The organism is Helicobacter sp. MIT 05-5294, assembly GCF_000765675.1.
Taxonomy (GTDB): domain Bacteria; phylum Campylobacterota; class Campylobacteria; order Campylobacterales; family Helicobacteraceae; genus Helicobacter_D.
In genome coordinates, this window is the sequence record NZ_JRPA02000006.1 from 1 (window position 1) to 57,671 (window position 57,671).

General features: G+C 37.8%; 59 protein-coding genes (1 of these 59 running past the window's edge). 34 read left to right on the forward strand and 25 right to left on the reverse strand.

Features of this window, described 5'->3' with window-relative positions; translation table 11 throughout:
* Positions 1-203: 203 nt before the first annotated feature.
* A complete protein-coding gene (locus LS69_RS04165) occupies positions 204-413 on the reverse strand; it encodes a hypothetical protein (RefSeq protein ID WP_138122451.1) in 210 nt (69 codons plus the stop codon).
* 18 nt (positions 414-431) lie between these two features.
* On the opposite strand from LS69_RS04165, the gene LS69_RS04170 reads away from it, so the two are divergent.
* From LS69_RS04170 to LS69_RS04205, 8 genes are all read left to right on the forward strand, one after another.
* Entirely contained in the window at positions 432-2,135 is a 1,704-nt protein-coding gene (locus LS69_RS04170) for an ABC transporter ATP-binding protein (protein WP_138122453.1), read from the forward strand.
* 53 nt (positions 2,136-2,188) lie between these two features.
* Positions 2,189-3,184 (forward strand): glycosyltransferase family 2 protein, encoded by a 996-nt coding sequence (locus tag LS69_RS04175; protein ID WP_138122455.1) that lies wholly within the window; start codon positions 2,189-2,191, stop codon positions 3,182-3,184.
* A gap of 1 nt (position 3,185) precedes the next feature.
* On the forward strand, positions 3,186-4,373 hold the full coding sequence (locus tag LS69_RS04180) for a glycosyltransferase (protein WP_138122457.1): 1,188 nt from the start codon (positions 3,186-3,188) through the stop codon (positions 4,371-4,373).
* Positions 4,374-4,385: 12 nt separating this feature from the next.
* Positions 4,386-5,573, forward strand: a complete 1,188-nt coding sequence (locus LS69_RS04185) for a glycosyltransferase (protein ID WP_138122459.1) — start codon at positions 4,386-4,388, stop codon at positions 5,571-5,573.
* 11 nt (positions 5,574-5,584) lie between these two features.
* On the forward strand, positions 5,585-6,043 hold the full coding sequence (locus tag LS69_RS04190) for a class I SAM-dependent methyltransferase (RefSeq protein ID WP_138122461.1): 459 nt from the start codon (positions 5,585-5,587) through the stop codon (positions 6,041-6,043).
* Between the two features lie 53 nt (positions 6,044-6,096).
* The gene (locus LS69_RS04195) at positions 6,097-7,071 is read left to right on the forward strand and encodes a methyltransferase regulatory domain-containing protein (RefSeq protein ID WP_194145403.1); all 975 of its coding nucleotides are present in this window, start codon (positions 6,097-6,099) and stop codon (positions 7,069-7,071) included.
* Between the two features lie 89 nt (positions 7,072-7,160).
* Entirely contained in the window at positions 7,161-8,297 is a 1,137-nt protein-coding gene (locus LS69_RS04200; protein WP_238699133.1) for an alpha/beta hydrolase, read from the forward strand.
* Between the two features lie 235 nt (positions 8,298-8,532).
* On the forward strand, positions 8,533-9,393 hold the full coding sequence (locus LS69_RS04205) for an aldo/keto reductase (RefSeq protein ID WP_138122649.1): 861 nt from the start codon (positions 8,533-8,535) through the stop codon (positions 9,391-9,393).
* A 508-nt stretch (positions 9,394-9,901) separates the two neighbouring features.
* Here LS69_RS04205 and LS69_RS04215 read toward each other — a convergent pair.
* From LS69_RS04215 to LS69_RS04230, 4 genes are read right to left on the reverse strand one after another with little or no spacing between them, the layout of a single operon-like run.
* A complete protein-coding gene (locus tag LS69_RS04215; RefSeq protein ID WP_138122465.1) occupies positions 9,902-10,465 on the reverse strand; it encodes an aminodeoxychorismate/anthranilate synthase component II in 564 nt (187 codons plus the stop codon).
* Positions 10,443-12,221: a bifunctional anthranilate synthase component I family protein/aminotransferase class IV gene (locus LS69_RS04220; RefSeq protein ID WP_138122467.1), complete on the reverse strand. Its 1,779-nt coding sequence runs from the start codon at positions 12,219-12,221 to the stop codon at positions 10,443-10,445. Before LS69_RS04220 ends, LS69_RS04215 begins: the two co-directional genes overlap by 23 nt.
* 8 nt (positions 12,222-12,229) lie before the next feature.
* Positions 12,230-13,555 (reverse strand): MATE family efflux transporter, encoded by a 1,326-nt coding sequence (locus LS69_RS04225; protein WP_138122469.1) that lies wholly within the window; start codon positions 13,553-13,555, stop codon positions 12,230-12,232.
* 29 nt (positions 13,556-13,584) lie between these two features.
* Positions 13,585-14,313: a DNA alkylation repair protein gene (locus LS69_RS04230; protein WP_138122471.1), complete on the reverse strand. Its 729-nt coding sequence runs from the start codon at positions 14,311-14,313 to the stop codon at positions 13,585-13,587.
* A 248-nt stretch (positions 14,314-14,561) separates the two neighbouring features.
* On the opposite strand from LS69_RS04230, the gene LS69_RS04235 reads away from it, so the two are divergent.
* The 7 genes from LS69_RS04235 (at position 14,562) to LS69_RS04265 (ending at position 19,910) form a co-directional block, all read left to right on the forward strand.
* Positions 14,562-15,539 (forward strand): aldo/keto reductase, encoded by a 978-nt coding sequence (locus LS69_RS04235; protein ID WP_138122473.1) that lies wholly within the window; start codon positions 14,562-14,564, stop codon positions 15,537-15,539.
* 55 nt (positions 15,540-15,594) lie between these two features.
* On the forward strand, positions 15,595-16,032 hold the full coding sequence (locus LS69_RS04240; RefSeq protein ID WP_138122475.1) for an EVE domain-containing protein: 438 nt from the start codon (positions 15,595-15,597) through the stop codon (positions 16,030-16,032).
* Complete coding sequence (locus LS69_RS04245) at positions 16,022-16,279, forward strand: zinc ribbon domain-containing protein (RefSeq protein WP_138122477.1); 258 nt, start codon at positions 16,022-16,024, stop codon at positions 16,277-16,279. Before LS69_RS04240 ends, LS69_RS04245 begins: the two co-directional genes overlap by 11 nt.
* 29 nt (positions 16,280-16,308) lie before the next feature.
* Positions 16,309-17,091 (forward strand): type II restriction endonuclease, encoded by a 783-nt coding sequence (locus tag LS69_RS04250; RefSeq protein ID WP_138122479.1) that lies wholly within the window; start codon positions 16,309-16,311, stop codon positions 17,089-17,091.
* Positions 17,088-18,008: a Dam family site-specific DNA-(adenine-N6)-methyltransferase gene (locus tag LS69_RS04255; RefSeq protein WP_138122481.1), complete on the forward strand. Its 921-nt coding sequence runs from the start codon at positions 17,088-17,090 to the stop codon at positions 18,006-18,008. Before LS69_RS04250 ends, LS69_RS04255 begins: the two co-directional genes overlap by 4 nt.
* A 22-nt stretch (positions 18,009-18,030) precedes the next feature.
* Positions 18,031-19,209, forward strand: a complete 1,179-nt coding sequence (locus tag LS69_RS04260; protein WP_138122483.1) for a PLP-dependent aminotransferase family protein — start codon at positions 18,031-18,033, stop codon at positions 19,207-19,209.
* A 62-nt stretch (positions 19,210-19,271) separates the two neighbouring features.
* The gene (locus LS69_RS04265; protein WP_138122485.1) at positions 19,272-19,910 is read left to right on the forward strand and encodes a LysE family transporter; all 639 of its coding nucleotides are present in this window, start codon (positions 19,272-19,274) and stop codon (positions 19,908-19,910) included.
* Positions 19,911-19,984: 74 nt separating this feature from the next.
* Here the strand turns inward: LS69_RS04265 and LS69_RS04270 are convergent, their stop codons facing one another.
* The 5 genes from LS69_RS04270 to LS69_RS04285 all read right to left on the reverse strand — a co-directional run bounded on the left by LS69_RS04270 (position 19,985) and on the right by LS69_RS04285 (position 24,545).
* Positions 19,985-20,407 carry an AlwI family type II restriction endonuclease gene (locus tag LS69_RS04270; RefSeq protein WP_138122487.1) on the reverse strand — a complete coding sequence of 141 codons (423 nt, stop codon included), beginning with the start codon at positions 20,405-20,407 and terminating at the stop codon, positions 19,985-19,987.
* A gap of 20 nt (positions 20,408-20,427) precedes the next feature.
* Positions 20,428-20,592 (reverse strand): hypothetical protein, encoded by a 165-nt coding sequence (locus LS69_RS10365; protein ID WP_194145404.1) that lies wholly within the window; start codon positions 20,590-20,592, stop codon positions 20,428-20,430.
* Between the two features lie 116 nt (positions 20,593-20,708).
* Positions 20,709-22,574 (reverse strand): AlwI family type II restriction endonuclease, encoded by a 1,866-nt coding sequence (locus tag LS69_RS04275; protein WP_138122489.1) that lies wholly within the window; start codon positions 22,572-22,574, stop codon positions 20,709-20,711.
* 13 nt (positions 22,575-22,587) lie between these two features.
* Positions 22,588-23,517, reverse strand: a complete 930-nt coding sequence (locus tag LS69_RS04280; RefSeq protein WP_138122491.1) for a Dam family site-specific DNA-(adenine-N6)-methyltransferase — start codon at positions 23,515-23,517, stop codon at positions 22,588-22,590.
* Positions 23,505-24,545 (reverse strand): DNA adenine methylase, encoded by a 1,041-nt coding sequence (locus LS69_RS04285; protein WP_138122493.1) that lies wholly within the window; start codon positions 24,543-24,545, stop codon positions 23,505-23,507. The genes LS69_RS04280 and LS69_RS04285 overlap by 13 nt, the downstream gene beginning before the upstream one ends.
* A 164-nt stretch (positions 24,546-24,709) precedes the next feature.
* Between LS69_RS04285 and LS69_RS04290 the strand changes: the two genes are divergently transcribed.
* The 4 genes from LS69_RS04290 to LS69_RS04305 all read left to right on the forward strand — a co-directional run bounded on the left by LS69_RS04290 (position 24,710) and on the right by LS69_RS04305 (position 26,881).
* Positions 24,710-25,543 (forward strand): PhzF family phenazine biosynthesis protein, encoded by an 834-nt coding sequence (locus LS69_RS04290; protein WP_138122495.1) that lies wholly within the window; start codon positions 24,710-24,712, stop codon positions 25,541-25,543.
* Between the two features lie 21 nt (positions 25,544-25,564).
* The gene (locus LS69_RS04295; protein WP_138122497.1) at positions 25,565-26,029 is read left to right on the forward strand and encodes a MerR family transcriptional regulator; all 465 of its coding nucleotides are present in this window, start codon (positions 25,565-25,567) and stop codon (positions 26,027-26,029) included.
* A complete protein-coding gene (locus LS69_RS04300) occupies positions 26,019-26,552 on the forward strand; it encodes a carboxymuconolactone decarboxylase family protein (RefSeq protein ID WP_138122499.1) in 534 nt (177 codons plus the stop codon). The genes LS69_RS04295 and LS69_RS04300 overlap by 11 nt, the downstream gene beginning before the upstream one ends.
* Before the next feature lie 143 nt (positions 26,553-26,695).
* Positions 26,696-26,881, forward strand: a complete 186-nt coding sequence (locus LS69_RS04305; RefSeq protein ID WP_138122501.1) for a hypothetical protein — start codon at positions 26,696-26,698, stop codon at positions 26,879-26,881.
* Positions 26,882-27,208: 327 nt separating this feature from the next.
* Here LS69_RS04305 and LS69_RS04310 read toward each other — a convergent pair whose 3' ends face one another.
* Genes LS69_RS04310 through LS69_RS04320 form a run of 3 tightly spaced genes read right to left on the reverse strand, consistent with a single transcriptional unit; the run spans position 27,209 to position 29,537 of the window.
* Positions 27,209-27,844 carry a hypothetical protein gene (locus LS69_RS04310; RefSeq protein ID WP_138122503.1) on the reverse strand — a complete coding sequence of 212 codons (636 nt, stop codon included), beginning with the start codon at positions 27,842-27,844 and terminating at the stop codon, positions 27,209-27,211.
* A gap of 59 nt (positions 27,845-27,903) precedes the next feature.
* A complete protein-coding gene (locus LS69_RS04315; RefSeq protein ID WP_138122505.1) occupies positions 27,904-28,101 on the reverse strand; it encodes a hypothetical protein in 198 nt (65 codons plus the stop codon).
* Between the two features lie 41 nt (positions 28,102-28,142).
* Entirely contained in the window at positions 28,143-29,537 is a 1,395-nt protein-coding gene (locus LS69_RS04320; RefSeq protein WP_138122507.1) for an alanine/glycine:cation symporter family protein, read from the reverse strand.
* A 159-nt stretch (positions 29,538-29,696) separates the two neighbouring features.
* Between LS69_RS04320 and LS69_RS04325 the strand changes: the two genes are divergently transcribed.
* The 8 genes from LS69_RS04325 (at position 29,697) to LS69_RS11065 (ending at position 38,822) form a co-directional block, all read left to right on the forward strand.
* Positions 29,697-30,794 carry an SDR family oxidoreductase gene (locus tag LS69_RS04325; protein WP_194145405.1) on the forward strand — a complete coding sequence of 366 codons (1,098 nt, stop codon included), beginning with the start codon at positions 29,697-29,699 and terminating at the stop codon, positions 30,792-30,794.
* A gap of 95 nt (positions 30,795-30,889) precedes the next feature.
* On the forward strand, positions 30,890-31,807 hold the full coding sequence (locus LS69_RS04330; RefSeq protein ID WP_138122511.1) for an arginase family protein: 918 nt from the start codon (positions 30,890-30,892) through the stop codon (positions 31,805-31,807).
* Between the two features lie 193 nt (positions 31,808-32,000).
* Positions 32,001-32,435 carry a multidrug efflux SMR transporter gene (locus LS69_RS04335; RefSeq protein ID WP_138122513.1) on the forward strand — a complete coding sequence of 145 codons (435 nt, stop codon included), beginning with the start codon at positions 32,001-32,003 and terminating at the stop codon, positions 32,433-32,435.
* Positions 32,432-32,749 carry a multidrug efflux SMR transporter gene (locus tag LS69_RS04340; RefSeq protein ID WP_138122515.1) on the forward strand — a complete coding sequence of 106 codons (318 nt, stop codon included), beginning with the start codon at positions 32,432-32,434 and terminating at the stop codon, positions 32,747-32,749. The genes LS69_RS04335 and LS69_RS04340 overlap by 4 nt, the downstream gene beginning before the upstream one ends.
* Positions 32,750-32,894: 145 nt before the next feature.
* The gene (locus tag LS69_RS04345; RefSeq protein WP_138122517.1) at positions 32,895-36,491 is read left to right on the forward strand and encodes an Eco57I restriction-modification methylase domain-containing protein; all 3,597 of its coding nucleotides are present in this window, start codon (positions 32,895-32,897) and stop codon (positions 36,489-36,491) included.
* Between the two features lie 2 nt (positions 36,492-36,493).
* A complete protein-coding gene (locus tag LS69_RS04350; RefSeq protein ID WP_138122519.1) occupies positions 36,494-37,684 on the forward strand; it encodes a hypothetical protein in 1,191 nt (396 codons plus the stop codon).
* A 71-nt stretch (positions 37,685-37,755) separates the two neighbouring features.
* On the forward strand, positions 37,756-38,139 hold the full coding sequence (locus LS69_RS04355; protein ID WP_138122521.1) for an MmcQ/YjbR family DNA-binding protein: 384 nt from the start codon (positions 37,756-37,758) through the stop codon (positions 38,137-38,139).
* A gap of 119 nt (positions 38,140-38,258) precedes the next feature.
* Positions 38,259-38,822, forward strand: a complete 564-nt coding sequence (locus LS69_RS11065) for a CatB-related O-acetyltransferase (RefSeq protein WP_342747943.1) — start codon at positions 38,259-38,261, stop codon at positions 38,820-38,822.
* Between the two features lie 11 nt (positions 38,823-38,833).
* On the opposite strand, the gene LS69_RS04365 is transcribed toward LS69_RS11065, so the two are convergent.
* Together LS69_RS04365 and LS69_RS04370 are read right to left on the reverse strand one after the other, a co-directional pair.
* A complete protein-coding gene (locus LS69_RS04365; RefSeq protein WP_138122525.1) occupies positions 38,834-40,369 on the reverse strand; it encodes a hypothetical protein in 1,536 nt (511 codons plus the stop codon).
* A gap of 278 nt (positions 40,370-40,647) precedes the next feature.
* Entirely contained in the window at positions 40,648-41,862 is a 1,215-nt protein-coding gene (locus LS69_RS04370; protein ID WP_138122527.1) for an argininosuccinate synthase, read from the reverse strand.
* 85 nt (positions 41,863-41,947) lie between these two features.
* Here LS69_RS04370 and LS69_RS04375 point away from each other — a divergent pair, with 85 nt between their 5' ends.
* From LS69_RS04375 to rlmN, 3 genes are read left to right on the forward strand one after another with little or no spacing between them, the layout of a single operon-like run.
* Positions 41,948-42,202 (forward strand): RNA-binding S4 domain-containing protein, encoded by a 255-nt coding sequence (locus LS69_RS04375; protein ID WP_138122529.1) that lies wholly within the window; start codon positions 41,948-41,950, stop codon positions 42,200-42,202.
* Positions 42,199-42,798 carry a purine-nucleoside phosphorylase gene (locus LS69_RS04380; RefSeq protein WP_138122531.1) on the forward strand — a complete coding sequence of 200 codons (600 nt, stop codon included), beginning with the start codon at positions 42,199-42,201 and terminating at the stop codon, positions 42,796-42,798. The genes LS69_RS04375 and LS69_RS04380 overlap by 4 nt, the downstream gene beginning before the upstream one ends.
* Positions 42,791-43,870, forward strand: a complete 1,080-nt coding sequence (gene rlmN, locus LS69_RS04385; RefSeq protein ID WP_138122533.1) for a 23S rRNA (adenine(2503)-C(2))-methyltransferase RlmN — start codon at positions 42,791-42,793, stop codon at positions 43,868-43,870. The genes LS69_RS04380 and rlmN overlap by 8 nt, the downstream gene beginning before the upstream one ends.
* 252 nt (positions 43,871-44,122) lie before the next feature.
* On the opposite strand, the gene LS69_RS11070 is transcribed toward rlmN, so the two are convergent.
* Entirely contained in the window at positions 44,123-44,251 is a 129-nt protein-coding gene (locus LS69_RS11070) for a hypothetical protein (protein ID WP_275050959.1), read from the reverse strand.
* A 26-nt stretch (positions 44,252-44,277) separates the two neighbouring features.
* Between LS69_RS11070 and ilvC the strand changes: the two genes are divergently transcribed.
* A complete protein-coding gene (ilvC, locus tag LS69_RS04390; RefSeq protein WP_138122535.1) occupies positions 44,278-45,303 on the forward strand; it encodes a ketol-acid reductoisomerase in 1,026 nt (341 codons plus the stop codon).
* 115 nt (positions 45,304-45,418) lie between these two features.
* Positions 45,419-45,550: a hypothetical protein gene (locus tag LS69_RS11075; RefSeq protein WP_275050960.1), complete on the forward strand. Its 132-nt coding sequence runs from the start codon at positions 45,419-45,421 to the stop codon at positions 45,548-45,550.
* A 339-nt stretch (positions 45,551-45,889) separates the two neighbouring features.
* Here the strand turns inward: LS69_RS11075 and LS69_RS04395 are convergent, their stop codons facing one another.
* The 3 genes from LS69_RS04395 to LS69_RS04405 form a co-directional block, all read right to left on the reverse strand.
* Positions 45,890-46,630 carry a hypothetical protein gene (locus LS69_RS04395; protein WP_138122537.1) on the reverse strand — a complete coding sequence of 247 codons (741 nt, stop codon included), beginning with the start codon at positions 46,628-46,630 and terminating at the stop codon, positions 45,890-45,892.
* A gap of 128 nt (positions 46,631-46,758) precedes the next feature.
* A complete protein-coding gene (locus tag LS69_RS04400) occupies positions 46,759-47,223 on the reverse strand; it encodes a hypothetical protein (protein ID WP_138122539.1) in 465 nt (154 codons plus the stop codon).
* Between the two features lie 99 nt (positions 47,224-47,322).
* Positions 47,323-47,814: a TM2 domain-containing protein gene (locus tag LS69_RS04405; protein ID WP_138122541.1), complete on the reverse strand. Its 492-nt coding sequence runs from the start codon at positions 47,812-47,814 to the stop codon at positions 47,323-47,325.
* Between the two features lie 320 nt (positions 47,815-48,134).
* Between LS69_RS04405 and LS69_RS10800 the strand changes: the two genes are divergently transcribed.
* A complete protein-coding gene (locus LS69_RS10800; protein WP_138122653.1) occupies positions 48,135-48,302 on the forward strand; it encodes a transcriptional regulator in 168 nt (55 codons plus the stop codon).
* Between the two features lie 156 nt (positions 48,303-48,458).
* Positions 48,459-50,225, forward strand: a complete 1,767-nt coding sequence (locus LS69_RS04415; protein WP_138122542.1) for a Na/Pi symporter — start codon at positions 48,459-48,461, stop codon at positions 50,223-50,225.
* A gap of 24 nt (positions 50,226-50,249) precedes the next feature.
* Here the strand turns inward: LS69_RS04415 and LS69_RS04420 are convergent, their stop codons facing one another.
* The 6 genes from LS69_RS04420 to selA all read right to left on the reverse strand — a co-directional run.
* A complete protein-coding gene (locus LS69_RS04420) occupies positions 50,250-51,110 on the reverse strand; it encodes a transglutaminase-like domain-containing protein (protein WP_138122544.1) in 861 nt (286 codons plus the stop codon).
* Position 51,111: 1 nt separating this feature from the next.
* On the reverse strand, positions 51,112-52,365 hold the full coding sequence (gene tviB / locus LS69_RS04425) for a Vi polysaccharide biosynthesis UDP-N-acetylglucosamine C-6 dehydrogenase TviB (protein WP_138122546.1): 1,254 nt from the start codon (positions 52,363-52,365) through the stop codon (positions 51,112-51,114).
* Positions 52,366-52,626: 261 nt separating this feature from the next.
* Entirely contained in the window at positions 52,627-53,859 is a 1,233-nt protein-coding gene (locus LS69_RS04430; RefSeq protein WP_138122548.1) for a molybdopterin molybdotransferase MoeA, read from the reverse strand.
* A gap of 31 nt (positions 53,860-53,890) precedes the next feature.
* Positions 53,891-54,940: a nitrogen fixation protein NifS gene (locus LS69_RS04435; protein WP_138122551.1), complete on the reverse strand. Its 1,050-nt coding sequence runs from the start codon at positions 54,938-54,940 to the stop codon at positions 53,891-53,893.
* A 27-nt stretch (positions 54,941-54,967) separates the two neighbouring features.
* Positions 54,968-56,806, reverse strand: a complete 1,839-nt coding sequence (selB, locus tag LS69_RS04440) for a selenocysteine-specific translation elongation factor (protein ID WP_138122553.1) — start codon at positions 56,804-56,806, stop codon at positions 54,968-54,970.
* A gap of 13 nt (positions 56,807-56,819) precedes the next feature.
* A protein-coding gene (selA, locus tag LS69_RS04445; RefSeq protein ID WP_138122555.1) for an L-seryl-tRNA(Sec) selenium transferase crosses the window boundary here: on the reverse strand, positions 56,820-57,671 show its 3' portion. The gene runs 537 nt beyond the window's last position; only the last 852 of its 1,389 coding nucleotides appear in the window; its start codon lies off the right edge, out of view; its stop codon occupies positions 56,820-56,822.

Consider the following 57,671-nt stretch of genomic DNA (forward strand, 5'->3'; position numbering starts at 1 on the left):
GAAGTTTTAAAGAAACCCAAACTACAAGAAGTCTTTAAGGCTTTATCTTTATCTTTCTCATTGCCAAGCCCTTATAAAGGGCTGTGGCAATCTATAATCTAAAACAACCTGCGATTCTACTACTTCTGTCATTGCGAACGAAGTATGGTGTGCAATTTGTGAAACAAATTTCACCCGCACTATGCAAATCTATAATAATGCGCTTAAGAGGATTTTATAATGGAATCCTTAATGACGAGATTTAAGATTATGGATTGCTTCGCGCCCCTCAATGATGCAATGACAGAATCAGTAGCGCAAAATACAATGTGGAATCCTGCAAGGGCGCAGTGGTAGATTCTTTGGTTGCTTACATTATCAAATTCCATTTCTTTAGATTCTACATTTAAGACAAAAATAGTAAAATAACGCATTTAATTCCTAAGGCTTTTATGTTTAACAAACTCAAATCCATTCTTTCATCTCACGACCAACACTACATTTATGGATTGCTTTTGCTTTCATTCGTCGTGTCAATGGTAGAATTAGTCGGAATCTCTGCAATTGCTCCATTTATCGCCATAGCAAGTGATTTTAGCCTGATTGAAAGCAAACCTTATTTTGCTTTTGCCTATCAAATGCTACATTTAAATTCTCCCTATGAATTTGTGATTTGTTTTGGAATCACGCTTTTATTTTTTTATCTTTTTAGAAGCCTCATTAATCTCTTTTATCAATACCTTTTAGCGCGTTTTACTTTCGGGCGTTATCATCTGATTGTAGAGCGTTTGTTTAGAAACTATTTAGGGATAAACTACGAGGATTTTATCGCCAAAAACACGAGCCATTTAACCAAAACTATTACGACAGAAGCGCATAATTTCACGATTCTACTCGCGGCATTTTTATTTATGACTTCTGAAATTTTTGTCGTTCTTTTGATTTATGGCACATTGTTGTTTGTGGATTTCAAAATCACACTTGGATTGACGCTTGTTTTAGCGATTTTGGGATTCCTTTTAGCGCGAGGAATCGCAATAAAAATCAAAAAGCAAGGCAAAGAGAAAGAATCGCACCAAAAGGCGTTTTTTGAAACACTTAGTTCTAGCTTTGGGAATTATAAAATCATCAAACTCCAAAGCGATTCCACCTCTATTTGGAACAACTTTTCAGATTATTTATCGGGATATTCTTTGGCAAACATCAAAAACCAAACCTTTTTCCATATCCCGCGTTTGATTCTGGAAGCAGTCGGGTTTTGTTTGATGATTCTAGTTGTCTTGATTTTATTTATCCAAAATCCCGAAAATGTAACAAGCTATCTTCCCTTACTTTCTATGTATGTGTTGGCACTTTATCGCCTTTTGCCCTCAATCAATCGCATTTTGGATTCTTATAATCGGATTTTATTTAACTTCCGCTCTTTGGAGATTATTTATCAAGATTTAAACCTACAAGTGCAGGATTTAGGGGAAGAAAAGCTAGATTTCAACGAGCAAATTAGACTAGAAAACCTCCTCTTTAGCTACCAACAAAAAAATGTCTTCCAACAAATCAATCTCACAATCTGCAAAGGAGAAAAAGTCGCATTCATCGGCGAATCTGGTAGTGGAAAAAGCACATTAGTAGATTGTATTATCGGCTTGCTTCACCCAAAAAGTGGCACGATTTGGGTAGATAATGCTAAAATTAACAATTCAAATCTTAAAAGTTGGCGTGCCAAAGTGGGTTATATCCCACAAAGCGTTTATCTTTTTGCCGGAAGCGTGGCAGATAATGTCGCTTTTGGGAGGGAGTTTGATGAAGAAAAAATCGTAGCTTGTTTAAAAAGTGCGAAAATTTATGAATTTTTGCAAACCAAAGAGGGCTTACAGACGCAAGTTGGCGATGGCGGAATCGCACTTAGCGGAGGACAAAAGCAGCGCATAGCCATTGCGCGCGCACTCTATGGAAATCCTGAAATTCTAGTATTAGATGAAGCCACAAGCGCATTAGATTCTGAAGTAGAAGCAAAAATTATGGAAGAAATTTATAAAATTGCGAAAGACAAAACCTTGCTGATTGTCGCGCATCGTTTAAGCACAATCACGCATTGCGATTGCATCTATCGTTTGCGCAATGGAAATTTACAGAGAGTTTGCAGTGCAGAATTGTAGGCATTTAGTTTTTGGGATTTTGACCGATATTACAAACAAAGGGGAAATGGGTAATGGAGAAGTTTAGAGAATTTAACATCAAAGATTTGCCACAAGAATTTAGTCAAAAACTCTTAGATGAGATTCCAGAAAATCCACAATTCCCAAAAGTTAGCGTAATACTAACAACCTGCAATCGTGAATATTTTTTCACCGAATCCATAGAAAGCATTTTGGAGCAAGATTATCCAAACCTAGAAATCATCGTGAGTGATGATGGCTCACAAGATAATACCTTTAATATCGCAAGTGAATACGCAAGAGACAATCCCTTTATCAAAGTCGTGCGCAATGCAAGAGCGCACGGAAGCGCGGGGAATCGTAACAATGGATTAGACTACGCGACAGGGGATCTTTTGTTGCTATTAGATGATGATGATTTGCTGTTTAAAGAGGCAATTTCGCAGATGATAAAGGTTTATTTGCAGTTTGATAAACAATACGGAATCATCATTGCAAACTGCACAAGAAGCGACGATGGCTCATTCTCCGGCAAAGGCTTAGACGAATCGCGCGAGATTAGCTTCCAAGAAGTGCTTTCGGGTCGTTTAGACGGAGAGTTTGTAACTCTGTTTGAACGCAAACTTTTAGGACAAAGACGATTCAACGAAAACCTACAACGCGGCAATATGGGGCTTTTGTGGCTAAAACTCCACAAACAGCGTCCCTGTTATTATATCCATAAGCCTTTGAAGTTTTATAGAATCCACGCGGAATCCCTCACGCAAAGTATGAAATACAAGCCCTTAGAAATGGTCAAAAACTACGAGCAAGACATTTTGCTTTTCTATAAAGAGCGCGTGAAATGCTGTCCTGACCATTTAGCAAGACTTTGCGCAACTGCGGCATTGCTTTATCGGCAAGGAGGGAATCGCAAAAAGGCATTTAAAAAGATTCTGCAAAGCCTAGCAATCCACCCAAACTTACTTGCATTGCAGGTTTTTGCTTGTCTTTTTTTGCCTGTTTCTTGTCTGCCTAAATTAAAAATTCGTCAAAGAGTTGAGAAATAAAATGAAACCAATTAGAATCTTACTAGCTATTCGGTCTTTAAACTTTGGAGGAGCGGAGCGACAATGGGTGCTTCTTGCCAAAGAACTCGCCAAAAATCCTCAAGTAGAATTGCGACTTTGCACACTTTATAGTGGCGGACGCTTAGAATATGAAATCGTAGGGATTCCACATATTTGCCTCCACAAAAAAGGACGCAAAGATATTGGATTCTTATTCCGCTATCGCAAAGTCATCAAGGATTTTCGTCCGCAATGTATTTATGCTTTTATGCCAGAAATGAATGTTTTTAGCCTATTTTGTGGCGCATTTTTGGGTGCAAAGGTCATTTTTGGATTCCGCTCAAGCGCGATTGAACTTAACAATCTTGGATTTGCCTCCAAGCTTTATTTTTATACCCAAAAACTCTTCAGTCACTTTGCAGCTGCGATTATTTGCAATTCCCAAGATGCACTTGCATTCTACCAATCCAAAGGCTATTATATGAAAAAAGCATTTGTGGTTTATAATGGCATTGATACGCAGCGATTCCACCCGCGCGACACACAACGCATTAAAAATGAGCTTGGAATCGGAGAAAATACCTTTGTTTGTGGAATCTCTGCGCGAATGGATAAAGTCAAAGATTATCCGCTGTTTGCGCAGATTGCAAAAGAATTTTTAGAGTTTGTAGAATCGCAAAATGCGGAGGCAGTTTTCTTTTCTCTTGGAAAATGCGAAGAAAAAATCCTAAAAGATTGTTTGAAGATTTTAGGAGAAAAACACCGCAAAGTGCTATTTTTGGGCGTAAAAAACGATGTAGAAGCCTATTATCCACTATTTGATTGCATTCTTTCCACTTCTTATACAGAGAGTTTTTCAAACTCCATCGCAGAGGGAATGGCGTGCGGTTGTGTGCCTATTGTAAGTGATGTGGGTGAAAGTAAGAAAATTGCGGATTTTGGTCAAGATTCCTATGCCTTTTCTTTCCCACCGCGCGATTCTAAATCTGCGCTAAAGTGCCTAAAATCTCTTTATTTGTTCCACAATTCCAATGGATTAGAATCCCTAAAAACACAAGCGAGAGAGCAGATTATCCAAAAATTTAGCGTGGAATCTATGGTTAGTAAGACGCTTAAAATTCTCTCTTCGCTTAGCAAAGGAGAAAGCTTAGAAATCCTCAAAATAGAATTGCAAGAAACGCAATCCTAGCCACAAAACTCAATGAAACTCGTTGTCTTGCTTTATTCTTTGGGCGCGGGAGGAGCGGAGCGAATCACCTCGCTTTTGCTAGAAAATCTAGCAAAAGAGTGCGAAATCACGCTTGTTTTGTTAGAAGATATTAGCAACTACCCCCTAGCCAAAGATGTGAAAAAAATCATCTTAGGGCATAATAAAACGCAAGAAAGCGGATTTAAAAAGCTTTTAAAGATTCCTCTACTTGCGCTAAAATACCACAAAATCATTCAAGATTGTGAAGTTTCTCTCTCTTTAATGACGCGCCCAAATTACATTAATATCTTAGCAGGTTTGCTATGCAGAATCTCGCGCAAAGCCCCAAAGATTTTAATTTCTGAACGCAGTTTGCCAAGTCTGCAATATGGCTATCCAACCCTTGCTTCTAAAATCAATCGTTTTCTTATTTCCCTGCTTTACAACAAAGCAGACAAGATTAGCGCAAACTCTCCGAAAAATCTCCAAGATTTGGTGCGCAACTTTGGAATCAAGCGCGAAAAAACCACCTTGCTTTTGAATTTCTTTGATTTACAAAAGATTACCACACAAAGCGCGGAAGAATCAGAATTTAAACAAAAGATTCTAGCCAAAAAAGCGCAAGGAAGATTCATTTTTATCAGCATTGGGAGATTAGATATTGGCAAAAACCACCGCCTCTTGATTGATTGTATGCGAGAATTTAAAGAAGTCGCGGATTTGTTTATCATCGGCGAGGGTGCACTCCAAAATACACTTCAAGCGCAGATTCAAACGCTTAGGCTAGAATCCTGTGTGCATTTGTTAGGGCGCACTCCAAACCCTTACGCACCTCTAAGTGTCGCGGATTGCTTCGTGTTTGCCTCTAACCATGAGGGATTCCCCAATGTGCTAGTAGAATCCCTAGCACTTGGGATTCCAATCATTACGACAGATTGCGCACCGCGCGAGATTTTAGCCCCAAAGGGTGAATTTATAGACGCACAAAAACATTGTGAAATCTGCAAAGGTGGCGTTATCGTCCCGCTTGAAGAGAGGGATTCTTTTGTATTTGCTATGCGTTTTCTTTTCGCACAACCTAAGTTTTTTGCTAAGGATTCTTTACAATCTCAAGCGCAGATTTTTTCCCTTAGCACACAACTTCCAAACTACAAACAATGGATTTTTGGGTGTCAGAAAAAGATTGATGCAATAAATTAAAGGGCAAAAAAATGCAAAACAACAATATACAAAGCGATGGATACGCGACAGAATTAGAATATGTTGATGATTTTAATGCCGCGCTAAATCCTTTATGGATAGATTTTTCTTTAGATATTGCAGGAATCCAAAGACGCAAAAGGAGTGCGGATTCTGACTTTAGCTACCTTGAATTGGGGTTTGGTATGGGCAATAGCTTCACACTCCACGCAAGTGGAAGCGAGGGAGAGTTTGTCGGAAACGACTTGATTCCCGCGCATTGCCAACACGCTTTAAAATTCATCACCGCTTCAAATTCCAATGCAAAGGCTTTTAAAGAAAGTTTTAAGCAATTTAAAGAGCGTTGCACCCTTTTAAATCGCAAGTTTGATTATATCGTCTTGCATGGGGTTTGGAGCTGGATTAGCAAGGAAAATCAAAAAGTCATTGCGGAAATTATTGAAGGCTTTTTAGCGGGGGGGGGGCGGTAGTTGTTAGCTACAATTGCTTTCCGGGCTGGGAGGGAAAATACTCCATACGGCATTTGCTAAAGCTTCTAGAATCCCAAGCAAATGGCAATCAAAGCGAAAGAATTGAAGCAAGTATCGCGCAAGTGCAGAATCTCTTTGCTTCAGATTCTTTATATGTGAGCGATAATCCCCGCGCACAAGAAATCAGCAAAGAACTCCAAACAAGGGAAATAAATTACTTATGCCACGAGTTTTTTAATCAAGATTGGCATTGCTTGTTTTTTAGCCAAATGGCAGAGATTATGCACAAAATAGGCTGTGAATTTGCATGTAGCGCAAAGCTCATGTGGCATTTTGACCCTTTAGCGTTTAACACGCAACAAAACAAAATCCTCTCCACGCTTGTAGATTCTACCTTACAAGAACAATTCAAAGATTTTTTCTTAAACGAATCCTTTAGAATGGATATTTTTGTAAAAAATTATGAGAGAATGCCGAAAGAATTGCGCGATGAAAACCTTTTACACACTTCTTTTGTGCTGCTTAAACCCCCCTTTGGATTCCAAAGCTCCAAAGACACGCCACAGCCATTTCAAGAATTTTGCCAAAGAATTTTAGAGTTTTTCGCACAAGATTCCTATGCCCCAAAGACACTTCAAGCTTTGGTGGAATCCTTTGGCGTTGGGATAGAAGTTTTATTGCCGATTCTTTGTGCGATGATAACGCAAGGATTCTTACACCCCACAAAACCCATTACACCCAAAATCAAAGCGCAGACAAAAGCGCATAATGCCGTGCTTTTTGACCAACCCAAACAGAAAGGCACGAGGCGATTCCTCGCGACGCCTTTAATTGGCGGAGGAATTTATTTAGACGAAATCCTTTGGATTTGCCTTAAAGCCTACACAAAAGGAATCTTAGACAAAGAATCTCTAATGGAATTTTTACATGCAGAGATTCCAAAGGTAACACATGAGCGTTTAGAGGAATGCGCCCATGAGTTTTTACAAACCAAAGCACTCTATCAAACACTTGGAATCTTAGATTAAATTTTGTGGAATCTAATTCCGCCTCTTGACAAACACTTGGTGGAATGCTTTATAATTTCTTGATAAAAATCATTTCTAAGGAGTATTCAATGAAAAATCGCAGGAAATTTTTAGTAAAGTCTTTGGCTTTAGGTGGTGGAATCTTGGCTTTAAGCCCAATGCTCAATGCTTCTCAAAGCCCCAAAAACGCACAAAATACAAAAATCCCCATTGCCAATACAAGCCAAGAAGCAGCAAGAAATGCGGCGAAGAATCCCTTTGGATTGGTATATAAAAATGCACTTAGCAAAAACGAAAAAGGCAAAGTGCAGATTCAAAGCGTTAATTATGAAAGCAGAGGCTTGAAAATCAAAGCAAATGCCTATACGCCGCCAAGCTTTAATCTTGAGCAAAAATTCCCCGCTATTGTCGTAGCGCACCCCAATGGAGGCGTGAAAGAACAAGTCGCGGGGCTTTATGCACAGAATCTTGCCGAACTAGGATATATCACACTTGCTTTTGACGCAGCTTATCAAGGGGCAAGCGGAGGGATTCCGCGCAATATAGACACGCCTTATCATCGCACAGAGGATATTTATGCCGCACTTGATTTTCTCTCTAAATTTCAAGGTGTGGATAAAGAAAGATTAGGCATCTTAGGGATTTGCGGGGGTGGAGGCTACACGCTTAATGCTGCAAAAGCCGACAAAAGGCTTAAGGCTGTGGCAACTCTAAGTATGTTTAACACCGGTCGTGTGCGCAGAAATGGGTTTTTAGACGCAGACAAAGAAAATATCCAAACACGCCTAACACAAGCAAGTCAAGCAAGACAAAAGGAATCCCTAACAGGAGAAATAAGCTACACAGGTAGTGCGCCCAAAAAACTAAGTGAGGAGGAGTTAAACAAGATTCCTGCAGGTTTGTATCGCGAGGGACGCATTTATTATAGCGATACACACGCACACCCTAATTCAACTTCCCGCTTCACCACAAGCTCTTTGTCAGAATTAATCCCTTTTGACGCGACTAACCAAATAGAGTTAATCAACGCGCCTTTGCTTTTGATAGTAGGCGATAAAGCTGATACTGCTTATATGAGTGAAGAGGCGTTCAAAAAGGCAAATGGCGCGAAAAATAAGGAGATTTTCAAGCTCAAGGATTCTACGCATATTCAAACCTATTATGAACCCAGAATCGTGCAAGAAGCACTCAAAAAACTAGAGGCGTTTTACAAGGAGAATTTATAAGAATCCGCCCACGAAAATCAACCAAAATCTAAGGAAACCTATGGACAAACACAGGCGAAAGATTCTCAAAAATAGCGCGATTTTGGGCGTTGCAGGAGGGTTGGCTAGCGTTTCTACTATCTTTGGATTACAAGGTTGCGATAGCAAAGAATCCAAATCCACCACCCAAAAGACCGCAGCAAACAGCGCAAACAGCGCGGATTCTCAAAAACCAACCAACACAAAAGGAGCAACAATGGAATTTGTAACATTCAACAATGGCGTGAAAATGCCAATCTTAGGCTATGGCGTGTATCAGATTGAGCCAAAAGACACGCAAAAGTGCGTAGAAGACGCGATTAGCGTAGGATACAGAAGCATCGACACCGCACAGGCGTATTTCAACGAAGCCGAAGTCGGCGCGGCGATTAAGAATGCGACAAATGGTGGCACAAAACGCGAGGAGCTTTTTATCACCACCAAAGTATGGATTAATAATTTTGAAGAAAGTAAAGCCCTAAAGTCAATTGAAGAGAGCCTCAAAAAATTGCAAGTGGATTACTTGGATTTGCTGCTGTTGCACCAACCCTTTGGCGACACCTATGGCGCGTGGCGCGCGATGAGCAGATTCTATCAAGAAGGCAGAATCAAAGCACTTGGCGTGAGCAACTTCTACCCCGATAGACTTGTTGATTTTTATCTCAATAATGAGATTAAACCCGCGCTCAATCAGATTGAATGCAACCCCTTGCACGCGCAGTTTGAGGCGCAAAAGGTGTTGCAAGAATATGGTGTAGCGATGCAATCATGGGCGCCTTTTGGCGAGGGGCGTAATAATATGTTTAGCAACCCCACGCTTGAACAGATTGGCAAAAAATATGGCAAGAGCGTTGCGCAGGTGATTTTGCGGTGGCAGATTCAAAGAGGCATTATCGCTATCCCCAAAACCACGCGCAAAGAAAGAATGATTGAAAACATCTCAGTGTTTGACTTTGCGCTAACAGACGCAGATATGCAAAGCATTGCGGGGCTTGATGATAAGCAAAGTTTGTTCTTTAACCACCAAGACCCCAAAATGGTAAAATGGCTGATTGAGGTGCATAAGGATAAGTTTTAGGGAAAACGACAGATTTTGTCGCCACAAAAAGCAAAGGAATGATTAATATCACCCGCATTTCTGGGCTTTTGTGGTACAAAAACCAAGCTCTAAAAGCCTGATGTGTTCTAGGGCATCTTTATGGAATCCTTGTAAAACTTTTTGATTCCATAATATGCCCATACGCCTTTTCTTTGCAGCTAAAAGTTTTTGCAAATCACACACGCAAAGCATTGCTTCTTGAGAATGCAGTAGCAAAAATGCAAGAATCTTTATGCGGCTTTCATCGTTGATTGCCTCTATAATTTTAAAAAATCTTCGATAGTTTGCATTGTTTCTCTTTTGTATTTTTTATGACGCAAAAGGGCAGCAAAAACGCATTGCACCCAAATATTACCTTGAGCTAGCTTGAGAAGCCCCTTGAATGCAGGTATTTTTGGATTGTTGCAAAAAAATGCGATTGAGGCAGCCCAACAACACATTGAGTATAAGAAACAAGGCTAATAGCTCGAAACTTTGCTTAAACAAACTAAAGTTCCATAAAATTTTTTAAAATCTTTTTGCCCTTTTGGCTCAAAATGGCTTCAGGGTGAAATTGCACACCATAGATAGGAAGCTTTTTGTGTCGTAATGCCATTACAATGCCTTGCTTGTTTTTAGATAAAACCTTTAGTTCTTTGGGCATTGTTTTGACATATAAAGAATGATACAAACAAACGCGAGTTTTGCGAATCTTTTTAAAAAGTTTGTCTTTTTTAAATTTTAAAACACTTGTTTTTCCATGCGTTGGGTGCTTGAGCTTGGCAATTTTTGCACCAAATGCAAAAGCAATACACTGATGCCCCAGACAAATACCTAGAATCTTTTTCTGATTTTTAAAATGCTTGATTGCCTTGAGGCTAAGTCCTGATTGTTTAGGAGAATGAGGACCCGGAGAGATGATAAGATGAGAAAACGCAAATCTTTCAAGCTCTTTAGCATTGCTAAACGAATCATTTTGAATAATTGTGCATTGATAACCAAGCTCTTTGAGATAATAGACCAGCTCATAACTAAACGAATCGTAATTATCAATCAATAGAATCTTCTTCATTCAAAACAACCTTTTTTGCTCCACGCACAGAATTGATACAATAAATCTCACGCGCATTTTGTAAGTCTTCTTTAAAAAGCACTTTTTCTTTGATAAGCCCCAAATCAAGCAAAAATTGCCGATAGATTCCATTCAGCAAACCGCTCTGCAAGGCGGGTGTGAAAAATTCATCTCCCTGTCTCAACACAATATTTGACCTTGTTCCCTCGCAAAGTTCGTTATTGTTGTTCAAAAATGCTATGTCATAGCATAAATTTTGCTCCCATTTAAAGCTTTGTTCTTGATAGATTTTTCGTAAAGAGCTTTTATAAAATAACTTATCATTGATTTGAAGTGGGGTATTGCTTAGAAGCAAAATATCACTCAAGCTGTCTTTTGGGGGGTAAAAATGAAAGCTTAATGTGCCATTTTTGTGGAGAATCATTTTTAGGATTCTATTACCCTTTTTATCACTTTTAAAAGGATACAACAAAGCATTTTGACAAGAAAAAAGCTGATGATTAAGCTCAAAAAAAGATAGATTTTGCAAAGTCTCTAAAGCGGAAGATTCTCTATCTAAATAGGGTTTTAATCTATCTGTCTTAAAACCAAGCTTCAAAGCAGAATCAGCAAGCCTTTGTAGGTGTTCTTTAAAAAATAAAACAAAACCATTCTTATAAAACATTGTTTCAAAAAGATAAAAATCTTTTGGTTTTAGAATCTTAGCTTTAAGCTTGAGTTCTTTAAACTCTTGCTTTTGGCTACTTTGCCAAACCAAACCGCTACCAACGCCATAATGATACAGCGCATTTCTTTTTTCAAGTGTGCGTATGGCAACACTAAATGTGCTTTTGTTTTTATGAATCACGCCAATAGCCCCACAATAGATTCCCCTATTTTTGCCTTCTAACTTTTCTATCAGCTTGATTGTTTCAATCTTTGGAGCTCCTGTGATAGAACCACACGGAAAAAGAGCAGCAAAAATATCATAAAAAGAAACTTTCTTTTTGAGCTTTCCTTGCACACACGAAAACATTTGATGGAGGCTCGGGTAAGTTTTGAGTTTAAAAAGTTTAACTTTTTGGCTGTGTTTTTTAATCAGCTTTGAAATATCGTTGCGCAACAAATCGACAATCATCACATTTTCGCTTAAATTTTTGCTATCTTTTCGTAGAAAATTTTTATTCTTTTCATCTTGCCGGGGGTCTTTTGCCCTTTTAATCGTGCCTTTCATAGGCTTTGTGATGATTTTATTTTTATGTGTTTTAAAAAATAATTCGGGCGAAAAAGATAGAATCTCTAAAACATCACTTTTCAAATAAGCCCTGAATTTGGTATTTTGCCTTTGCAGCAAAAGATGAAACAAACTAAAAGAATCAAGCTTTGTTTGAAAGCTAATTTTTTGGGTCAGATTCACCTGATAGCTTTGCCCTTTTGCAATCGCGTCTTTAACGCTTTTGAAGTTTTTAGCATAAAGGGATTTATCGAGCAAATGTGTAAAGCTTGGGATAAAATCCTCCTCATCAACTTCCAAAGGCTTAAAAATCTTTCGCTGTTTAAACGCATAAAAAACGCAATAAGCTTCTTTGCTTTGATACTTTGAATCGTGTAAATAATGATAAAATTCATACTGCAAAAAACCCACAAAAAAGTATTCCTTTTTGTATTGCTCTATGAATCTAAAAACTTCTTTGCTTTGGCTTTGGTTATATGCTTTTAAAGTTTTTTGCAATTCATAATATAAAAACTTGCCAAAAACACAAAAATCGTTTGCCATTGTTCCTCTCAAGATTGCGTGCTTGCAAAAGACTTTTTGATAAAAATAATGCTCAAAACCACGCACAAACATTCCGCCACAAAAGCGGTGAGAAAAATACCCTTTAAGCCCCAAAAATAAGACAGACTAAAAATAAGCACCAAAGGAATCAAAAGATTTTGAGACAAACTCAAGATGAGCGAAAAAGTGGGCTTGTTGATAGCGGTTAGAAGCGAGCTTGTAGAGAGATTAAACCAAGTAATCAGATAATTCAGCGCATAGAGCAAAAGCGCAAAAGAGGCGAGATTGAGCAAATCTTCATCACTTTTTTGTGCAAAAAACTGCACGAGTTCATCGCTAAAAGCCATACAGAGCGCAAAAACAAACAAACAAAAGATAAAAGCTGCCGCAAAGGTATGCACAATCAAAGATTTTAGCCTTGCGGTATCTTTTTTTGCATAATTAAAACCAAGTGCAGGTTGGATTCCTTCATTCAAACTCATCAAAAGCAAAATCACAAAAGTATCGATATACGACACAATACTAAAAGCCGCTACACCCACAGCACCAGCGGTTTTTAGCAAAAGTGCATTTGCAAAAAGAGCATAGGTTGAACCCGAAATATTGCCAAAAAATTCACTGCTGCCGTTATAAAAAATATTCCATAAAATTTTAAAATTCAATAATACTTTAGAAAATTTCAGCTGCAAGTCCATAAACAAAAAGGGCAAGAACCCAAAAAGTGTTGCAAGGCTAAATCCAATACAAGTCGCGAGTGCAGCAGAGTAAAGCCCTAAGCCAAACTCTACAATAAAAAGATAATCCAAACCAATATTTGTCAGAGCCAAAACCACATTGATAAACATTGTGTAAATGTTTTTTCCACAGATTCGCAAGAATATATCTAGCGCAAAATAGAGAGAGATAAAAGGCATAAAGTATAAAAATACTCTGCTAAAATTTAGCGCAGATTCTTTAAGAGAATCGTGTGCATTCACAAACCCCAAAAGCAAGGGTGTAAGAAAATAAAATATCACACTCATCACCAAAGCAATGACAAAAATCACAACCAAAGAGGTGCTAAAAATAATCCTCGCTTCTTTGATTTTTTCTTTGCCAAGTCGCATCGAGATTTGCACCCCAGCACCCACCGCGACCATATCGCTAAGCGCAAAAGACATCGCGATAAAAGGCATTACAAGCCCCATAGCCGCAAGAGCTTCTGTGCCTAAGAACTTGCCGACAAAGATTCCATCAACGATGAAATAAACAGAGAGTAAAACCGCCCCGACCATATTGGGCAAAGAGCAGCGCAAAAGCAGATAGAGTGGAGATTTAAGATAGAGATTTGTCATTGTTTTGTCTTAGATTCTAAGTTTTTTGCTTATTTTTGGTTTCTTCTTGCGTGTTTGATAATCCACATTTGCGCTTTGCTATTGCCTGATTTTTCCCATTGTGCAATAATATAATCTGCCTTATCTGGTGCATCTTTATATAAATCATTCAGGTTATTCCCCACGCTTTTTTGCACAAACTTTTCAGAATCATCTTTAAGATTTGTAAGCAAAGTTGTGTATTTTTCAAACTCATCTAATGCAACAAATAATTTTTGTGACCAAGGGAGGCGGATTCTCACACCCTCGCTTGCAAGCCGCCGCACATGCACATTAGAATCCAAACTCCATTGAATAAGCTCGTCCATCACCTCTTTTGGATGTTCTTTAAGCAAAGGGCGAATCGCATATTCACCGGTAAATCGTTTCGTTAGCTCTTTACAAAATGCAAGCGACAAACGCCAATTTTCATTCCCACACCGCTCCACATATCTGCCAATAGGCCACAGCCACCAACCAAACTGAAACATTCCTTCACTCTTGCTTAACTCTTCTCCAAGAATCTTAAAAAATGCCTCAATATTTTTAGAATAATCATCACTCATACTCTTTTGCATTGCATCAACAATACAATCAAATCGTGCAAAAAGCTCTTTATCATCTAGCTTGCCAAGCAGAGAATCTACAAAAGTTTTTGCCTCAAATTCGGGCATTACCGCAAGGATTTTTTGCGACAAATCAAGAATATATGTATCATTATAATGCTCTTTGTGTTTCATCGGTTTCCTCTAAGTTTTTTGCATTATAGCATGATTTGGCTCTGCGCACACTTTTTGCCCTTGACAAACACCTAGTGGAATACTTTATAATGCCCATTGCATTTAAAAACAAGGAGCAAAAAATGAAAAATCGCCGTGAGTTTTTGCAAGATTCACTTGCATTTGGAGTGCTTAGCACAGCGATTTTATAGGGGTTTGCGGGCAATGCGTTCGCAGATTCTAACACCACAAACACAAAAGGAGCAACGATGAAAAATGTGCAACTAGGAAACCTCAAAGTCAGCCAGCTTGGGCTTGGTTGTATGGGTATGAGCTATGGCTATGGACAGCCAAAAGACGAAAACGAGATGATTGCGCTCATTCACAAAGCGCACGATTTGGGCGTTACATTCTTTGACACCGCCGAAGTCTATGGTCCCTACACCAACGAAACGCTTGTTGGCAAGGCGCTTAAGCCCTTTCGCGACAAGGTCGTTCTTGCAACCAAATTTGGAATCCGCATCGAGAACGGCAAGCAGATTGTCGATAGCAACTTGCAACAGATTCGCCGCTCGCTCGAGGGCAGCCTAACGCGGTTGCAGACAGATTGTGTCGATTTATATTACCAACACCGAGTCGACCCCAAAGTCCCGCCGACAGAGGTTGCCGCTTTGATGCAAGAGTTTGTCAAAGAGGGCAAGATTAAAGCGTGGGGAATGAGCGAAGCGGGGGTTGAGAGCATTAAAAAAGCACATTCTGTGTTTCCGCTTGCCGCGGTGCAGAGCGAATATTCGATGTGGTGGCGCGAGCCAGAAAAGGAGCTTTTAGGGCTTTTAGAATCGCTTGGTATCGGCTTTGTGCCATTTTCGCCGCTTGGCAAGGGCTTTTTGGCAGGCAAGTTTAATGCCGATTCAACCTTTGCCAAAGATGATTTTCGCAGCACCGTGCCGCGGTTTGAAAAAGAAAATTTGCAGGCAAATATGGCTTTGGTTGAGCAAATCCGCGCGATTGCGGCGCAAAAGAACGCGACACCCGCACAGATTGCCCTTGCTTGGGTGTGTGCGCAAAAGCCCTTTATCGCTCCCATTTTTGGCACGACAAATGGAAGTAGATTGGTTGAGAATCTGCAATCTCTCACACTCACGCTTAATGCGCAAGATTTGCAACAAATCAATACCGCACTTGCAAAGATTCCAATTAGGGGCGAACGATACAGCGGCGAGGCAGCAAAACGCGTGGGGAAATAGCGCGCGTTGGTTGCCCAAACAGGGGCAAAATATGGTATAATGGGAGGCTAAATAAATGCGAGAAGGGGGAGCGGTGCGGTATTTTGTCGGCGTGGCGTCAAAAAATCATATCGAGATAGGTTGTGCGGGTGGATTTTGTCAGCTTTGCCACGGCAAGAGCGCGCCGCTTAAACGCATGAAACAAGGCGATAGGATTATTTATTATAGTCCAAAACTTTGCTTGGATTCTAAAGAACCCTATCAACAATTTACAGCTTTGGGGACAATCGCCGATGAAAATGTATATCAGGTTGAGATGTTTCAAGGGTTTTTTCCATTTCGGCGCAATGTTGTTTGGGACGAAATTATGCGCGAATGCCCGCTTAGCGTTGCAAAGACGCATTGTAAATGGAAAAACTATGCGCCAAAGTTGCGCTTTGGGCATTTTGAGGTCTCTCTTAACTTTTTTGGGTTTTTAGCAGAATATATGACAAAGGATTTTTATGAATCATAAAATATGTCAAAGTTGCGGTATGCCCATAACTTCAGAGGAACAATTAGGAACAAATCAAGACGGAAGCGTTAATCTTGATTATTGCAAATATTGTTATGAAAATGGCGAATTTATAGACAAAGTATCGATGCAGGAGTATATACAAATGTGTTCTTTATATGGCGCACAAGCAGGAATGACAAATGAACAAATGAAACAATATTGCGCTCAATTATTCCCAACATTAAAAAGATGGCGGGAGATATGAAAAGAGTTGAGGTTTGAACAGGAATAGGCATGGATAAGCAAAACTTTATAGAAAATTTTAGAGCTTTTCTTGGTATTCTTCAGGGCAATATTTGTCAAAATAATACAGAGTGGAAAGTAAAAGGCTTTATTGATAGTGAAAAAAATATTTTTAGCCTTTCAAATGATACAAAAGTTATTTCTAAGATTTTAGAGATTCATATTTTTCCTTATATTTTAGAATTTGCAAATGCAAATGCCTTTGACATTGTTTTGCCTAATCACCAAAATTACTATCCAGATTTATCATTTGTATTGAAGCAAGATTCTAAAATAAAATTTGCAGTGGATTTAAAAACTACCTATCGTAATGAAAATAATCCTACACTCTGCAATGGTTTCACACTTGGTTCTCATGGTGAATATTTTAGAAATCGAGAATCTAATAAAAACATACAATTTCCCTATAAAGACTATCTGGGGCATTTTTGTTTAGGTATTATTTATGATAGAGTATTGGTTAATGAATTAAGACAATATACATTGAATGATTTAGATAAAATTCAATCTGTCATTACAAATCTCACCCTATTTTTTGCAGAAAAATATAAAATTGCAAGCGATGTAAGCGGAAGTGGAAATACAGCCAATATTGGAAGTATTAAAAATATTGATGCTATCATCAATGAAAAAGGGATATTTGCAGAGTTGGGCGAAGAGATTTTTAATGATTATTGGATCAATTATGGACAGATTAATATAACAGATTCTCATGGTAATATCAAAAAAATCACCAAGCTTGAAGAATATTTAAAATATAGGGGCAAAAAGTGAATATACAAAAAGTCCTTGTTCCTCCACTTAAGATTCAGGGCATTAAAACAAAGCTTGTTTTATCTATCAAAAGTGTCATAGAGTGGGATAACAAGGGAATCTACTTCGAGCCCTTTATGGGAAGTGGTGTTGTTGGTTTTAATATCGCGCCCAATAGAGCTATTTTTAGTGATAATAATCCACATATTATTGCATTTTATCGTGCAATTCAAAATGGAGTTATTACAAAAAATTCTGCAAAATCATACCTTCAATATGAGGGAAATCTTTTGCAACAATATGGGCAAGAACATTACCTAAAAATACGAACAAGATTTAATCAAGAGCATAATCCCTTTGATTTTTTATTTCTTAATCGAAGTTGCTTTAATGGGCTAATGCGATTTAATTCTAAAGGGGCTTTTAATGTCCCATATTGCAAAAAAGATATGCGGTTTTCGCAAAGCTATATTACCAAAATCACCAACCAAATTGATTGGGTAGCAAAACTCATACAAAATAAAGATTATGAATTTAGGGTTTGTGATTTTTCTCAAACTTTGCAACAAGCAAAAGAAAATGATTTTATCTATTGCGACCCGCCTTATATTGATAGATATTCAGACTATTTTAATAGCTGGGATTCATATCAGGAAAAACAACTTTATAACATGCTTTGTGCTACAAAAGCAAAATTTATTCTTTCAACTTGGCATAGCAATCAATACAGACAAAATGAATATATAGAAAACTTTTGGGGGCATTTTCATCATAACATTATTGAACATTTTTACCATTTGGGGGCGAATGAAACCAATCGCCATAGCATTAAAGAAACTTTGGTAAAAAATTATATAATCAAACAAAATATCACAAAAAATATTCCTACCAAACAAATATCATTATTTGAATCAGCGCTTGAAAGAACAACATATTAAAACCCAACCACAGGAGAACACCATGCAAAGCCTTTTATCACAGCGCATTCAAAAGACACCGCCGTCTTTTATCCGCAGTATCTTAAAAACAACGCTTGATTCTAAAACCATCTCTTTTGCGGGTGGGTTGCCAAACCCCATCTCGTTTCCCAAAGAAGAGCTTTTAGATTCTATGCAAAAAATTGTGCATAATTATGGCGATAAAGTCTTTCAATATTCTATCACCGCGGGGATTATTGAATTACGAGAATTTATCGCACATTCTTTTAACCAAAAACATGGCTTAAACCTCACGCACGAAAATGTCCTTATCACCACAGGTTCGCAACAAGCACTTGATTTAATCGGCAAAGTTTTTATCAACGAGGGTGATCATATCATCATCGAAAAGCCAAGTTATTTGGGTGCAATTCAAGCTTTTTATCAATACCAACCCACCTTTTGCCCGGTCGAACTCACCCCAAATGGGCTAGAACCAGAGGACTTAAAAGAAGCCCTAAAAACGCCCACAAAACTTATTTATAGTATTCCAAATTTTCAAAACCCCACCGGCTTGACTTATAGTGCGCAAAACCGCAAAGAGATTTGCGAGATTTTATGCGCACAAAAGCTTGTTTTAGTCGAAGATGACCCATATGGCGCGTTGCGTTTTGAAGGCGAGAGCCTGCCCTATATTGGCATTGACAAGCACCCTTTTAGCCTCGTTCTTGGCACTTTTAGCAAAACTTGTTCGCCCGCAATGCGGCTAGGATTTATTATCTCAAAAAATACCGAGATTCTCAAACAACTAAGTGTTGCAAAAGAAGCAAGCGACTTGCATAGCAATACCTTTGCACAATATCTGATTTGGGATTATCTCAAGCATAATGACTATGAAAAACATATTGCAAAAATTCGCGCTTTATATCAAGCTCAAGCACATGCAATGCTTGAAGCAATGGAGCAATATTTTCCTAAAAATGTCTGTTGGACAAAGCCAGAAGGAGGTATGTTTTTGTGGGTTACATTGCCCAAAAATATAAGCGCGATGCAACTCTTCCCCAAAGCACTAGAACAAAAAGTCGTTTTTGTGCCGGGCGATTGTTTTTATATTAACAGCAAAGACATCAATACAATGCGCTTAAATTATACCAACGCATCTTGCGAGATGATTTATGAGGGGATTAAAAGACTTGGGAATGTGCTAGGCGAAGTGTGCTAGATTAGACATGGATTTTTACAAGAAAATATTAAAATGAGTGCAAAGAATCGATAGGAGATATAATGGACGAATCAGCATTTTTATCATTTTTGCTCTATGCGGTGATTACCGCGATTACGCCCGGACCCAATAATATCCTTGCCCTCAATGCAATGATTAGCTATGAACGCAAAGACGCGAAGATTCTCATTCTTGGAATCTATGTCGGTTTTGCAATTATGATGATTGTATTTGGTTTTGGCAGTGCGATTTTGGGCGCGTTGCTTGAATCTATTAATGATTATTTAAAATATCTATCCGCTTTATATGTGCTGTATATTGCGTATAAAGTTGTGCGCAGCCGCGCGCCTGTGCCGGTGGATTCTAAGCTTGCAGATTCTCAAACAAACGCACAAAAAAATGTAAAATCTACAAATAACAATATTGGCTTCTTTGGCGGAATGGTTTTGCAGTTTGTGAATATCAAAGCTGCATTATATGCAATTACGATTCAAAGTGCGTTTGTGCTGCCTTATCATCAAAATCTTTCGATGAGTGGATTCTTTGTCTTACTTTCAATCATTATCAACTTTGTGGGCATCTTTCTTTGGGTGATTGGCGGGGCGGTTTTTTGCGAATTTTTGCAAAAGTATTATAAGCCGGTGAATTTTACAATGGCATTTTTACTGTTTTTAAGTGCTGTGCAGATTTTGATAGGATAGACTTGCAGCATAGCTTTAATGATAATTTTATAAATTATCCTCCCCCTAGCGCAGATTCCTTGACAAAACCTCTATCAATCCCTTAAAGCCTCATCTACAAATAAACCTTTTTGGGAAGCGCAACTTGATTTAGCAATAAACTCTAAAATATCAAAATTTCTAATCTCTAAGCCCTCTTTAAATTTGATAAACTCTACATAAACCTTAGAATCTTCAAAAATCTTTGGAGCAATAAAAAGTGCAAAATAGAGCGATTGTGAAGCTTGATTTTGATTAGATTCTATAAGATTTTTTAAATGTCTCGTGATTGGCAAAAGCTCATTATTAACTTGTCCTCTTCCACAAATAAGGCTCACTTCTATGATAGATTGACTTTTAGAATCCTTGCAGATAATGTCACGTTGATTACCGCTCGCATGGCATTTTGGTAGCCCTTCATCATCAATACTATAATTGGGCAAAACCTCTAAAGTATTAAAATTAAAATCGCCAACCATAGTCAGAAAATTCTAAAGTATTATGGCTTTTTTTGTTTGTATTCCCAATAAACATTATAGATTCTATCTAGCAATTTTTCAGCTTTATTTGAATATTCCAAATCTAGCTGATCTTCAAAGACTAAATCCTCAATCTGTTCAACAAGGCTTTGTGAATCCTGCATTGCCTCTTCAACATAAAGCAAGCAATCTTCTCCTTGCTTCTCAAGTTCTTGAATAAAGCCAACAATTTTTGCATAATTCAAGTGTAAAAACCTAAAATATTCTGTGATAGGCATCAGAATCTAATCTTTTTCATTATTTAAGATTTCGTATTGATAATCTTGGTTTTAATTTCTGTTTGATACCATTTGCTTCCCCATAGTTCATTGTGCGCAAGAGCCTTATAGAATCGTGGCAACAAAGACTGATAGGTAAGATTGGATTCTAAAATTGTGATTAAATCTTGTGTGCTAAGAGGTAAAATTTTCATTCCTCTAATATGTGATACTTCATTTTCAAAATAGCAGTTAAGACGACTTCTGAAATCATTCAAAACATTTTTATCCAAATAAGGAGCGATAAAGATTCCATAACTTTGTTCTCGCATTTGAGGATTCAAACCAAGCAACAAATTGCCCAAATGCCTTGAAACACTTTCCATTTCTGCTCTGCGTTGATTTGTCTTTTCTGTAAGTGTAACCTCTATCATGAGGGTATGATTATCATAAAAATAAATAAAATCTGCATTCCCACCAACTGCATGAGATTTTGGCAATAAATTAGAATCAAGGCTCAAACCAGCCTCTAGAATTCTTTCAACTCTGTTGTCGTCAATGTAATACCAAGCGATTGCGATAATATATTCAAAAATTGTAGGAATTAATGCCTGTGCTGTCGTTTTTTCACGAATTTTATCATCATTTTTTCTATCGCTAAAAAGCCTTAAAATTTCAATAGTTTTTTCTCTTGTAAAATGCGTTTGTAGAAGTTCCATTAATTTAATTTTATCTAAATTTTGTTTGTAATTTTTTAAATCTTGGGGTTTTTGAATGCCCAGATCTTGCAAATATTGTTTAAGTTCTTTATCGCCAAAATATTCGCTCAAAAGGTCTCGAGAAATTGGACTTTGCTTGATTTTTTCTAAAATCTCATTAGATTTTGAATGCTTTAAAATCACTGAAAACATTGTATTGAGGCTAACTCTATCGTTATGAAATTCAAAAATACCTGTCAAATTTAAATACCTACGATTCAGGTCTAAATAGTCATTAAGATTTGCAAAAATCCTTGAAGTGAAAATAAATTTAAAAAATCTTTTTCCAAATTCTTCCAAACTTCCATCACAAAACCTAATTAAATCTTTTATTTTATCTTCTTTCTTATTTTGTTTGGTAAGATGTGGTAAATAGAGTCTTTTAAATTCTAAATAATCACTAGAAGTAATAAATTTATCTAAAAATTGTGGATTTTTAGAATCTCTAAAAGGTAAAAATATTTCTTTTAACACTTTAATAATTGCTAGTGCTGTTTTTTCTCCTTTGGCTGTTTTGAAGTAACCAATCTGCAAAGCATTGTTACTTAAATCACTTAAAAAAGATTCTAACTCTAAATAGCGTAAATCATTATGCAAAATTGTTGGGATTAATGTATTGTTTTTAATGCACTCAATAAAAAGAGTGGCACTTTTAAAATTATTTACAAGTGGCAAAAATCTAAAAATTTCAATATTCAAATCACCATTAAAAGCTTTAAAAACCTCTAAATATTTACTCAACAAAGAATTATTGCTATTTAGCGTAGTCTTTAAGAAAAATAGAGAAATCAAATCAATTTGTAAAAAAATATTGTTGATTTTATAAGCTTGATTTTTTATAAGTCCTAGTAGTTCATAACCTTGTGTTGTAATTTGCTTTTGTCGGCGATTAATGAGATTATAATCCTCTAGCGGAGCAGATTTTACCCTTGCATCTTTTGTCCCTAAATCCGCAGTTTTATGTTTTGATTCCAAGAGATTATGCTGCTCTAAGAGTTCTAAATATTTTAATTGTAATTCAGAATTATTACTCCAAGTATCTTTTTCATCAGCATTTTTAAAAAGCTCCTCAAACAAAATGAGTTGCGTTTCAAAATTATAGAGCAAATTTTGAACCCTTAAGCTTGTATTGCCAAAATAATCATAGGTCATCTATTTTATCCTCCTAATAATTTGTAATCAATACTTCTTTAGATAGGGATTGTTTGGTTTGATAATTGCAGTTTTTATAATGAAAATCTAAAAAATGGAGATGGAAACTAGAGTATTTATCTAGCCAATCTTTTAAAATCCTATGTTCTTTTCCTTTATGAAAAATAACATTTGATAAAGCAAAACGAATTTTTTTAGCATTTAGTATATTCAAAAATTCCAATAAATCTAACTCATCTTGTAAAGTCCAAGCGTTGTTCTCATTATATGGAGCAGTAGCTAGAAAATAGGGTGGGTCAATATAAACAAAACTTTTAGAATCCAAAAATCCTATATCAAATCTCCTGAAATCGTAGCTTGAAATTTTTACATTCTTACTTTGTAGATTTATTATAAAATATTTTAACTTTTCTTGCATATTCTTATTAAAATCTCGTTTTCCGCAAGGCAAATTAAAGTCCCCATTAGAATTAAATCTTATTTGATTATTAAATGCAAAAACAATTAAAACAAATAAATCAAAACTGCCCCTTTTTTTATTATAATGATTCCGCAAGGCTAAATATTTCTCTTTATTGTAGCTCGATAAACCCTTTTGACTATCACATTGATAAAACTTATAGCCAAATTGTGCACTATTGGATAATCCAAAAGTGTGGATAATATCCCAAATAATATTAAAGCTTTGCTGTAAATCGCAGGATTGTAAAGATTGATAAAATTTTATTAATTCTACTAAAGAATCATTAAGGATAATATCTTGAGCCTTTATATTAATACCCACATTTGCTCCTCCACAAAATAAATCTAAAGCGATACTAATATCTTTTGGGAAAAGTGGCATTATTTGGTTTAGTAGCTTATATTTCCCACCAATATAATTAAGGGGACTTGCAATCAATTTTTCTTGGTATAAATAGCCAACTTGCTCTATATTTGACATAGAAAAACCCTTTCTTTGTGGTTTTTAAAGCTACTTTTACCACTACTAAAAGCTTTATAATCAAATTCATAAAGACTGATTTTCCCTACGGGTTCTAAAATGTCTTTGATTTCTTTGTCTTTTAATCGCACATTGCTTCTAACATTTGCATTACAAGTATTATTATAAGTAACTACCAATACTTTGCTTACCTTTGCGAGATTCTCTATCAAATCCTTAAACGCCTCTTTGGCTTCAACTTTGCAATATCTGCTAATGTTTTGTGGCTGCGGCTTAAGGGCAACTCCATAAAGCTTTGGCTTAGTATTTGTAGCCAAAGTTTCAAGCAGATGATAGAATCGTGAATATTGCCTTGAATTATAAGGAGGGTCAATAAAAGCAATGTCTATATGCTCTTTTTGTCCTACAAACTCCTTTGCTAAAGCATTGGAATCTTCTTTATAAATCTCTATCTTTGCATTGCTTTTGATTGGCTCAATCAGTTCATATATAAATCTATCTTGCAAAGAGATATTTTTGCGGTATGCATCATAATGCCCCACCGTGTTTGCAATTCTATCGCTACTATAAAGCAAGCTTGCCAAAAGCACATAAAATTCTTTTTGGCTGATTTGCCTACTCTGTAAAAGCTTATCTAACTGCTCTCGTATTTCACCAATGATAAGTGCGTCATTATGGCTAAAAAACTTCCCTCCGAAATGCTCTGAATAATAGTTTTGTTCTAAAGTTTTAGAATCTAAATGCTGGAAATAAGCTTGAATCTCTTTAAGCTTATCAATATTAAAACAATCTTGTGCAAAAAAAGCTTGATAAATGGCAAAATTAGAATCTAAAAAATCATTCATCACAAACCGCCCAAATTGAGGCTTTTCCATAAAATATTCACTCACCACACCTGTACCAGCAAAAACATCAAAAAAGCTAAGGTTATGCGCTTTTGAATAATCAAAACTTTCCCTAATCACCACATCAATTTGTTTCAAAAGCCTTGTTTTTGCCCCTGTATAGCGGCGATTTGCAAGCCTCAAACACTCCTCCTCTTAAAAGATGTGCAATTATACAACAACTCAATGATAATTTTATAAATTATCCTCTCCCTAGCGCAGATTCTCTCGCGCCCTCTTGACAAACACCTAGTGGTATGCTTTATAATGCTAAAATATCAATACAATTTGAACTCAAGGAGACCCTTATGCAATGTTATGTGATTGACGCATTTAGCGACAAAATCTTTGGCGGCAACCCCGCTGCTGTATGCGTCTGTGAGCGGTGGCTTGATGATGCTTTGCTGCAAAAGATTGCGAGCGAACACAACCTCTCTGAAACCGCGTTTTGCATGCCGCAACCCAAAAGTGCAACCTACCAATTGCGCTGGTTCACCCCTGCGGGTGAAGTCGATCTTTGCGGACACGCAACCCTTGCGACAGGATTTGTCGTTATGAACTTTATCGATTCTGCCGCGCAACAAGTCGCGTTTGAGAGCAAAAGCGGAATCTTGCAAGTGCGCAAAATGGGCGATAAATACGAGATTGATTTGCCAAGCTTTGCGCTTCAAAAGCTTGAGCTTACAAAAGAGCGCACAGAGCAGATTTATGCCGCGATTGGCTTTGCGCCTATCGAAGCCTATTTGGGGCGCGATTTGGTTTGTGTGCTAGAAAACGAGCAACAAGTGCGCGATTGCACACCCGATATGTCAAAGGTGCTAGAGCTCGAGGGTGTGCTGTGCCATATCACCGCGCGCGGGGATTCTATAAAGTCAGAATCCGCGCAAGGTTTATTAAATTTTGATTGTGTCAGCCGCAGCTTTGCGCCCAAACACGGGGTGAGCGAAGACCCGGTGTGTGGCTCGGGGCATTGTCATCTTGTCCCGCTTTGGAGCAAAAAGCTTGGCAAGGCGCAGATTTTAGCGTATCAAGCAAGCAAACGTGGGGGCGTCTTAGAGTGTCGCGACAATGGTGCGCGGGTGAGCCTTGCGGGGAACGCAGTGCTGTATTCAACCAACACAATTGCGCTTGAAAATGCGTAAATTAACCTAAAAAGAGGCAATATGACTTATACGATTATCGAAGTAGAACGCAAAAGTGGCATTAGCTCGCGCAAGATTCGCTTTTGGCTCGATAAGGGGCTGTTTCCGCATTTGTATAAAGATAAAAATGGCGTAAGATATTTTAGCGAAAAAGACATCGATTGGCTTTGTTGGGTCAATCTCTATCGTGCGCTTGGAATGAGTATCAAAGATATTCAGCATTATAAAAATCTTTGCGACAAAGGCGAAAGCACTCTTGAAGAGCGGCTAAAAATTATTCAAGCACAAAAGGCAAAAAATCTTGCCGAAATTGTAAATTTGCAAGTCGCAATTGCGATGCTTGAATATAAAGAACAGCTTTATATCGAGCTTACCAGCAAAGGTAAGACAAAATATAAACCCCGAAGCTTTCGCGAATGTAAAGAGATTTTAGACAAAGAGGTTAGGCAAAAGCTAAACCAAGAAAAGGAAAAAGATGAAAAATAAAACTTGCGATAACCAAAGACGCACGATGCTTAAAGATTCTCTCACTCTTGCAGGTGGGTTAGGAATCTTTGGAGCATTTGGCGCAGAAGCCCTCGCGCAAACACCCCAAAAAACCACCCAAAAACAAGGAGAAAAAATGCTCACACGATTTGAAAAAGGAATGCAACAATTGCAAAAGATTGATGGAGAAGCGGGGCAAAAAGTTATCGATTCTCTCGCACCTATCGCGCCCGATTTGGGTAAATATATTGTCGAATTTGCCTTTGGTGATATTTATACGCGCGGTGAGCTTGACTTAAAAGAGCGCGAACTGATTACGCTTGCGAGCCTGCTCACAGCGGGTGGGTGCGAAGCACAGCTTGGGGTGCATATCAACGCAGCGTTAAATGTAGGCATTGCACCCGCAAAAATTATTGAAAGTTTTATGCAGTGCGTTCCCTACACCGGATTTCCAAAAGTGCTAAACGCGGTGTTTGTTGCGAAAAAGATTTTTGAGACAAAGGGGCTTTCTGCGCTGACATAAAAACATAAAAATCTTATAAGTTAGAATCTGATAGATTCCCTAACAATGGGGATATGTCAAAGAAAGGCTTTTAGGCACTTGATATTCCTCTCCCCCGCTATGGGTATCTGTCTCCTTTGGAATGAAAAGGAATCGCATGAAAAATGTGTATTTATGCTGTGGCAGTGATAAATACGAGCTTAGGGTGGATTGATTGCACAATGGCGACAAATTTTGAGCAAGAAAATCTTGCAAAACCTAGCATTCTGGGCAGTGAACAAAATAGCCATTTTGTTGCAATGCTTAGAAATGGTTTTTTGAGTGCGGATTCCAATAAGAGAAACTTATAAATAATGACTTGTATTTAGGCGAAATTAGCAAAGATGAGTTTATATAAATAAAGACAAAGCCATTGCAAAAATACAAGAAAATTATGAGATTCCCATACAAATGATTTGCGAGATTAAGCCTTTGGAATATTTCAATCTCATTCATCAAATCCCCACCCAATAAGACAATGTTGGATATTTTTATTTTTTGGGCAATAATAAGTGTGATAAAAATTAAATCCTTGCCTGTTTTCTTTTTTGCATTTTTGTTTAATAAGGTTTATTTCATCATAGGAATTTTTATAAATTACCTCGTTAAAATCAAATTGTTGGAATCTCTTTCTGCCCTTACCATATTTCTTTTCGTATAGTCTCAAATACTGCCTCCCAAGTCTCAAAACTTCCAAATATCAAACAAATTCCTCTATGTCTATCTCTATAATGCCCCCAAGCAGAAGAGTTGGTTGCTTCCTCCATAAAACAAGCTACATAACTTTCTGGATACAGGAGTTTTTCTAAGCTTTGCATATAAAAATCTACGCATTCAAAAAAGATGAAATCTTGATTGGCAAAAGATTGATTCGTGTTCCTAATCATAGTCCAATGCGAAGAATATTTTAGAGTCCTAGTGAAATTAAATATTGCTTCCAAATCGCTCTTATTTTGTTTTAGCGCGGATTCTTCAATAACATCTATCGTTTGAATGCTGCTATCAAGGATTTGGGTATTGCTTATGCTTTGAGATATGATTTTTCTTGCAAAGCCTTGTCTAGTGTAATGTTTTTGTATGATTGCAAGAGCGAAATAATGAATTATTTTTAAGTATAGCAAAAATTCATCTCTGCTAATTGCAATACTTCGTGCGAAAAATTTATCAATCAATTTTTCGCTTACTTTGATAAAATCTTGATAAATTCTATCAAATAGATGCTTATACATTGAGGCAGAAAAATCTTCTGCTTCGGTATACGGTGGTATTGCCATTTTGCAATTTAATTTTTCTCCCCACAAAGCATAAACTCTGCAAACTTATTCTAAGCACTTCAAGTAATGTCAAAAAGATTTTTCCAAACAATTTTATCACCCTTAAAAACAAGATTTCTAAAACCTTCCATGGGATCGCTTAACTCATCAAGAGGAGCGAAATAAATCTCTTGATTCTCTAATTCTTTGTATTCAAAAATACTTTTCAGACTCCGCAAACGATAGAACATTTTTTCGCTGTTTTCTCTATTATTCACTTATTAGCTTAAAATAATGGCAAACGCATCAAAATAAAATTCTACCAACACTGCGTGTTTTTTATCCCCACATCTTCGGCTTTAAAGGCTGGATTCTTACCCTCTTTGCGCTGTTTTTCATAATCTTTTAGCACTTTTAGTGCGATATGCCCTAAGAGCAAAATTGCGATGATATTAACCAACGCCATAATCCCCATAATCACATCGGCTAAATCCCATGCAAGTCCTAAACTAAGCTGCGCACCAATGAAAACCATCACAACAGCACTTACTCTAAAAATTTGCAAGGCGATTTTGCTATCCGTGATAAATTTGAAATTAATTTCGGCATAAAAATAATTCCCAATCAGCGAAGTAAAGGCAAAAAGCACAATTGCTACACTCACAAAATACAAGCCAATATCTCCTAAGTGTCCTTGCATCACCTTTTGCATAAGCGGCATTCCTGCTAATCCACCTAAATCCTCACCGCTACATAGCACGATAAAGGCACTTGCCGAGCAGATAATCAGCGTATCAATAAACACAGAAAGCGTTTGCACCATTCCTTGTTTAGCAGGGTGGCTTGTATGTGCAGTAGCTGCAGCATTTGGTGCGCTACCCATACCTGCTTCATTAGAATACAATCCGCGTTTAATCCCTATGACTATCGCACTTCCTGCAAATCCCCCAAAAATCGCTTCAAAATCAAAAGCCTTCGCAAAAATGTCAGCAAAAATGCTAGGAATGCTCCCAAGATTCAAAGCGACAATGATAAATGCGACAATCAAATAGCCAAAAGCCATAATCGGCACAAGAACAGAAGTGATTTTCGCCGAAGCCTTATTACTCCCAAAGAAAAATGGAGCGCATAAAAGCGCGAGTAGGATTCCGATATAAATCGTAACTTGCCCATTATGATAAGCCTCACTCCCGACAAAAATCTCAAAGCTAGAAGTCAGCGTATAAGCTTGCAAACCATTAAAGCCATAGGTGAAACACAAAATCAGCGAAATCGCAAACACAATCCCAAATGCCCGAGAGCCTAAAGCGCTTTGGATATAATACGCAGGACCGCCTTTGTAGCCGCTTCCGTCTTTTCGCTTATACACTTGCGCAAGTGTGCTTTCGATAAATGCACTTGCTCCACCCAAAATCGCCGTTACCCACATCCAAAAGAGCGCACCCGCCCCTCCACTACCAATCGCCACTGCAACACCTACGATATTGCCAATCCCTACGCGAGACGCGGTAGAAATCATCAACGCACCAAAGGGAGAGATATGCTCTTTATGGCTTTTCTCCATTAAGACAGAAAATGCAGAGGGCAGAAAGCAAAGCTGGATAAACCCTGTGCGAATCGTAAAGTAAAGCCCACAGAGCAACAGCGCAAAAACCAAACAATAAGTATAAAGAAAAGTGCTTGATAGATTAATCAAGTCAGTTAGCAATTCCATAAGATTCCCCTTGTATCGTTCAGATAAACAATTATACCCTAACTCTATGCAATTCTGCACCTTTAGCATTTGTATTATTAGTCTGCTAACCTCATCTCTTGACAAACACCTAGTGGAATGCTTTATAATGCCCAATGTGATTTTACGCAAAGGAGAACTATGGACAAATACAGGCGAAAGATTCTCAAAAACAGCGCGATTTTTGGCGTTGCAGGAGGGTTAGCGAGCGTTTCTACTATCTTAGGATTACAAGGTTGCGATAGCAATTCTACCAAAAATTCAGACACAAAAGACACAGCAAAGAACGCAAACAGCGCGGATTCTAAGCTTATAACAAAAGGAGAAATGATGAACACAAATCCACAAGTTTGGTATATCACCGGTGCGAGCGGCGGTTTGGGGCTAGAGCTTGCAAAATATCTTATCAGCAAAGGCGATAAAGTCGCGGCGACATCGCGCAAAATGGGCAATATCACCGCAAAGCTTGGAGTTGAAAGCGAGAGCTTTTTGCCCCTAGAGTTGCGCTTTGATGGTGATTTGAACGCACAGATTGCACAAAACCTTAACGCGGTGCAACAAAAGTTTGGGCGGCTTGATAATGTCGTAAATAACGCTGGGTATGGGCTTTTGGGCTTTGTCGAAGAAACGAGCGAAAAGCAGCTAAGAGAACAATTCGAGGTCAATGTCTTTGCGCCATTTCTTGTCGCACAAAATGCGCTAAAGATTTTGCGCCCCCAAAGCCTCGCAGAGGGCGGTAACGCGGAGAACATAAAAGCGAGAATCTTTAACCTTAGCTCAATCGCTGGATTTAGGGTCAGCAATAATTCTACACCCTATTGTATGAGCAAATTTGCGATAAGCGCGCTAAGCGAGGGGCTTTTGCTCGATGTGGGCGAGTATGGAATCCACACTATTAATGTGATGCCCGCAGGTTTTCGCACCGAGTTTTTGGGCGCGAGTATGGTAAAAAGCGATTTAGAGATAAGCGCGTATGACGCAAGACGCAAGGCATTTGAGCAAAGAAGTGCGCAATATAGCGGCAAACAAGCGGGCGACCCGCAAAAATTTGCGCAGATTCTCTACCAAGTTTCGCGCGACCCTAAGCCACCTTTTAGCTTATTTATGGGCGATGCAGCGTTTAAGAGCGCAGAGAACAAAATCGCGTGGGTGCAAAGCGACATCGCCGCGACACAAGCTTACGCAGGTGCGGCAGCAGACTTTGCAGACGCGGGCAACAGCGCGTTTGACAAACGCTAGCTTGCCCACAGCCCCATTTGGCTTGCCCCGCGCGTTTAAAGCCTCTTAAAGCTTGCGTGGGTTGAATTGTGTTATAATGATAAAAAGGAAACGCGATGCAACCCTCACAAACTCTGCCACGCACAGATTCTCCCACACTTCGGCTGCTCTACCCCCAATGGCAAGGGGGCGATGTCGCGAGCTGGTTTAAAGACCTAAGCCCAAAAGAAGCTGCACAGGGCTATGTTTTGGGCGCGCAGATTCTGAATTTGCTTGTGAATAGCATTGCCCCAAGCGCGAACACTGCTGTCGTGAATATTGAGAAAGATTTTATGCTTGATAGCGCGGGGCAAAGGGTGGCACAAGAGGGAATTATCGACAAAGCCCCGCTGTTGCGCCAAACCAAAGCCGCGTTTGAGATTCTCAAAGCCCGCAAACCCGCAAAGATTCTGACACTTGGTGGCGAATGCGCGGTGAGCGTGCCGAGCTTTTGCTATCTTGCAAGCCTCTATGATGATGTCGCGCTTGTTTGGATTGACGCACACCCCGACATTGGGTTGCCAAACGATGATTTTTATCAGGGTTACCACGCAATGGCTGTGAGTGCGATTATTGGGCAAGGGGGGTTGCAAGAAACCTTTGGCTTGCCAAGTCGGTTAGAATCGAGCAAAGTTTTGCTTGTTGGGCTGCATTCAGACGAGGCAAGGCATTATGCGCCGCGCCAAAAAGAGTTTGGGCTAGCAAGCCTCGCGCCAAATGATGTCGCAAAGGATTCGAGCAAGATTTTGGGCTGGCTTGCAAAAAGCGGGGCAAAAAGGGTGATGATTCATCTTGATTTAGATGTGCTTGATGCGCGCGAGCTTTATGTCGCTGTGGGCAACACAGGGCAAATGAGCCTTGAGCAGGTTATGCGCGTCATCAATGATATTGCGGCACAATATGAGGTTGTGGGGCTGACAATCGCTGAACATTTGCCAAAAGCGCATATTAAGCTTAGAAGATTGCTTGAGAATCTGCCGCTGGTGAAAGAATGATACACTCACGCTTTTGGTTGCGCCATTGCGGCTATGGCTTTAATACTCGTTTAATCCTCGCGTTTTATTGCTATGCTTTTGTTATCAATTTCATACTCCGCACCTATTCTTATCTTGTTCTTCTTTGATTCTACTTTTGTGCAAACTTTATTCGATAGGTTTCCTATCATTATTCTATTTCTAAGGATTGATAATGCAAAGTTCAAATGTTTCTCATATCTCAAACAATCTTGCTTGGGTGCTTGTCATCGCGGGTGGAATCGTAGAATGCTTTTGGGCAAGCGGGCTAAAATATGCCGATAATCTCTTGCTTTATACCCTTACAGGAATCGGGATTCTTTTCTCGTTTGTGTGTATGGTTTTGGCGGTAAAGAGCAAACTTGAAATTGGCGTGGTGTATAGTGTCTTTGTAGGAATTGGCACGGTGGGTATCGCGCTTGCTGAAATTGTGGTGTTTGGCGAGCCGTTTTCGCTGCTCAAAATTGGGCTGATTGTGCTGCTGCTTATTGGTGTGATAGGGCTAAAACTCTCTACCAACAAAGAAGAAAACGCACAAGAACAGGCTTTGGCAGAAGGCTTTGCCAAAGATTTGGGGCTTGATGAAATTGTACAAAAGGAGAGTAAATGAGTTGGGTTTATCTCTTTTTGGCGGGCTGTATGGAAGTTTTGGGTGTGATGACGATGAAAAAGTATTCTTTAAGCGGCGCAAAGATTTTCTTGCTTGGAATCTTTGTGCAATTTGCGATTAGCTTTAGCTTTCTCTCGCTTGCAATGCAAGAAATCGCTATGGCAACAGCCTATGCAATCTGGACAGGCATTGGCGCAGCGGGCGGCGTGGCGGTGAGCATTCTATTTTTTGGCGAGAGCAAGAGCCTTAAAAAACTCTTTTTTATCGCGCTGATTATCATTGCGGTTGTGGGGCTAAAGCTTGTTGCGCATTAGATTTTTGATGAATAGTCGTGTGAAATGGATTTTGTTGAGCGAGTGCCTTGTGGAGTGTGGAGAATTCGTGCCAACTGCCATGTTTAAGGGGCTTCAAAGTGTGCGTGAGATAGAATCTTTTGCAAAAACAAAATGAGAGGGAGACATGCGTTATTTCCATATCAGCTTGCAAGACTTCGCGTCTGCATACCACTCCCTCTCTCCCGAACAAGAAATGCTTGACGCATTCTCGTTGAGCCTTAGGAATTATTTAGCAAAAATTGCAGATTCTAAAGTTTCTAAAGAATCTCAAGAAGAGTTTGAAAAAAATCTTTTGAGAGATTTTCTTAAAGAAAATTTTGATTATGATTGCAACACAAAAGGCAAGATTGATTTAGCAATTTATGACGATTCTAGCCCTAAGGTTATCTTTGAGGTCAAAAGCAGTAGCAATGCTCAAGAATTTGTAAAAGATTCTACAAGCCTAGAATCTAAAGCCTTTTATGAATCAATCCTCTATTATTTGCGTGAAAACATCATCAATGGTAATAATAACATTACGCATATTATCTTAAGTAATGCCAAAGATTTTTATCTGATTGACGCGAATGAATATCTTGTATTTGCCAAAGACAAAGCGATTTTAAAAGCCTTTAAAAATTGCCAAAACAAAGAGGGCAACGACCCAAGCACCGCGAAGTTTTATGATGAGATTGCAAAGATTTTGCCTAAATTGGACACTACATTGCATTATACCCATTTTAGGCTTGATAAGACGCTTTTAGAATCTACAAGTTCTCTCCCCCTGCTCTATCAAATCTTAAGTCCGCAAGTATTGCTCAAACGCAAAAACTATCTTGATGCGAACACCCTTAATCAAAATTTCTATAACGAGCTGCTGCATATTTTGGGATTAGAAGAAACCACACAACATAGCAAAGTGATGATACAACCAAGCTTAACTTCCAATACGCTTTTAGATTCTCTATGCGCTGCATTTGAGCTTGACAGAGATAAAGACTTTGAAGCAATTTTTTCATTACTGATGACTTGGAATAATCGAATCTTGTTTTTACGCCTTTTAGAATCTATGTTGCTTAGCTTTGAACATATTGAAAAGCCATTTTTAGACATCGATTCACTCCCAAGTTTTCAAATGCTCAACACGCTCTTTTTTGATGTCTTAGCAAAGTTAGAGGACAAAAGAGATAGAGAGATTCCGCAAGCCCTTGCAAATATCCCCTATCTTAACTCAAGCCTTTTTGACAAAACACCACTTGAGATTGAGGGCAAAGAAATCAAGCTCTTAGATTCGAAACCCTTAAAACTCTATGCAGATTCAATTCTTTATAAAGACAAAAACTTTTGCACGCACCTCAAGCTTGATGTGCAAACTAAAGATTCCACCTTGCCACTCTTAGAATATTTCTTTGCCTTTCTCCACGCATATAACTTCACCACCACAGCAAAAGATATTCAAAACTATACCAAAACAAATTATGACAAGCTAATAAACTCTGCGGTTCTTGGACTTGTCTTTGAAAAGCTCAATGGTTATAAAGAGGGGAGCTTCTACACCCCTAGCTTTATCACGCGCTATATGTGCAGACAGAGCTTAGAAAAAGTCGTGTTGCAAAAGTTTAATGAATGCAAAAATTGGGATTGTCAAAATCTTGAAGAACTTAAAACAAGATTAGATAAGCTCACAGATTCTAAAGAGGGCTACAAAGAAGCAAATATAATCTTTGATAGTATCAAGCTCTGCGACCCTGCTGTGGGTAGCGGGCATTTTCTTGTCTCTGCACTCAATGAAATGATTGCCCTTAAATTTGAGCTTAGAATCTTATGTGATGAAAACAACGAGCGATTAAAAGATATTGACTTAAAAGTTATCAATGATGAAATTGTGATTAGGGATTCTGCAAATACCCTCTTTGCCTATACTTTGCCAAAGCACGAAAATATTGAAGCGCACAAAATCCAAAAAGCATTATTCTCTGCTAAACGCAAACTCATTGAATCCTGTCTTTTTGGTGTAGATATTAACTCAAACTCTTGCGAGATTACCAAGCTTCGCCTTTGGATTGAGCTACTCAAATATAGCTATTACAAAGATATTCCGAATAAAAGGCTAGAGACTTTGCCCAATATTGATATTAATATCAAATGTGGGAATAGCTTGATTTCACGCTTTAACCTTAGCGATTCTCTTAAAACTATACCTAATATCAATGCACAAATCAAAAAATACAAACAACTTGTGTTTGATTATAAAAATGCCGACCAAGCAATTATTAAGATTTCCAAAGATGAAATCGAATCCCAAATTGAAGCAATCAAACGAAGTTTTACGCTCACACTCAAAGACCCAAAAACCAAGAAAGAGCTTGAAAAAGCAATAAAATCCCACATTGAACAATTCAATGATTATTTGCTTGACGACTCAAGCTTGTTAGATGGGCTTAATTCCTTGCAATTCAATGTTTTTGGCACACCAAATTTAAATGAAGAGGAGGAGGCAAAAGCTTTTGAATCTTATGGCAAAATCCAAGCTTTACGCAAAAAGCTTGATTTAACCCTAAGTGGCATAGAATACAAAAATGCCTTTGAATGGCGATTTGCCTTTCCTGAAGTGCTAGATTCTAATGGTGACTTTTTGGGCTTTGATTTGGTGATTGGGAATCCGCCGTATATTAGCACTTTAGACTTGGTGAAATCAAATGCTCAAAACAAAAATATTTATAAACAGAAATATCCAAGTATCAAGGGGTGCTATGATGTTTATGTTTTATTTGTATTATTGGGATTAAAGATTAGAGCACAAAATGGTGTTTTTTGTTGGATAATTCCTAATAAATTCCTTATTGCACAATACGCACAAGAAACATTAAAAAACCTTATAGAAAACAAATTTTTGGGGTATTCTGTTGACGTTTCAAGGGTAAAAGTATTTGAAAGGGCTTCAGTTTATCCTATAATAATATGGGGGCATAAAAATTTAGACTTTTCAAAATACTACATTGAAGCACAAGAAGATTTAGCATTAGGCAACTTGCAACAATTGAAAACTCTTAATTTTAATAAATATAAAACCCTTAAAGAAATTGGTTTGAAAATTCAATCTGGATTAGCTGGATTTCAAGCACATTCTATAATCGAATTTTTAGGTGAAAATAAGTCTAAAAATAGCATTCCTTTTGCTGTTAGTGGTTGTATTGATAGATATGAAATTAATACCAATGAAGTTAAGTATATGAAAAAAATCTATAAACATCCTCGCATTATTCCCAATAAAATAATTTCAAAAGAAAAATGGAAATTTTGGTGTAATGAGAAAATTATTATTGCTGGAATGACCAAGAAGTTAGAATCTTTTTATGCAAAAGAACCTTTAGCTATTGGAGTAGGTGTGTATGCTATTTACGATTACGCAGGTTTTAGCCCTTTGTTGATTTTAGGAATTTTAAATAGCAAATTTATGAATTATGCTTTTATTAATATGTTTGCAGATAAACATTTAGCTGGAGGATACTTAGCTATTAATAAAAATAATTTAGAAATTTTACCTTTCCCCACAATCACAAAACAAAACCAAAAAATCGTGAATAAAATCATTGCTTTCGTTGAGGAGATTCTTAAGCTTAAAGCAAAAGATTCCACAACCAACACAAATGAACTAGAAACCCAAATTGATTCTTTGGTGTATCAGCTTTACAATCTCACAGATGATGAGATAAAAATCATAGAGAATAAGGAGAAATAACTATGGAAGAGCTAACGCAAGAACAAAAAAATTTATTTGATAAATTCATTAAAACTTTCAAAGATAAGCAAAGCGTAATTAATTTACAAACACTCTTTAGTCTAATTGAAGAGAATAAAATTCAAGATGTTGTAAATAAAATAAATGAAATTAATCAAGCTTATAATGGTAATAAAGAAAAAGAATTGATGTCTATTAAAGAAATAAGAGAGGATATGGAATTATCTCAAAAAGATATAGATGAGGTTTATTGGCAGATTTTTAAACAAAATGAAAAAGGAGAAAATGAAAGTCAAGCGTTGATTGATATTCAAAAAGCACATAAACAAGCAAAGACAATGCAGGAAAGTTACCAAAGATTTTATGATACAAACGATTCGCAAGGGAATACTACGCAAGGCATTATCACTAAATTGCAAGAAGCTTGCCAACAAATTGAACAAAATAAAGACAAGATAGCCCAATTACAAAATTTTTATACAGAAGTCTTTGAAGGAATTACTGAAAATGGAAAAGTCGCTAAACAACCCTTAAATGAGATACTGAATAGTCATATTTCTCAATTAAAGACATTATTTTTAGAGAAAAAGGAAGAGTTGGAGCAACTTAAAGAAGAAAAAGATAAAGAATTGACTAATTTATATGAAAGCAAAGAAGAGGAAATCAATCAACTTTTGCCTAGTGCTACTTCAGCTGGATTAGCAGTGGCATATAAAAATGAAAAAGAAGAAATCAAAAAAAGCATTTCTTGGTGGAATAAGATATTTGTTGGTTCTATCGTAGCTTTTATTGGAGTTTTTGCATTATATTTTTATCTTGCATTTCAAGAGAATTTCACTTACATAAGTTTTTTAAAGTCTCTTCCATTTTGGGTTTTTAGTGGATTTTTTACTTTTTATTCCACAAAACAAATTGCGGAATATAAAAGAATGGCAAGTGAATATGCTTATAAAGAAAGACTAAATGAAACATATACAGGCTACAAAACACAAATTGAGAGTATGGAAGATGAAGTATTAAAGAAAAAGCTTGCAGAAATTATACTTGATTCTGCAATGCTCAATCCTAGTGATAAAATATATTCTAAAGGCGAAATACCAAGTGTATCTCTTATTGAAAAAATAATTGATACATTGCCAGTGGATAAGCTTACCAAGATTCAAGAAATAATTAATAATAGGCTAAAAAAATAATAAAAGAGATTTCATAAAATCCCAAAGAATGAACCTTATTTAGGTTTTGGGTTTTAAGTTTTGGAGGGTTGATGAAACAAGTTTTTATGAGCAAAAATGCACAGAATCTTTGCGCGTTTGCAAAAGAAAAATATGGTGATGGGTTAGAATTTTTGTGGCAAAAGTTTCCAAAAAATGCGGTTTTGCGCAAGAAAAAAACCAAAAAATGGTATGCGGCTTTTTGTGTGGTGAGCAAAGCGCAGCTTGGTTTGGGAGACTTTAAAGAAGAATGCGTTGAGATTGTGAATCTTAAGCTTGACCCGCAAGATGTTTTGGCTTTTATCGATAACCAAAAGTGTTTTAAGGCTTATCATATGAACGAAAAACATTGGATTAGTATTTTGCTTAGTGGCAATGACACGCTCGAATTTGAGCAAATGTGTAGATTCTTAGAGCAAAGCTATGCGCTTGCGTGATTTAAATATGGCAAAAACTGCATTAAATGAAAGGAGCAAAGTTGCAAAACCAAACTTTACCTAATCCCAATAATCCTTTTCCGATAGTTGGGAACAAAAATCTTATCTATGCCAAACCAATGATTAAAAACCCAAATATCATCGTGGGCGATTTTACTTATATTGCCGATAGCGATTTTGAAAGTCATGTGAGTCATCATTATGATTTTGTGGGCGATAAACTCATTATTGGTAAATTTTGCCAAATCGCAGCGGGGGTGGAGTTTATTATGAATGGTGCAAATCATCAAATGAATGCGGTTTCGACTTTTCCATTTTATATTTTAGGCTGGGAGGCACAAGCACCCAAGCCCGCAGATTTGCCGCTAAGAGGCGATACGATAATCGGTAACGATGTGTGGATTGGGCAAAATGCGGTGATACTGCCGGGTGTGCAAATCGGCGATGGTGCGATAATTGGCGCAAATAGTGTCGTGGGGAGCGATGTCGCGCCTTATGCTGTCGTGGTGGGGAATCCTGCAAGGCTCATTAAAAAGCGATTTGACGAGGAGCTTATCGCAATGCTACTAAAGCTTAAATGGTGGGATAAAAGTATCGCCGAAATTAACGCGCTGATTCCGATTCTCACTAATGGGAATCTTGGATTTGTAAAAAGGGAGATAGAAAGATTGCTTAAAGATTAAATCTATTCTTCTTACTCTAAAGATTCTCGCTCTATTTGGCTTTTGTGAATGTAGCCAATAACTGCTTTTTTAGCATCATCGACATTGGGAGGAAAATACAGCACTTTAAGCCATTGTGAGTGCGATTCGCCAAGATTCCATAATAGATAACCATCCCCTAGCTCTATGCGTCTTAGAATCTTGCCATTAGGGCTTTCTCGTAGATTCACATAAGAATCCTTGCTTGTGAGATGTATTCGCATATCATATTCTATGGGATCTGCATATTTTTCCCTACCATATAACTTTTCTTTTGTAGGCTTTATAATCTTCATATTTTTTACTTGCATAGAATGCCCAAAACTACAAGCCGAGAAATCCGCACGAAAATAATCCCCCGCTTCTATCTCTGCCCTCAATGCAATCTCTCCCGCAAGATTATCTTTAAACCATTGCGGGATATAGGGTTCTAAAGCCTTATAATGTTTCATATTTGGTTGTAAATCAAGATTAAATCCATGCTGCAAAAAACTAGGCAATTCTTTAGAATCTGGTTCAAACTCAATCCATTCTACATCAATAGTATCACATGCTCCTACACTATAATCCCTAATAACCTTTAGTGTCCCTGTAAGTTTCAGAGGCATTTTAAGTTTATAATCACACACACTCTCCGCTTCACTATCAAGGCATTCATAAATGGGCAAACTTTGCCCTGTTAGCTCATCGATTTCTTTTTCTTCGCTAAGATAAAGAGGCTCAAAATACTTTTGGGCAAATGCCATTTCTTTTTGGCAGATTGGCTCTGCTTGGGCTAAAAGAACATTTCTTTCTTCCAAAGGAATATCACTATAGGCAGCAGATTTCAAATCACTTGCACAATTTTGAGTAAGAAACTCATACCAAGACTTCCTTTCTTCTTCCCAATCGTATTTCTCGGGTTGCTGTCTATAATAGCGCGACACTTTATACAGCCACTGATTTTCAGCGGTCTCACAATCCCGAAACCCACAATGCGTTTTAATAAGACTCTTAAGTTTCTCTACTAAGTCATAATCGCTCTCACTCAAACTCTCCAGAGCGTCCATCTTGCGATTGATAAAATCAATAAGAGACTGATTTTTATCGGCAAAATAATCTTTATATGCTTTTGCATAATCATAATATTGTTCCCACTCTATAAAATTCTCATACCGTCGATTACTACCAGTATGTAAGCGCTTCATTGTTTTCTCTATAGGTCTGCTATAAACTTGAGCTTTATTAGGATTGCTCTTAAGCTCATCGAGATAAGCTTGGATAGCTCGCTTGTCTTTTCGTGTGAGCTTTAATTTTGGTAAATCTTCTTTGCCAAGCCGATGAATTATCTCCTGCATTTGCGTGTTGAGTTTTAGGAGATTCTCATCGGTGATTTCTTCCAAAGGGACAATGAGCTTATTTTTAGAATCCGCATTTATTTGAGTTGTTTGCTGTGCTTGTGGGGAATCTGTCTTCGTGTCTTTTTGCCTTTCAGAGGCATTCAAGCATAATGCGAAACAAATCCCAAAAATCATTAGATGAACTTTCATTTGCACCCTTTTAAAGCTAGGATATAGGCTTAGAATCCAATCTTAATTATAACACAATCTCCAAAGCATTGATTGAGCATTTATTGGGGATTCATCAAGCATCTAGGCTTTGCCTCCTCGCAAATAAAGCCAAACTTTATTAAAATGAATCAATATTTTTTATCTTTAATATTTTTTATAAAAATTATTTTTATTATTTTTGTAAGATTTTAGAGAGATTCTATTAAAAATGCAGCATGGAGTTTTCTCCAAACCGCACTAAACACAAAAAGCTTAATTTATTTGCGTGTTTTGCCCGAAATGATGAATCGCAACGCGTTGAGTTTGATAAATCCTTCCGCGTCGCCTTGATGATACACAGAATCCTCTTCAAAAGTGCTGTATGCTGCATTGAACAATGAGTTTTTGGATTCTCTTCCTAGCACAACCACATTGCCCTTATAAAGCTCCAATTTCACGATTCCTTCAACCTTTTGTTGTGTTTTGTCAATCAAGGCTTGCAAGGCTTCTCGCTCGGGACTAAACCAATAGCCATTATAAATCAAACTCGCGTATTTTGGCATAATCTCATCTTTCAAATGTGCTTCTTCTCTATCCAAACAAAGTGATTCAATCGCGCGGTGTGCTTTAAGATAAATCGTTCCGCCAGGCGTTTCATAGCAGCCACGAGACTTCATACCCACATAACGATTTTCTACTAAATCCAAACGACCGATTCCATTGCGAGAGCCTAATTCGTTCAATTTACTCCAAAAATCCGCCGGGCTTAATTTTTCACTATTGATTGCGATTCCATCACCATTTTTAAACTCAATAGTAATCACTTCTGCTTTGTCTGGAGCGTCTTTTGGTGAAACACTCCAACGCCACATATCTTCTTCTGGAGCGACATTTGGATTCTCTAAAATCTGCCCTTCATAGCTGATATGAAGTAAGTTTGCGTCCATAGAATAAGGAGATTTATTTGCTTTTTTCTCAATAGGAATCCCTGCGGATTCTGCATATTCTAGTAATTTCTCACGACTATTCAAATCCCACTCTCTCCAAGGAGCAATCACTTTAATATCAGGATTCAGCGCGTATGCTCCAATTTCAAAACGCACTTGGTCATTTCCTTTACCTGTTGCTCCATGAGAAATTGCATCTGCGCCAACTTTTTTAGCAATCTCCACCAAACGCTTAGCAATCAAAGGACGCGCAATACTTGTCCCCAATAAATATTCTCCCTCATAAATTGTGTTAGCGCGAAACATAGGAAATACAAAATCCCTAATAAACTCTTCACGCAAATCTTCAATAAAAATATTTTCCGGCTTGATTCCTAATTTTTGCGCCTTTGCCCGAGCGGGTTCTACTTCCTCTCCTTGTCCAATATCTGCGGTAAAAGTTACCACTTCGCAATGATAATTATCCCCGAGCCATTTTAGAATCACGCTTGTATCCAATCCTCCGCTATAAGCAAGAACGACTTTCTTGATATTCTTTTTACTCATTTTTACTCCTTAAAAATTTTGTGTTATTATAGCAACAATTTAATGTTCTTTTAGCTACAATTTTGCAAATTTTAAGGACAAATCCATGCGTATAGATAAATTTCTCAATGCGGTTAATATCACAAAAAGACGCTCTATTGCACAAGATATGTTGGCAAGTGGCGTTGTAAAAATTGGTGGAATCGCAGTCAAGCCAAGCCGTGATGTAAAAGTCGGGGACATTATTGAAATTGGCTATTTAGAAAAGCCAAAATTCTACCAAGTGCTTCAAATCCCGGAACAAAAAACCATTAAGAAAAACGAATCTCATTTATATTATAAAGAAATGGATAAGCAATGATTTATTGCGCAGGAAAAATAGAATCTTTTTCATTTGCCAAAAGTATCGGCGTGGGATTAATAGAATCTGCGATGAATCTAACGCGTTCCATTCTTTATGATAGACCCGATGAAATTGTATTTGTTGGCACTTGTGGTGCTTATGCGGATTCTATTCCTTTGCTAGAAATCTTTGAAACGCAGAGTGCTGCCAATATAGAATTATCTTTTTTGCAAAAGCAATCCTATACGCCATTAAATAATTTTTTAACCAATGTTTCATGTGAAACAATTTCAAAAGATTCTAAAGATTCCGCTATGGTTTTGAGCCAAGACTTAAGAATCGTAAATTCTAGCAACTATATTACTACAGATTCCACACTTGCAAAAAGACTTTTAAATCTCGGTATCACTTATGAAAATATGGAATTTTTTAGTGTTTTGCAAGTTGCAAAGGCATTTGAAATACCTGCTATTGGAATTTTTTGCGTTACCAATCATACACACCAAAACGCACATCAAGAATTTTTTGCCCATCATAAAATAGCAATGGAAAAGCTAGAATCCTATGTGCATTCCAAACTACAAAATCACAAAACAAGCAAAAACAATGAATGAACTAACAAATCCACCAACACAAACCGCTAAACAAAATATTTTTGATTTCACTTTAGAGGAATTAGGTATTGCTTTAGAATCTGCAGGATTCCAAAAATTTCGCGCGAAACAAATCTATCATTGGCTTTATGTTTGCTATGAAGAGAAATTTGACGCGATGAATAATTTACCCAAAGACTTAAAAGCCTATTTGAATCAAAACTTCACCACCCAAAAAGTTAGAATCACAAAAAAAGAACAAAGCAAAGATGGGAGCGTGAAATATCTCTTTGCAACCGATGATAATCTCACTTACGAATCTGTATTTTTGAAAATGAAAGAAGATAAATGGACGATTTGTTTGTCTTCACAAATCGGTTGCAAAGTCGGTTGCAGTTTTTGCCTCACCGCAAAAGGAGGATTTGTCAGGAATCTAAGCGCAGGAGAAATAGTCTATCAAGCCCTTGCAATCAAAAAAGACCAAGAGATTCCTAGCAATAAAGCAATTAATATCGTGTATATGGGAATGGGAGAGCCATTAGATAATTTAACCAATGTTACACAATGTATCCATATTTTGAGCGAACTTAATGGCTTAAGCATTTCTGTGCGCCGACAAACAATCTCTACAAGCGGAATCGCTCCAAAGATTAAAAAGCTCGGGGCGTTGAATTTGGGAGTGCAGCTTGCAATTTCTCTACACGCTGTCAGCGATGATTTGCGCACAAAACTTATGCCCATCAACAAGGCTTACAATATCCAAAGCATAATTGATGAAGTCGCAGCATTTCCAATAGATAGTCGGAAGCGTGTAATGTTTGAATATCTTGTCATTGACGAGCTCAACGACGGCTTAGATAGTGCCAAAAAACTCATTGCACTGCTCAACAAAATCAAAGCAAAAGTCAATCTCATCTATTTTAATCCTTATGAAAATAGCCCATACAAGCGTCCAAAACAAGAAAAAGTAGAAGCATTTCGCGAATTTTTACTCAAAAAAGGCTTACTTTGCACAATTAGAGAATCCAAAGGTTTAGACATCAGTGCTGCATGCGGACAACTAAGAGAGCGCGAAATCAACCAAAAAGGATAAGAATGAGTTTATTAGACATTATTATGATTGTATTTTTGACGATAGTTTTTATCGTCGGTATGGGTTCGTTTTTGTATTATGCTTACAAAAAATAATCAAACGCAATCCAATCAATGCGCTAACGAAACCAATAAAAAACTTTAAATAGCAAAACCAGTAGCAGAATAAGAAATAAAGAAAAAGAGAGCAACATTTAGAATCCCATTAAATCAAATTTCACAATCCATTATAACATTTTATTTTTTGAATTCTTTAACGATTTTTCAAACTCCATTTTGAAACTTTTGCAACAATACCAAACCCACAATAAACACTAGAGATTTTACCCAAAATCCATACAGCAAAGTATCCGCTAAGAAAAAATGCAATATAATCACGCATTTAATTTCACTTAAAAAGAGGGAAAAATGGCATTAAAAGTTTATTACGACAAAGATTGCGATTTAGGGCTTATCAAAAAGAAAAAAGTTGCGATTATTGGCTTTGGTTCACAAGGACATGCACATGCGGAAAATTTACGCGATTCTGGCGTAGAAGTGGCGATTGGACTTTACAAAGGTGGCAAAAGCTGGGCAAAGGCGGAAGCCAAAAACTTCAAAGTCTTAGAAGTAAGTGAGGCGACAAAATGGGCAGATTTGGTGATGATTCTAATCCCCGATGAATTACAAGCCGATGTTTTTGCGCGCGATATTGAACCAAACTTGAGCAAAGACCAAATCATCGCATTCGGACACGGATTCAATGTGCATTTTGGACAAATCAAAGCACCCAAAGGTGTAGGCGTGATTATGGTCGCCCCAAAAGCTCCGGGACACACCGTGCGCAGTGAATTTGTGCGAGGAGGTGGAATCCCCGACCTCATTGCAGTAGAGCAAGACACAAGCAAAGGCGACGCAAAGGCGATTGCATTAAGCTATGCAAGTGCAATCGGCGGCGGACGCAGCGGTATTATTGAAACTACTTTCAAAGACGAAACAGAAACCGACCTCTTTGGCGAACAAGCCGTGCTTTGCGGTGGAGTTTCTAGCTTGGTTAAAGCAGGATTTGAAACGCTAGTTGAAGCAGGTTATCCTGAAGAAATGGCTTATTTTGAATGTTTGCACGAACTCAAACTTATCGTAGATTTGATTTATCAAGGCGGCTTAGCAGATATGCGCTATTCTATCTCTAACACTGCAGAATATGGAGATATGATCAGCGGTCCTCGCGTTATCAATGACGAATCCAAAAAAGCAATGCGTGCGATTCTTAAGGATATTCAAGAAGGAAGATTTGCCAAAGACTTTATCCTAGAGCGCAAGGCAGGTTATGCAAGAATGAATGCAGAACGCAAAAATCTAGCCGATCACCCGATTGAAAAAGTAGGCACAAGACTTCGCGAAATGATGCCTTGGATTGCCGCTGGAAAACTCGTAGATAAATCCAAAAACTAACAATCTTCAAAATCATAAATTTATGTTTGCTTTTTTCTAGCAAACATAAATTTTATTAATCTAAAATCAAGAATCTCATCAAAATTCATCATTACTGCTAGGATTCCATTCCACATTGTGCGCAAATCTTACCCTGCGTTATTATAAACAAACAAATGCGGCAACCCCACAATCTTACGCGCTAAACATCAAAGAGATTCCGCAATGGAATCTTAAAATCAAATTTTACTTTGAGATTCTGCATTGAAAAATTCAGAAGCAAAAAAGAAAGCTGTTTTAATCTACCCTCATTCCTACAACATTATGATAATGGAGCAAACACTTTCTTATTGTCTCTTTGCTTTCAAAATGCAGAATCTTAACAATTAACATTATAGATTGACACAACCACTCAATAAAGACTTTGTGATTGCGAGATGATAGAATCTCACAGGGTGTTTATTTTGGTTTTGGACTGCGCTAGTTGTGGGGTGGCTACCCAAGCATTTATAGAGGATTTTAACTTTATGGTTTTTGCGATAAATCTTGTTTGGGATTCCGCTTTTTGATACAAGCGATTAGAATCCCAAAGCCTTAAATAGCTATTTTACTGAATAACCACAGCTGCAAGGATATTGTAAGGATTGCATTCGCCTTCCACTTCATCTCCACCAAAAGGGCGCATATCTAGTGCGCCAAGCAACAAGCCCATTTTGTTTTCCAAGTATTCAGCAAGTAAGCTTTCTAAATATTTAGGTGCGGATTCTATCTCCTCATTGCTTGGCTTATGCTTAGAATTATAAACGATTGGAATCTGAAGCAAAGCAACTTTAAACACTGCACCCTCTGCGTATTTGTTTGCCTTTTTATCCACTCCCGCGTTTTTTAGTCGCTTGATTTGTCCAAACACATTATCTATAAGATATTCGCAAGATTTGGTAAATTGCCATTCTTTTGTGCCGATATTAAGCCACAATTTCTTAGATTCCAACCAAGTTTCAAACTTCCGTTCCTTTTCCATACACCAAAAATCTACGCGCCCATTTTGATGCTCTGTTAGTGAAACTTCTCCCTTGATTCGTTTAGCTTTATGGAGAATAGGAACTTCACTTTGTGCATAAGGCGTCAGGGTATGCAGAGCATAAGAAATGCTAGAATAAGCGTTTTGTTCATCAAATGCGATAGGAAATCCACCCAAATCTTGATAAATGTTAAGATTTAGTGCAAATGCTTGTTCGCAGAAGCTTTTGAAAAACTGCTTGAAAAGCCTCCCTTGCTCAAAACTATCGGATTTATAATACGAATCCAACCACAAAATCTCCGCCTCTTTTGGTAATTCATAAGACATCTTCACTCCTTTATCAAATATAAAGTTTATAGATTATACCCCTCCCCCCACTTAAACCTTAATCAAACATAGAGCAAAACTCGCAAAAACACATTTTCTGTTACCAAATTTAACCGATTTTAATCCATTTATCTTTTGCTTTTGTTTAAAACAACATCATTAATTAAAGCCATAATTGGCTTATTTAGAGCTTCAAATTCAGCCAATTCACGCATTGTAATCGGTTCTAATTCTCCCCCATCTCTCCTAACAACTTCTAAATTATCAAAGTCTAAGACGACATCGCGACCCATTGCATCATAAGCCACACAAATAACAAGTTTATGCGCAAGAGAAAGAGGAAAAGTGGAATCCTTTGCAGTTTTTTCCTTTATGAGATTCCATTTACCAGAAAGTTCCTTATTGATTTTCATCGCTGCTTTTAATCCAAATTTGCCATAGAGCATAATTGTATCTACATCTATATTTTGCGTCTTGCTTTGCTTAGCATCAAGTTCTATCTTTTCTCTCTCATTGGGCTTTTTAGAATCAGAACAACCACAACCAAGAGTGAGACAAACAATAAAAATCAGCGAATATTTTATCCGATTCATTAGGCTATACTTCCTATGCTTTGGGATTGGATTCTAGAAATTGCAGCAAGCAACTTGCGACTATTGTCTCTTTTGATTCCAAAAAACACTAAAATGGGATCAAATAGAATCCAAACAAAACCAAACAATCATAGAAAAAAGCCAAGCCAAAGAAAGATAGGCAAAAGCCTTTGCATAAAAAATTGTTGCGTTAAGTGCGGATTGCAAATCAAGGTTTATCAGATTCATTACAAGCTCAATTACTCCACTAATGCCTCCAGACCAAAAACTCGCAATAAAGCCTTTCCCAACTTCTAACGAAAAAGGTAATACCAAAGGAGCAATAAAAGGAAAAAGATAAATCTGTATGGTAAAAAGGAGTTTAAATGTCCCCAACCATTTATCTCCCTTATAAAGTCTATCTACACCAAAAATCCAAAACCAACCCAAAATAGCCCCCAAAAGAAAGCCAATCCATTTGTTTTTAAACGCAATCGCCCTAAGAGATTCCGCTTGCTGGTTTAATATGCTTTCATCAAGGGCTTTAAGGCTATTTAATACGCTTTTAGAAACTTTGCCAGTAAAATACTTTATCAATTCCTCTTGTTGCACTTTCATTCCTCAAATAAAGTTTTATTCATTTTCTAATTCTGCAAAGAACATATAGAATCCGCAGGGATTTTTCCATTCCATTGTCCTACCAAACTCGCAATTGCACCATTTTCCATACATTTATCCTTAAAACTAAAATTAAAAGCAGGGATTCTAGTTTAGAATCAATTAAATAAAAACAAAGCAATTATTCCTTTGTTAGAGATTATGATAAATTCCATCAACATTCCTTACAAAATCTATTTTTTAAGGAATATCCAAATGCAAACAAATCCAAATCAAAAAAGCTACTTTTCCGCTCCAAACTCACACAGCGCGACATTGCAGGGATTCTGCAAATTGACACCAAAACGCTTTATAATTGGAAAAAGCGCAAACCCAACCTCTACCGCATTATTATGCTTGGTTTTAAGTTTGAAGAAATGCTAAATTTAAGCAAAAAACATTATGAGGAATTACTTGAAATTGAATCTACTCTTTCACAATAGCACAAAAGGATTCTACGAAAACCCAACAATTCAGTAGAATCCTTAAATACGATTCGTTTTTTATTATTTTACTTTAAGCTTATATTAATTTAATAAAAATAGTCGTAAAATAACCATTTTATTTTTCTTAAATTTAACAATCTCAAGGAAAGCAAAATGCGCAACATTATATTGTTTCTTGTTTTTGGTATTTTAGGGTATTTGTTTTATGAGTCTAGCTCGTTTTTAGGAGCTTGTTCTGGAATCGCAATCTTCCTCTATGGCGTAATGTGCCTCAAAAATGGCTTTAGCAACTTCAGCACCTTCATCGAACGCGTATTGAAAAAATGGGCAAACACCGCAACAAAAAGCTTGATTTTTGGCGCAATCTCTACGATGATTATGCAAAGTAGCGGACTTGTCTCCGTCCTTGCAATCTCGTTTTTAAGCGCAGGATTCATCACTTTAGGACAAGGAATCGGTATCATCTTTGGAGCGAATCTCGGCACAACAATCGTTGCATGGGTTATCGCAATTGCCGGAGTGAAGTTTGATATTTCCTCTATCACAATGCCTTTGTTGGTTTTTGGCGTGATTTTAAATCTCCAAAACTCCAAAACCTCCAAAGCCTTTGGCTCAATCCTCTGCGGAATCGGATTTTTCTTTCTTGGAATCTCACTTGTTAAAAGCGGATTTAATGAGCTAAAAGACATTGTAGATATTGCACAATATGGACATTTAAGCGGAATCTTGGGTGTTTCTTTGTTTGTGTTAATTGGGGTTGTGCTTACCGTGATTATGCAAAGCTCCAATGCAAGTTTGCTTGTCGCAATCACGATTTTAGCTGCTGGGCAAATGAGCTATGAAAACGCGCTTGGCTTTGCAATTGGTTCTAATATCGGTAGCACGGTTATGGCAATCATCGGTTCTATTGGCACGAACATCACGGGCAAACGACTTGCCGCAGCGCATTTACTTTTCAATAGCGCGACAGCACTTGTTGCGGTTGTTTTCTTGCATCAAATGATGTATGTCGTGCGCCTCTTTTGTGATTTTGTCGGAATCGCAAGTGATGATTATATCTTACAGCTCACCGCATTCCATACGCTTTTTAATATCGTTGGAATCGCGCTTATGATGCCTTTTATTGAAAGAATGGTTTGGTTGCTTGAAAAATACATTGTGGATAAAAAAGAAAAAGATTACGAACCAATCTATCTTAATTATTCTATTGTAGAATATCCAGATACTGCAATTGAAGCGTTAAAAAACGAAATGGAACATTTATATGATAACTGCTTTATGGTCCTCACTTATGCGATAGGATTCACACGCAAAGAGATTCATTCTAATACGCCATTTCGTGAGATTATCGCGCATAAAAAGCTTTATAGAAGAGAAGTGGATTTTGATAATTTTTACAAGAAAAACATTAAATACTTGTTTGATAAAATCTTTGATTTTGCAACCATTGCACAAACGCACACCAACGATAAAGAGCAGATGAATGAAATTGCACATATCAAAAATGCGGCGCGTAGGGCAGTGGAATCTATCCACCAGCTCAAAATGCTTTACCGCAATTTCAAAGACGCAACACAAACCAACAACGAGGCATTAAAAGAACTCTATAATGAAATGCGGATTGATTTGGCGGAACTTCTACGCAGTATTGAAAATTTAGAAAAAAGCTCCGATGAGAATATCCAGCTCATTCTAGCAAGTATTCGCAAAGGTTCTGCACTCCTAGACCAAGCCGATGACAATGCGATTAGCAAGATAGAAAAGCTCATCTTAGATAATAAAATCAGCGCAACAAATGTTTCGTCTATTCTTAATGATATTGATACTGCCAACAAAGTTAGCAAAGACTTACTTGCGATGACACAACATCTCTATGCTGCATATTCCACACCAAGCCCAACTGCCAATCCCAAAGCCTAAAAGGCTTGGGATTCCACACAAATCTTATACAAACTGATAACGCGCGTCTTTTCTAATATCGTAAATTTCTGTCGCTTGTCCATTTTTGTTGTGCTTGAAATACAAAATAGGCGGCACAAAAGGATAGAATCCCATAAACATAAACCATTCTTTGTTGTATTTAAAAGTCGTGTGATGATTGGCGTCAATTTGCGTTTGGATAAACTCCTCATATTCTTGCGTTTTATCTGTCCAAAACTCATTAGAAAAGAAGCTTAAAACCTTTCGTTTGCAATAGGGATTGGCGATAATCTCTTGCACTCCGATATTAAAATAAACATTAAAAGTCGGGTCTAAAATCTGCCATTTCTCATCAATAAAAACTTCAACAAACCCATGCGCCCAACCAAAAATATCACTATAACTTATCACGCGACTTTGGATTCCGAATTTTTCTAACAACATCTCTAGCGCATAGGGCTTCTGCCCACAATGCCCAAATTTCAGCTGCGTAAAGTAGTCTATCAAATCTTTAAGGCTAACTTTTTCCTCTACTCCTCTTGGTGTATAATGTTTGCTTTGGTGAATAAATACATTGAGATAAAAAGCGAGGGAGAGGGCTTTTGAGATTCCGCGAGATTCTAATTCTTTTTCTAATTGTTTTTGTTTTTTGGCAAAATCCTTTTGCAAAGCCTCTAGCAAACTCTCCAAACTTTCTTGAAGTTTGGAGTTTGGAATCTTTGGCTTCTTTTTAGCGTCTAATTTATTGGGGGGGGGGGCAACTAAAGCATTCTTGAAGATTACCTTATCTAAATCAATGCGAAGCGGGAAATATTCCTGCACTTCAAAAGGTCTAATGCACGAAGAAGAATAATTGTATTGTCTTTTGGTATCAATTTGATACATTCTAAAGCCTCCCGCTTACTTGTTCTTTTGGCAAAATGCCTTTGAGGTCATAAACGACAACCTTACCGCGATGACTAAAATCTAGCGTTTTAAACTCATCGTGCGCGACTGCGATAATCACCGCTTGATAATCTTGCAATCTAAACTGCTCCATTTCTTGCAAAATCAAGCCATATTCTTTTTTGACCTCATCGCTATTTGCCCATGGGTCATAAATCTCTACTTTGCATTCAAAATCTTGCAGCTCTCTTATCACATCTACCACGCGAGAATTACGAATATCCGGACAATTTTCTTTGAAAGTAATGCCAAGAATCGCAACCTTGCCCCCAACGATTTGGTGCGCGTTTTTAATCATAAGCTTAATGACTCTTTCTGCGACAATCACGCCCATATTGTCGTTAATATGTCTTCCCGCTAGAATCACTTGTGAATGATAACCTAGAGATTCCGCTTTGTGCGTGAGATAATAAGGATCTACGCCGATACAATGCCCTCCAACAAGACCGGGGCGAAAGGGCAAGAAATTCCATTTGCTTCCCGCAGCTTCTAACACTTCTAAAGTATCAATTCCTAAGCGTTCAAAAATCAAGGCAAGTTCATTGACAAAAGCAATATTAATATCGCGTTGGGAGTTTTCAATCACTTTTGCAGCCTCTGCCACCTTGATACTCGGAGCTTTATGCGTCCCTGCAGTGATAATACTCTCATAAAGAGCATTCACTTCCTCTGCGATTTGAGGTGTAGAACCGCTCGTTACTTTTTTGATATTAGGCAAACGATGCGTTTTATCTCCCGGATTAATGCGTTCAGGAGAATATCCACAAAAGAAATCTACATTGAATTTCAACCCACTCACTTCTTCTAAAATCGGCACACAATCCTCTTCTGTGCAGCCGGGATAAACCGTGCTTTCATAAATCACAATATCGCCTTTTTTAAGCACTTTTCCAACACTGCTAGAAGCTTTTTGGAGCGGTGTTAAATCCGGCTTGTTAAACCGGTCAATCGGGGTTGGCACGGTAACGATGAAAATTTGCGCTTCTTTTAAATCCTCTAAATTCGTCGTAAAATGCAAATTTTTAGCATTTTTTAGCTCCGATTCTTCCACCTCTAGCGTTCTATCATAGCCATTTTTCAGTTCTTCAATCCGCTTTTGAAAAATATCAAATCCAAAGACTTTATAGGTTTTCCCAAACTCCACAGCTAAGGGCAAACCAACATATCCGAGTCCAATCACAGCAAGAGTTTTCATTTCTTTCCTTATTATGCAAATTTTGACAAAATTTTATCCACATTTTCTAAATACATTCTAAACCTTTGGCAAATCTTTTGGGATTGTGCGCTTACGAGACTTAAAGTAAAATATGGAATCTTTAAAAAACAAATTTTTAGATTCTACATTTAAAAATACGAAGCAAGAGAAAGCCACCTTAATTTGCTCCCATTCCCGCAAAGAATCACGACAATGGGGCAAATATTTCCTTATTGCCTCTTGATTTTCAAATGCAGAATCTCAATTGATAAAATCCGCCTCTTTAACGCCAAAATCCATTTTATAGGGCAAAACTTTCAACCATTGCCCTTTTGTAATAGAATCGCAAGTTTCACCAAAAATCACCAAAGCATTACCCAAAGCCATAGGAGTAACTTCCCCAGAACCATATTTGCCATCTTTTACAAAATGCACACAATCTTCTTGAATCTTGACTAAACTCGCCTCTGTGCGCGTTTTGCGCTTTAGATCTTGCGCGACTTTTAGCATAATAAATTGCGGATAGTAAGCGTTTGCTCCGCTTAATTGACGCAAAAATGGCACAATGAGCAAACGCAACAAAACCGCCCCTGCCAATGGATTTCCGGGCAATGCAACGATAAATTTAGAATCCAGTTTGGCGACCATTAGAGGTTTGCCGGGTTTGATTTGCACCCCGTCTATTACCATTTGTGCGCCACATTCCTTAAGAACTTCTCGCATAAAATCCGCCTCGCCTTTACTTGCTCCCCCACTTGTAAAAATCACATCACTTGGAATCCCTAACGCTTCTTTAATGGCTTGGCGATTATCCGCAAGGATTCCTCCATAAGAGCTTTTAAATCCATAACTCTTTAAAATCGCAGCAATCATTGTCGCATTGGAATTAAAAATCCGCGCAGAATCGGATTGCTCCCAAATCTCTTGCAGCTCATCTCCACTTGCAAAAATACTAATCTTCAAAGGCACAAAAGTTTTCAAATAACTTATACCTTGTGTTGCAAGCAGGGTTAAACAATCCGCATTTAAATCATCTCCTTTTTCTAGCAATCTTGCACCCTTTGTGATTTCCTCACCACATTTGCGGATATTTGCACCCTTTTTTAGATTCTGTGGCGCGAGAATTTGCTTAGTATTTTGGAATCCCCCCTCAATCTCTTCAAAAGGCACGACACAATCAGCACCATTAGGGATTTTCGCACCTGTCATAATTTTCACACATTCCAAATCTCCCAAAGCTGCTTCCGCACAATCCCCCGCGAAAATAGTCTTTTGAATCTTTAGCGTTTTTCCCGCATCACTCGTTTTTAGCGCGTAGCCGTCCATTGCGGAGTTATCAAAACTTGGCAAAGATTTCTCTACATACACTTCTTCTGCTAAAATCCTATCAAGCGCACTTAAAAGCGGCAAAACCTCTGTTTGCAAAAAGAATCCCTGTGCGGCTTTATGCAACGAATCCATAGAATCCCTGATACTCTTAGCTTTATCACTCATCTTTGCCTCCTTAGCCTAAATCTCTAAACTCTTATCCCAGACTTCTTAATTGCGAATACTTCATTGCGATTTTTTGCGCAATCTGTGAAATCAAACTAGGCGCAATATCCAAAAAACTAAGACTTAATAATTCTCTAGATTGTTCCTCGCTATAACCCATTTGGCGCAAAACAAACGAAGGACTTGCGAAGCCAAAAAGGCATTCTTGCCCATTGATAAGGTGGATTCCATCAAACAACAAGCTTTGAATGAGATTCCGCGCTTTTATGCCTTTAAGCCCCAATGGCAAGGTGTTTTCGGGAGATTGATAAAACGCATAGCAACATTCGTTGAATCCTAATTTTTCCAAATTTACCCGCAAAGTATCCAAAAACACGCGTGATAAGTCGTTTTGGAATCGGCTTTGGCCAGTTTTTTTCTTCTCTTGTTGCGCAATAATGGCTTGTCTAAAAACCGCATAGAGATTTTGAATCTCCAAATACACACTAGAGATTCCATAAAAATCTTGCGCATTAGAAGCAAGAATGCCAAAAGGACGCAAAAGCCCTAAATTTTCGCCATTAAGCAACATAATATCCGCCTTTGGTAAAGGCAAATTCAAAGCAAACGCATAGCTCACATCTACCACTTTTAATACACGCATAGGCAGGGATTCCAAAGAATTAAGCGTCAAAATATCTTCATTTAAAAGTGGCATAATAAAACAATCCGCGCCCCAATCCAACGCCTCATCAATGGAATCTTGCGTAATGCTTCCACTTGCAAAATCAGGCAAAAGCGGAAAAATCTCATCTTTGTTTGGTGATTGCAAATACGCCGCATAAAGCATATTATGAGAAGAAAGTGCAAGGGCGACATGATAATATTTGCAAAGATTGCCAAGCAAAAAATAAAAAGATTCCAAACTAAAACTAAAAGGACGCGCGATTTTCGCCCCCAAAACTTCACAAAGTTCAGCATTTTCTTGGGCAATCTTTTGGGATTGCGTGGGGGTGATAGCTTGATAATTCACGCTTTTTGCCTGAATCAAACTTTGGTTTAATGCGACATTTAAAGGCGGATTCTGTAATCTATCCAGCATTTTAGCTCCCAATCTTTCTTCAATTAATCATCTAAAAGTTCGTTTGCCATCGGTATTTACAATATCACCAAAACTATCCAAATAATCCAAATAGGCAATCAAATACTTACGACTAAGATTAAAATGTTGCTTGAAATTTCCCAAATCCAAATAGCCCTCTTGCTCTATGATTTTACGCATACGCTCTAGCAAATTCGCCAAAACATCGCTACAAATAAACAACTTATGGTTAAGGCGCACGATTTTTTTCTCGCGCGTTAGGCGTTTAAACATAGAATCCCCTGTTTGCCTATCAATATCCAAATTATCATAAAGATTATAAGGCGCAATAGGTTGGAATCCCTGACTTTGCAAAGTCTGATAAATTGTATGATAGAAATAATCCTCAACCTTTTGCGTATTCTCTCCATTAAGCCCTAAATTGTTTTGTGGGGAAATATAAAAGGAATCCGCCTTGTTTAACGCGCCCTCGTCAAGCATTTCTTCTAATACGCTTTTGGCAAACTCCTCTGCAATCCAGCTTTGCTTTTGACTTAAAAGCGTCGCACTCAAAAGTGCGTTGGGATTCTTGGATAAAACTTTTAAAATCGCTTCTTTGACGATTTCTCTAGCCTTTTTTGGATAGGCAATCAATTCTTTTTGGCACACAAAGCATTGTGGAATCTCTGATGCGATTCTTAATCCCATCGTTTGCGAAATCCCAAATCTCTGCACCGAGCTAATCAGCCCAAAGCCTCTTTTGTGTGCTTGAAGCAAAAGTGTAAATGCACCCTTGAAATCGCCCTTGCTTAGCATTTCTAAATACTCTAGCTTTTGTGATTTTTTCATCGGATCTACAATCGAGCTTAGGATTCTGCCTCCGCCTAAAGTCTGCTTGTCATCGCGTAAAATGAATTTTTCATCAAACATTCCAAAAATTGGAATCGTAGTTTTTAGGGTTGCAAATTTTTTATTTGCGTCTAAAAATAACACGCGCGCATCGCAACGCATTGCCCCAATAAATAACTGCACTTGGGCATTGTGTTCTATTTTTTCAAACGCACGAATCTCTACTTCTATGCTATCAAACCCGCGCAAATATCCCTTTTTGGTAAGCAAATCTCCGCGCTTAATTTCTTGATGTGAAACGCCGCTTAGATTGATTGCCACACGCGCTCCATTGGGGGCGATAGTTTGGGATTCTCCATGCACTTGCAGATTCTTGATTCCAAGCACTCTTCCAAGCTGTGCGCACCATATTTTTTCACCCACACTCAAATCCCCGTCCATCAATGTGCCACTCACGACACAACCCGCGCCCTTAATCACAAACGCACGGTCAATATAATAGCGGAAAAATCCTAAGTCTTTATGCGCCTTTTTAGGTAGTGCGAAAAGCGTCTCTTGCAAGTTTTGAATGCTTTGCTTATCATAAATAGAACATTGCAGAATCTCAAAACGCAGATTAGGAAATTTTTCAAAAAGCTCTTTGACTTGCTCTTTGACTTGCTCAATCCTTGCACAATCCACCAAATCTGTCTTACTTAACACAACGATGAAATCCGTGATTCCAAGCAAATAAGCGATTCTTAAATGCTCTAAAGTTTGTGGCATAATGCCCTCATTTGCCGCAACAAGAAGCATTGCATAATCTATGCCAAATGCCCCAGCAATCATATTTTTAACCAATTTTTCGTGTCCGGGAACATCAATGAAAGAAATGTTTTTGTCTTCGCGACTTAGATTAGAAAAGCTCAAATCTAGCGTAATGCCTCTTTCTTTTTCTTGCTCAAAACTATCTCCCCAAAACCCGTTTAGTGCGGCGATTAAACTTGTTTTACCATGATCAATATGTCCCATTGCACCGATAATCAAATTTTCTTGCATTCTTTTCCTTATTTTACTTTATTTTTGACTGCTCCAAAGCAACAAAAGCCTCTACGATTCTCTGCATATCTCCCTCTAACAATGTGCGCATATCCAAAATCAACGCGCCATTTTCTAATCTAGCAATGATGTCAAAACCTCGCAAATACTCTTCTAATCGTTGCTCATTCAGTCCAAAATGTGCCAAATTCTTCGCTTCAAGTGCCACACCAAAAGATTCTAAATAATGACTAGGCATTGCTCCGCCACCGCTGTAACTTTTAGTCGCCACAACTTCAGGCACAAACAAAGGCGGAATCTGCGCAGCTAGGGATTGCGCCTCATTCCTTAACTCTTCTTTGGTTTTTAGCAACATTTGGCAAGTTGGGATTTTGTCTGTTTTGCCCGTCAAATACGCATTAAGTGTCGCTTCTAGCGCGGCAATAGTGAATTTATCCACACGCAACATTCTTAGGAGCTGGTTTTTTTTCAGCTTGTCAATCAATGCCTTTTTGCCAAAGATGATTCCCGCTTGTGCGCCACCTAAAAGCTTATCTCCGCTAAAGCTTACAAGGCTTGGATTCAGCCTTGTAATCTCTTCTAATGCGGGTTCAAACTTTTGAAGAATGTTTTCAAACCCACTTAAACCAAAATACCCGCTTCCCAAATCATAATAATCTACAAGATTCCGTGCCTTTGCCAACTCTACAATCTCTCCAAATTCTACTTCTTTAACAAATCCGCTCATCGCGTAATTAGATTTATGCGCTTTAAAAAGCATTGCGGTGTTTTCATTAAGTGCTTCTTGATAGTCCTTTAAATGCGTTTTGTTGGTCGTCCCTACTTCGCGCAAGATCGCTCCAGAATCCTCCATAACACGCGGAAT

Coding starts and splice junctions, on each gene's coding strand:
- LS69_RS04295 (WP_138122497.1), top strand. CDS start 25,565: ATGACTTATACGATTATCGAAGTAGAACGCAAAAGTGGCATTAGCTCG.
- LS69_RS04355 (WP_138122521.1), top strand. CDS start 37,756: ATGAAACAAGTTTTTATGAGCAAAAATGCACAGAATCTTTGCGCGTTT.
- selB (WP_138122553.1), bottom strand. CDS start 56,806: ATGCAAGAAAATTTGATTATCGGTGCAATGGGACATATTGATCATGGT.
- LS69_RS04165 (WP_138122451.1), bottom strand. CDS start 413: ATGCGTTATTTTACTATTTTTGTCTTAAATGTAGAATCTAAAGAAATG.
- LS69_RS04185 (WP_138122459.1), top strand. CDS start 4,386: ATGAAACTCGTTGTCTTGCTTTATTCTTTGGGCGCGGGAGGAGCGGAG.
- LS69_RS11070 (WP_275050959.1), bottom strand. CDS start 44,251: ATGCGTGATTATATTGCATTTTTTCTTAGCGGATACTTTGCTGTATGG.
- LS69_RS04305 (WP_138122501.1), top strand. CDS start 26,696: ATGTGTATTTATGCTGTGGCAGTGATAAATACGAGCTTAGGGTGGATT.
- LS69_RS04240 (WP_138122475.1), top strand. CDS start 15,595: ATGCGAGAAGGGGGAGCGGTGCGGTATTTTGTCGGCGTGGCGTCAAAA.
- LS69_RS04275 (WP_138122489.1), bottom strand. CDS start 22,574: ATGACCTATGATTATTTTGGCAATACAAGCTTAAGGGTTCAAAATTTG.
- tviB (WP_138122546.1), bottom strand. CDS start 52,365: ATGAAAACTCTTGCTGTGATTGGACTCGGATATGTTGGTTTGCCCTTA.
- LS69_RS04430 (WP_138122548.1), bottom strand. CDS start 53,859: ATGAGTGATAAAGCTAAGAGTATCAGGGATTCTATGGATTCGTTGCAT.
- LS69_RS04230 (WP_138122471.1), bottom strand. CDS start 14,313: ATGAAACACAAAGAGCATTATAATGATACATATATTCTTGATTTGTCG.
- LS69_RS04175 (WP_138122455.1), top strand. CDS start 2,189: ATGGAGAAGTTTAGAGAATTTAACATCAAAGATTTGCCACAAGAATTT.
- LS69_RS04395 (WP_138122537.1), bottom strand. CDS start 46,630: ATGTCTTATGAATTACCAAAAGAGGCGGAGATTTTGTGGTTGGATTCG.
- LS69_RS04205 (WP_138122649.1), top strand. CDS start 8,533: ATGGAATTTGTAACATTCAACAATGGCGTGAAAATGCCAATCTTAGGC.
- LS69_RS04280 (WP_138122491.1), bottom strand. CDS start 23,517: ATGTCAAATATAGAGCAAGTTGGCTATTTATACCAAGAAAAATTGATT.
- LS69_RS04365 (WP_138122525.1), bottom strand. CDS start 40,369: ATGAAAGTTCATCTAATGATTTTTGGGATTTGTTTCGCATTATGCTTG.
- LS69_RS04340 (WP_138122515.1), top strand. CDS start 32,432: ATGAGTTGGGTTTATCTCTTTTTGGCGGGCTGTATGGAAGTTTTGGGT.
- LS69_RS11065 (WP_342747943.1), top strand. CDS start 38,259: ATGATTAAAAACCCAAATATCATCGTGGGCGATTTTACTTATATTGCC.
- LS69_RS04245 (WP_138122477.1), top strand. CDS start 16,022: ATGAATCATAAAATATGTCAAAGTTGCGGTATGCCCATAACTTCAGAG.
- LS69_RS04335 (WP_138122513.1), top strand. CDS start 32,001: ATGCAAAGTTCAAATGTTTCTCATATCTCAAACAATCTTGCTTGGGTG.
- LS69_RS04235 (WP_138122473.1), top strand. CDS start 14,562: ATGAAAAATGTGCAACTAGGAAACCTCAAAGTCAGCCAGCTTGGGCTT.
- LS69_RS04225 (WP_138122469.1), bottom strand. CDS start 13,555: ATGACAAATCTCTATCTTAAATCTCCACTCTATCTGCTTTTGCGCTGC.
- LS69_RS04270 (WP_138122487.1), bottom strand. CDS start 20,407: ATGGTTGGCGATTTTAATTTTAATACTTTAGAGGTTTTGCCCAATTAT.
- LS69_RS04320 (WP_138122507.1), bottom strand. CDS start 29,537: ATGGAATTGCTAACTGACTTGATTAATCTATCAAGCACTTTTCTTTAT.
- LS69_RS04190 (WP_138122461.1), top strand. CDS start 5,585: ATGCAAAACAACAATATACAAAGCGATGGATACGCGACAGAATTAGAA.
- LS69_RS04215 (WP_138122465.1), bottom strand. CDS start 10,465: ATGAAGAAGATTCTATTGATTGATAATTACGATTCGTTTAGTTATGAG.
- LS69_RS04350 (WP_138122519.1), top strand. CDS start 36,494: ATGGAAGAGCTAACGCAAGAACAAAAAAATTTATTTGATAAATTCATT.
- LS69_RS04200 (WP_238699133.1), top strand. CDS start 7,161: ATGAAAAATCGCAGGAAATTTTTAGTAAAGTCTTTGGCTTTAGGTGGT.
- LS69_RS04300 (WP_138122499.1), top strand. CDS start 26,019: ATGAAAAATAAAACTTGCGATAACCAAAGACGCACGATGCTTAAAGAT.
- LS69_RS04180 (WP_138122457.1), top strand. CDS start 3,186: ATGAAACCAATTAGAATCTTACTAGCTATTCGGTCTTTAAACTTTGGA.
- LS69_RS04380 (WP_138122531.1), top strand. CDS start 42,199: ATGATTTATTGCGCAGGAAAAATAGAATCTTTTTCATTTGCCAAAAGT.
- LS69_RS04375 (WP_138122529.1), top strand. CDS start 41,948: ATGCGTATAGATAAATTTCTCAATGCGGTTAATATCACAAAAAGACGC.
- LS69_RS04250 (WP_138122479.1), top strand. CDS start 16,309: ATGGATAAGCAAAACTTTATAGAAAATTTTAGAGCTTTTCTTGGTATT.
- LS69_RS04325 (WP_194145405.1), top strand. CDS start 29,697: ATGGACAAATACAGGCGAAAGATTCTCAAAAACAGCGCGATTTTTGGC.
- rlmN (WP_138122533.1), top strand. CDS start 42,791: ATGAATGAACTAACAAATCCACCAACACAAACCGCTAAACAAAATATT.
- LS69_RS04345 (WP_138122517.1), top strand. CDS start 32,895: ATGCGTTATTTCCATATCAGCTTGCAAGACTTCGCGTCTGCATACCAC.
- LS69_RS04400 (WP_138122539.1), bottom strand. CDS start 47,223: ATGAATCGGATAAAATATTCGCTGATTTTTATTGTTTGTCTCACTCTT.
- LS69_RS04265 (WP_138122485.1), top strand. CDS start 19,272: ATGGACGAATCAGCATTTTTATCATTTTTGCTCTATGCGGTGATTACC.
- LS69_RS04415 (WP_138122542.1), top strand. CDS start 48,459: ATGCGCAACATTATATTGTTTCTTGTTTTTGGTATTTTAGGGTATTTG.
- LS69_RS04170 (WP_138122453.1), top strand. CDS start 432: ATGTTTAACAAACTCAAATCCATTCTTTCATCTCACGACCAACACTAC.
- LS69_RS04260 (WP_138122483.1), top strand. CDS start 18,031: ATGCAAAGCCTTTTATCACAGCGCATTCAAAAGACACCGCCGTCTTTT.
- ilvC (WP_138122535.1), top strand. CDS start 44,278: ATGGCATTAAAAGTTTATTACGACAAAGATTGCGATTTAGGGCTTATC.
- LS69_RS04420 (WP_138122544.1), bottom strand. CDS start 51,110: ATGTATCAAATTGATACCAAAAGACAATACAATTATTCTTCTTCGTGC.
- LS69_RS04370 (WP_138122527.1), bottom strand. CDS start 41,862: ATGAGTAAAAAGAATATCAAGAAAGTCGTTCTTGCTTATAGCGGAGGA.
- LS69_RS04310 (WP_138122503.1), bottom strand. CDS start 27,844: ATGGCAATACCACCGTATACCGAAGCAGAAGATTTTTCTGCCTCAATG.
- LS69_RS04290 (WP_138122495.1), top strand. CDS start 24,710: ATGCAATGTTATGTGATTGACGCATTTAGCGACAAAATCTTTGGCGGC.
- LS69_RS04220 (WP_138122467.1), bottom strand. CDS start 12,221: ATGGCAAACGATTTTTGTGTTTTTGGCAAGTTTTTATATTATGAATTG.
- LS69_RS04330 (WP_138122511.1), top strand. CDS start 30,890: ATGCAACCCTCACAAACTCTGCCACGCACAGATTCTCCCACACTTCGG.
- LS69_RS04435 (WP_138122551.1), bottom strand. CDS start 54,940: ATGCTGGATAGATTACAGAATCCGCCTTTAAATGTCGCATTAAACCAA.